Annotated in this window: 57 protein-coding genes and 1 pseudogene (1 of these 58 cut by a window edge); 36 read left to right on the top strand and 22 right to left on the bottom strand. The window is 76.3% G+C overall.

Features of this window, described 5'->3' with window-relative positions:
• The 3 genes from SNE206_RS29985 to SNE206_RS29975 form a co-directional block, all read right to left on the bottom strand.
• Nucleotides 1-1,698, bottom strand: partial view of a cellulose binding domain-containing protein gene (locus SNE206_RS29985; RefSeq protein ID WP_407916656.1) — the 5' portion only. Its footprint begins 537 nt before the window's first position; only the first 1,698 of its 2,235 coding nucleotides appear in the window; the start codon lies at nt 1,696-1,698; its stop codon lies off the left edge, out of view.
• A 466-nt stretch (nt 1,699-2,164) separates the two neighbouring features.
• On the bottom strand, nt 2,165-2,500 hold the full coding sequence (locus SNE206_RS29980; protein WP_407916655.1) for a YnfA family protein: 336 nt from the start codon (nt 2,498-2,500) through the stop codon (nt 2,165-2,167).
• 72 nt (nt 2,501-2,572) lie between these two features.
• The gene (locus tag SNE206_RS29975) at nt 2,573-3,832 is read right to left on the bottom strand and encodes an MFS transporter (RefSeq protein WP_407916654.1); all 1,260 of its coding nucleotides are present in this window, start codon (nt 3,830-3,832) and stop codon (nt 2,573-2,575) included.
• A gap of 502 nt (nt 3,833-4,334) precedes the next feature.
• Here SNE206_RS29975 and SNE206_RS29970 point away from each other — a divergent pair.
• The 6 genes from SNE206_RS29970 (at nt 4,335) to SNE206_RS29945 (ending at nt 9,286) form a co-directional block, all read left to right on the top strand.
• The gene (locus SNE206_RS29970) at nt 4,335-5,000 is read left to right on the top strand and encodes a pyridoxamine 5'-phosphate oxidase family protein (RefSeq protein WP_407916653.1); all 666 of its coding nucleotides are present in this window, start codon (nt 4,335-4,337) and stop codon (nt 4,998-5,000) included.
• 131 nt (nt 5,001-5,131) lie between these two features.
• Complete coding sequence (locus tag SNE206_RS29965; protein ID WP_407916652.1) at nt 5,132-6,463, top strand: cryptochrome/photolyase family protein; 1,332 nt, start codon at nt 5,132-5,134, stop codon at nt 6,461-6,463.
• A 113-nt stretch (nt 6,464-6,576) separates the two neighbouring features.
• A complete protein-coding gene (locus tag SNE206_RS29960; protein ID WP_407916651.1) occupies nt 6,577-6,969 on the top strand; it encodes a hypothetical protein in 393 nt (130 codons plus the stop codon).
• A 433-nt stretch (nt 6,970-7,402) separates the two neighbouring features.
• On the top strand, nt 7,403-8,359 hold the full coding sequence (locus tag SNE206_RS29955; protein ID WP_407916650.1) for a SigB/SigF/SigG family RNA polymerase sigma factor: 957 nt from the start codon (nt 7,403-7,405) through the stop codon (nt 8,357-8,359).
• Between the two features lie 70 nt (nt 8,360-8,429).
• Entirely contained in the window at nt 8,430-8,840 is a 411-nt protein-coding gene (locus SNE206_RS29950; protein WP_407916649.1) for an STAS domain-containing protein, read from the top strand.
• On the top strand, nt 8,837-9,286 hold the full coding sequence (locus tag SNE206_RS29945; RefSeq protein ID WP_407916648.1) for an ATP-binding protein: 450 nt from the start codon (nt 8,837-8,839) through the stop codon (nt 9,284-9,286). The genes SNE206_RS29950 and SNE206_RS29945 overlap by 4 nt, the downstream gene beginning before the upstream one ends.
• Nucleotides 9,287-9,337: 51 nt before the next feature.
• On the opposite strand, the gene SNE206_RS29940 is transcribed toward SNE206_RS29945, so the two are convergent.
• From SNE206_RS29940 to SNE206_RS29930, 3 genes are all read right to left on the bottom strand, one after another.
• On the bottom strand, nt 9,338-10,483 hold the full coding sequence (locus tag SNE206_RS29940; RefSeq protein ID WP_407916647.1) for a glutamate--cysteine ligase: 1,146 nt from the start codon (nt 10,481-10,483) through the stop codon (nt 9,338-9,340).
• Nucleotides 10,484-11,002: 519 nt separating this feature from the next.
• The gene (locus SNE206_RS29935; RefSeq protein ID WP_407916646.1) at nt 11,003-11,569 is read right to left on the bottom strand and encodes a type 1 glutamine amidotransferase domain-containing protein; all 567 of its coding nucleotides are present in this window, start codon (nt 11,567-11,569) and stop codon (nt 11,003-11,005) included.
• 518 nt (nt 11,570-12,087) lie between these two features.
• On the bottom strand, nt 12,088-12,582 hold the full coding sequence (locus SNE206_RS29930; RefSeq protein WP_407916645.1) for a DUF6328 family protein: 495 nt from the start codon (nt 12,580-12,582) through the stop codon (nt 12,088-12,090).
• A gap of 266 nt (nt 12,583-12,848) precedes the next feature.
• Between SNE206_RS29930 and SNE206_RS29925 the strand changes: the two genes are divergently transcribed.
• From SNE206_RS29925 to SNE206_RS29915, 3 genes are read left to right on the top strand one after another with little or no spacing between them, the layout of a single operon-like run.
• Nucleotides 12,849-13,898, top strand: a complete 1,050-nt coding sequence (locus tag SNE206_RS29925; RefSeq protein WP_407916644.1) for an ABC transporter ATP-binding protein — start codon at nt 12,849-12,851, stop codon at nt 13,896-13,898.
• Nucleotides 13,899-13,908: 10 nt separating this feature from the next.
• Nucleotides 13,909-14,757 (top strand): ABC transporter permease, encoded by an 849-nt coding sequence (locus SNE206_RS29920; protein WP_407916643.1) that lies wholly within the window; start codon nt 13,909-13,911, stop codon nt 14,755-14,757.
• 12 nt (nt 14,758-14,769) lie between these two features.
• The gene (locus SNE206_RS29915) at nt 14,770-15,561 is read left to right on the top strand and encodes an ABC transporter permease (RefSeq protein ID WP_407916642.1); all 792 of its coding nucleotides are present in this window, start codon (nt 14,770-14,772) and stop codon (nt 15,559-15,561) included.
• Nucleotides 15,562-15,710: 149 nt separating this feature from the next.
• Here SNE206_RS29915 and SNE206_RS29910 read toward each other — a convergent pair whose 3' ends face one another.
• The 4 genes from SNE206_RS29910 to SNE206_RS29895 form a co-directional block, all read right to left on the bottom strand.
• Nucleotides 15,711-16,166 (bottom strand): MarR family winged helix-turn-helix transcriptional regulator, encoded by a 456-nt coding sequence (locus tag SNE206_RS29910; RefSeq protein WP_407916641.1) that lies wholly within the window; start codon nt 16,164-16,166, stop codon nt 15,711-15,713.
• 56 nt (nt 16,167-16,222) lie between these two features.
• Nucleotides 16,223-16,744, bottom strand: coding sequence for an SRPBCC family protein (locus SNE206_RS29905; RefSeq protein WP_407916640.1), 522 nt, complete (start codon nt 16,742-16,744; stop codon nt 16,223-16,225).
• Between the two features lie 67 nt (nt 16,745-16,811).
• A complete protein-coding gene (locus tag SNE206_RS29900) occupies nt 16,812-18,002 on the bottom strand; it encodes a flavin-containing monooxygenase (protein ID WP_407916639.1) in 1,191 nt (396 codons plus the stop codon).
• A 257-nt stretch (nt 18,003-18,259) separates the two neighbouring features.
• The gene (locus SNE206_RS29895; RefSeq protein WP_407916638.1) at nt 18,260-18,943 is read right to left on the bottom strand and encodes an HAD family hydrolase; all 684 of its coding nucleotides are present in this window, start codon (nt 18,941-18,943) and stop codon (nt 18,260-18,262) included.
• Nucleotides 18,944-19,222: 279 nt separating this feature from the next.
• Between SNE206_RS29895 and SNE206_RS29890 the strand changes: the two genes are divergently transcribed.
• Genes SNE206_RS29890 through SNE206_RS29875 form a run of 4 tightly spaced genes read left to right on the top strand, consistent with a single transcriptional unit; the run spans nt 19,223 to nt 25,098 of the window.
• A complete protein-coding gene (locus tag SNE206_RS29890) occupies nt 19,223-20,131 on the top strand; it encodes a hypothetical protein (protein ID WP_407916637.1) in 909 nt (302 codons plus the stop codon).
• Nucleotides 20,132-20,149: 18 nt separating this feature from the next.
• Nucleotides 20,150-21,244, top strand: a complete 1,095-nt coding sequence (locus tag SNE206_RS29885) for an effector-associated domain EAD1-containing protein (RefSeq protein ID WP_407916636.1) — start codon at nt 20,150-20,152, stop codon at nt 21,242-21,244.
• Between the two features lie 12 nt (nt 21,245-21,256).
• Nucleotides 21,257-22,321 carry an effector-associated domain EAD1-containing protein gene (locus tag SNE206_RS29880; RefSeq protein WP_407916635.1) on the top strand — a complete coding sequence of 355 codons (1,065 nt, stop codon included), beginning with the start codon at nt 21,257-21,259 and terminating at the stop codon, nt 22,319-22,321.
• Entirely contained in the window at nt 22,318-25,098 is a 2,781-nt protein-coding gene (locus SNE206_RS29875; RefSeq protein ID WP_407916634.1) for an AAA family ATPase, read from the top strand. Before SNE206_RS29880 ends, SNE206_RS29875 begins: the two co-directional genes overlap by 4 nt.
• 80 nt (nt 25,099-25,178) lie before the next feature.
• On the opposite strand, the gene SNE206_RS29870 is transcribed toward SNE206_RS29875, so the two are convergent.
• The 4 genes from SNE206_RS29870 to SNE206_RS29855 all read right to left on the bottom strand — a co-directional run bounded on the left by SNE206_RS29870 (nt 25,179) and on the right by SNE206_RS29855 (nt 30,298).
• Nucleotides 25,179-25,829, bottom strand: a complete 651-nt coding sequence (locus tag SNE206_RS29870; protein WP_407916633.1) for a fasciclin domain-containing protein — start codon at nt 25,827-25,829, stop codon at nt 25,179-25,181.
• A gap of 129 nt (nt 25,830-25,958) precedes the next feature.
• Entirely contained in the window at nt 25,959-27,563 is a 1,605-nt protein-coding gene (locus SNE206_RS29865) for a molybdopterin-dependent oxidoreductase (protein WP_407916632.1), read from the bottom strand.
• Nucleotides 27,564-27,662: 99 nt separating this feature from the next.
• Nucleotides 27,663-29,198, bottom strand: coding sequence for an SDR family oxidoreductase (locus tag SNE206_RS29860; RefSeq protein ID WP_407916631.1), 1,536 nt, complete (start codon nt 29,196-29,198; stop codon nt 27,663-27,665).
• Nucleotides 29,199-29,218: 20 nt separating this feature from the next.
• Nucleotides 29,219-30,298, bottom strand: a complete 1,080-nt coding sequence (locus SNE206_RS29855) for a spore photoproduct lyase family protein (RefSeq protein WP_407916630.1) — start codon at nt 30,296-30,298, stop codon at nt 29,219-29,221.
• A gap of 292 nt (nt 30,299-30,590) precedes the next feature.
• Between SNE206_RS29855 and sigK the strand changes: the two genes are divergently transcribed.
• From sigK to SNE206_RS29820, 7 genes are all read left to right on the top strand, one after another.
• Entirely contained in the window at nt 30,591-31,175 is a 585-nt protein-coding gene (gene sigK, locus SNE206_RS29850; RefSeq protein WP_407916629.1) for an ECF RNA polymerase sigma factor SigK, read from the top strand.
• Nucleotides 31,172-31,918, top strand: coding sequence for an anti-sigma factor domain-containing protein (locus SNE206_RS29845; RefSeq protein WP_407916628.1), 747 nt, complete (start codon nt 31,172-31,174; stop codon nt 31,916-31,918). The genes sigK and SNE206_RS29845 overlap by 4 nt, the downstream gene beginning before the upstream one ends.
• A gap of 182 nt (nt 31,919-32,100) precedes the next feature.
• The gene (locus tag SNE206_RS29840) at nt 32,101-33,456 is read left to right on the top strand and encodes an NAD(P)/FAD-dependent oxidoreductase (protein ID WP_407916675.1); all 1,356 of its coding nucleotides are present in this window, start codon (nt 32,101-32,103) and stop codon (nt 33,454-33,456) included.
• Nucleotides 33,453-34,247 carry a DUF1365 domain-containing protein gene (locus SNE206_RS29835; RefSeq protein WP_407916627.1) on the top strand — a complete coding sequence of 265 codons (795 nt, stop codon included), beginning with the start codon at nt 33,453-33,455 and terminating at the stop codon, nt 34,245-34,247. Before SNE206_RS29840 ends, SNE206_RS29835 begins: the two co-directional genes overlap by 4 nt.
• Complete coding sequence (locus tag SNE206_RS29830) at nt 34,244-35,569, top strand: class I SAM-dependent methyltransferase (protein ID WP_407916626.1); 1,326 nt, start codon at nt 34,244-34,246, stop codon at nt 35,567-35,569. Before SNE206_RS29835 ends, SNE206_RS29830 begins: the two co-directional genes overlap by 4 nt.
• Nucleotides 35,566-36,837, top strand: a complete 1,272-nt coding sequence (locus SNE206_RS29825; RefSeq protein WP_407916625.1) for a class I SAM-dependent methyltransferase — start codon at nt 35,566-35,568, stop codon at nt 36,835-36,837. The genes SNE206_RS29830 and SNE206_RS29825 overlap by 4 nt, the downstream gene beginning before the upstream one ends.
• A gap of 56 nt (nt 36,838-36,893) precedes the next feature.
• Nucleotides 36,894-37,631 carry a DUF1295 domain-containing protein gene (locus tag SNE206_RS29820; protein WP_407916674.1) on the top strand — a complete coding sequence of 246 codons (738 nt, stop codon included), beginning with the start codon at nt 36,894-36,896 and terminating at the stop codon, nt 37,629-37,631.
• A 43-nt stretch (nt 37,632-37,674) separates the two neighbouring features.
• Here the strand turns inward: SNE206_RS29820 and SNE206_RS29815 are convergent, their stop codons facing one another.
• Nucleotides 37,675-37,968 carry a DUF3040 domain-containing protein gene (locus SNE206_RS29815; RefSeq protein WP_407916624.1) on the bottom strand — a complete coding sequence of 98 codons (294 nt, stop codon included), beginning with the start codon at nt 37,966-37,968 and terminating at the stop codon, nt 37,675-37,677.
• A gap of 166 nt (nt 37,969-38,134) precedes the next feature.
• Between SNE206_RS29815 and SNE206_RS29810 the strand changes: the two genes are divergently transcribed.
• Nucleotides 38,135-39,103 (top strand): MerR family transcriptional regulator, encoded by a 969-nt coding sequence (locus tag SNE206_RS29810; protein ID WP_407916623.1) that lies wholly within the window; start codon nt 38,135-38,137, stop codon nt 39,101-39,103.
• A gap of 41 nt (nt 39,104-39,144) precedes the next feature.
• Here SNE206_RS29810 and SNE206_RS29805 read toward each other — a convergent pair whose 3' ends face one another.
• Entirely contained in the window at nt 39,145-39,345 is a 201-nt protein-coding gene (locus tag SNE206_RS29805) for a hypothetical protein (RefSeq protein ID WP_407916622.1), read from the bottom strand.
• Between the two features lie 168 nt (nt 39,346-39,513).
• Between SNE206_RS29805 and SNE206_RS29800 the strand changes: the two genes are divergently transcribed.
• Nucleotides 39,514-40,044: a DUF4383 domain-containing protein gene (locus tag SNE206_RS29800; RefSeq protein ID WP_407916621.1), complete on the top strand. Its 531-nt coding sequence runs from the start codon at nt 39,514-39,516 to the stop codon at nt 40,042-40,044.
• Between the two features lie 66 nt (nt 40,045-40,110).
• On the opposite strand, the gene SNE206_RS29795 is transcribed toward SNE206_RS29800, so the two are convergent.
• Nucleotides 40,111-41,352: an NAD(P)/FAD-dependent oxidoreductase gene (locus tag SNE206_RS29795; RefSeq protein ID WP_407916620.1), complete on the bottom strand. Its 1,242-nt coding sequence runs from the start codon at nt 41,350-41,352 to the stop codon at nt 40,111-40,113.
• A 682-nt stretch (nt 41,353-42,034) separates the two neighbouring features.
• Between SNE206_RS29795 and SNE206_RS29790 the strand changes: the two genes are divergently transcribed.
• Complete coding sequence (locus SNE206_RS29790; RefSeq protein WP_407916619.1) at nt 42,035-42,928, top strand: RNA polymerase sigma factor SigF; 894 nt, start codon at nt 42,035-42,037, stop codon at nt 42,926-42,928.
• 86 nt (nt 42,929-43,014) lie between these two features.
• Here the strand turns inward: SNE206_RS29790 and SNE206_RS29785 are convergent, their stop codons facing one another.
• Complete coding sequence (locus SNE206_RS29785) at nt 43,015-43,458, bottom strand: SsgA family sporulation/cell division regulator (RefSeq protein WP_407916618.1); 444 nt, start codon at nt 43,456-43,458, stop codon at nt 43,015-43,017.
• Nucleotides 43,459-43,709: 251 nt separating this feature from the next.
• On the opposite strand from SNE206_RS29785, the gene SNE206_RS29780 reads away from it, so the two are divergent.
• The 3 genes from SNE206_RS29780 to SNE206_RS29770 all read left to right on the top strand — a co-directional run bounded on the left by SNE206_RS29780 (nt 43,710) and on the right by SNE206_RS29770 (nt 46,312).
• On the top strand, nt 43,710-44,396 hold the full coding sequence (locus SNE206_RS29780; RefSeq protein ID WP_407916617.1) for a hypothetical protein: 687 nt from the start codon (nt 43,710-43,712) through the stop codon (nt 44,394-44,396).
• 31 nt (nt 44,397-44,427) lie between these two features.
• Entirely contained in the window at nt 44,428-45,207 is a 780-nt protein-coding gene (locus tag SNE206_RS29775) for a hypothetical protein (protein ID WP_407916616.1), read from the top strand.
• A 79-nt stretch (nt 45,208-45,286) separates the two neighbouring features.
• Nucleotides 45,287-46,312, top strand: a complete 1,026-nt coding sequence (locus tag SNE206_RS29770; protein ID WP_407916615.1) for a mechanosensitive ion channel family protein — start codon at nt 45,287-45,289, stop codon at nt 46,310-46,312.
• A gap of 127 nt (nt 46,313-46,439) precedes the next feature.
• On the opposite strand, the gene SNE206_RS29765 is transcribed toward SNE206_RS29770, so the two are convergent.
• Nucleotides 46,440-46,883: an SRPBCC family protein gene (locus tag SNE206_RS29765; RefSeq protein ID WP_407916614.1), complete on the bottom strand. Its 444-nt coding sequence runs from the start codon at nt 46,881-46,883 to the stop codon at nt 46,440-46,442.
• A 285-nt stretch (nt 46,884-47,168) separates the two neighbouring features.
• On the opposite strand from SNE206_RS29765, the gene SNE206_RS29760 reads away from it, so the two are divergent.
• The 7 genes from SNE206_RS29760 (at nt 47,169) to SNE206_RS29730 (ending at nt 50,188) form a co-directional block, all read left to right on the top strand.
• Entirely contained in the window at nt 47,169-47,396 is a 228-nt protein-coding gene (locus tag SNE206_RS29760; RefSeq protein WP_407916613.1) for a DUF6458 family protein, read from the top strand.
• Nucleotides 47,397-47,448: 52 nt separating this feature from the next.
• Nucleotides 47,449-47,775: a WhiB family transcriptional regulator gene (locus SNE206_RS29755; protein WP_407916612.1), complete on the top strand. Its 327-nt coding sequence runs from the start codon at nt 47,449-47,451 to the stop codon at nt 47,773-47,775.
• Nucleotides 47,776-47,893: 118 nt separating this feature from the next.
• On the top strand, nt 47,894-48,154 hold the full coding sequence (locus SNE206_RS29750; RefSeq protein WP_407916611.1) for a GlsB/YeaQ/YmgE family stress response membrane protein: 261 nt from the start codon (nt 47,894-47,896) through the stop codon (nt 48,152-48,154).
• A 43-nt stretch (nt 48,155-48,197) separates the two neighbouring features.
• Entirely contained in the window at nt 48,198-48,554 is a 357-nt protein-coding gene (locus SNE206_RS29745) for a PRC-barrel domain-containing protein (RefSeq protein WP_407916610.1), read from the top strand.
• Between the two features lie 171 nt (nt 48,555-48,725).
• Nucleotides 48,726-49,118 carry an STAS domain-containing protein gene (locus tag SNE206_RS29740; RefSeq protein WP_407916609.1) on the top strand — a complete coding sequence of 131 codons (393 nt, stop codon included), beginning with the start codon at nt 48,726-48,728 and terminating at the stop codon, nt 49,116-49,118.
• Nucleotides 49,119-49,199: 81 nt separating this feature from the next.
• The gene (locus SNE206_RS29735; protein ID WP_407916608.1) at nt 49,200-49,631 is read left to right on the top strand and encodes an ATP-binding protein; all 432 of its coding nucleotides are present in this window, start codon (nt 49,200-49,202) and stop codon (nt 49,629-49,631) included.
• Between the two features lie 143 nt (nt 49,632-49,774).
• A complete protein-coding gene (locus SNE206_RS29730) occupies nt 49,775-50,188 on the top strand; it encodes an SsgA family sporulation/cell division regulator (RefSeq protein WP_407916607.1) in 414 nt (137 codons plus the stop codon).
• A 55-nt stretch (nt 50,189-50,243) separates the two neighbouring features.
• On the opposite strand, the gene SNE206_RS29725 is transcribed toward SNE206_RS29730, so the two are convergent.
• Complete coding sequence (locus tag SNE206_RS29725) at nt 50,244-50,738, bottom strand: DUF427 domain-containing protein (protein WP_407916606.1); 495 nt, start codon at nt 50,736-50,738, stop codon at nt 50,244-50,246.
• A 200-nt stretch (nt 50,739-50,938) separates the two neighbouring features.
• On the opposite strand from SNE206_RS29725, the gene SNE206_RS29720 reads away from it, so the two are divergent.
• From SNE206_RS29720 to SNE206_RS29710, 3 genes are all read left to right on the top strand, one after another.
• Nucleotides 50,939-51,382: an SRPBCC family protein gene (locus tag SNE206_RS29720; RefSeq protein ID WP_407916605.1), complete on the top strand. Its 444-nt coding sequence runs from the start codon at nt 50,939-50,941 to the stop codon at nt 51,380-51,382.
• A 98-nt stretch (nt 51,383-51,480) separates the two neighbouring features.
• Nucleotides 51,481-52,320: an oxygenase MpaB family protein gene (locus SNE206_RS29715; protein ID WP_407916604.1), complete on the top strand. Its 840-nt coding sequence runs from the start codon at nt 51,481-51,483 to the stop codon at nt 52,318-52,320.
• A 53-nt stretch (nt 52,321-52,373) separates the two neighbouring features.
• Nucleotides 52,374-53,723, top strand: coding sequence for an aminotransferase class I/II-fold pyridoxal phosphate-dependent enzyme (locus SNE206_RS29710; protein WP_407916603.1), 1,350 nt, complete (start codon nt 52,374-52,376; stop codon nt 53,721-53,723).
• A 7-nt stretch (nt 53,724-53,730) separates the two neighbouring features.
• Here SNE206_RS29710 and SNE206_RS29705 read toward each other — a convergent pair whose 3' ends face one another.
• Complete coding sequence (locus SNE206_RS29705; protein ID WP_407916602.1) at nt 53,731-54,285, bottom strand: NUDIX hydrolase; 555 nt, start codon at nt 54,283-54,285, stop codon at nt 53,731-53,733.
• A gap of 26 nt (nt 54,286-54,311) precedes the next feature.
• Nucleotides 54,312-54,454 (bottom strand): annotated as a pseudogene (locus SNE206_RS29700) (methylmalonyl Co-A mutase-associated GTPase MeaB); the annotation flags it as partial.

The following is a 54,454-nucleotide window of genomic DNA, read 5'->3' as shown; positions in this document are numbered from 1 at the left end:
CCAGATGATCTGGCCGGTGCGGGCGTCGGCCATCCAGGCGGCGGGCTTGCTGGTGTCCTCGTCGACCTTGAAGACCTCCAGCCCGGCGCGGGCCGGGTCGAGGTCGCCGACGTGCAGGGTGTCGCCGTGGCCGTTGCCGGTGTTCCAGAGCTTGGCGCCGTTGTCGTCGATCGCCATCGAGCCGTAGACGATCTCGTCGCGGCCGTCGCCGTCGACGTCGGCGACCGAGAGCTGGTGGTTGCCCTGGCCCGCGTAGGCGCTGTTGCCGCTGGTGCTGGTGTCGAACTTCCAGCGCTCGGTGAGCTTTCCGCCACGCCAGTCCCAGGCGGTGATGACGGTGCGGGTGTAGTAGCCGCGGGCCTCGATCAGGGACGGGCGCTGCCCGTCGAGGTAGGCGGTGCCGGCGAGGAAGCGGTCGACCCGGTTGCCGTACGAGTCGCCCCAGGCGGAGACGGTGCCGCGCGGCGGGTCGTAGTCGACGGTCTGCATCGCGGCGCCCGTCAGGCCGTTGAACACCGTGAGGTACTCGGGGCCGGTGAGCACGTAGCCGGAGGAGTTGCGGTGGTCGGCGGTGGAGCTGCCGATGACCCTGCCGGTGCCGTCGACGGTGGCGTCGGCGGTCTTCGCGGCGATCTCGGCACGTCCGTCGCCGTCGTAGTCGTACACCTGGAACTGCGTGTAGTGCGCCCCGGAGCGGATGTTGCGGCCCAGGTCGATGCGCCAGAGGCGGGTGCCGTCGAGCCGGTACGCGTCGAGGTAGGTGTTGTCGGTGACACCGGACTGCGAGTTGTCCTTGGCGTTGGTGGGCTGCCACTTGAGCACGAACTCGTAGGTGCCGTCGCCGTCGAGGTCGCCGACGGAGGCGTCGTTGGCCTCGTACGCGGCGGACGGCGGCTGGATCGGCACGTCGCGGTAGCCGCTGCCGAACGCCAGCGAGGCCGGGGAGGCCGCTTGTTCGGTGCCGCCGACCACGGCGCGCACGGTGTAGGAGGCGGTGGCGGCCGCGCCGGCGTCGAGCAGGTCCGTCCCGCCGGTCAGGGGTGCGGAGTTGACCTTGGTGGTGCCGCGGTAGACGTTGAAGGCGACGCCGTCCGGGTCGGTGGCGAGCCAGCGCCAGGAGACGAGGTTGCCGGTGCTGCCGTGCACGGAGACGAGACCGCGGTCGAGCTTCTCGACCTGCCGTCCGCCGGTGCCCGCGGTCGGGCTGGTGGACGGCGACGGCGACGGGCTCGGCGAGGTGCTCGCGGTGGGGCTCGGGGACGCGGCGGCGCCGGTGCACAGCACGCCGTTCAGGGTGAACGAGGCGGGTGCCGGGTTGGCGGTGCCGGTGAGCGAGCCGTTGAAGCCGAACGAGGCCGTGCCGCCGGTCGCGACCGTGCCGTTGTACGAGACGTTCTTCGCGGTCACCGCGGCCGTGCCGAGGGTGACGTCGGCGTTCCACGCCTGGGTCACCTGCTGGCCGCCGGTGTAGGTCCACTGCAGGCTCCAGCCCGACAGTGCGTCACCGAGGTTGGTGATGACGACGTTCGCGCCGAAGCCGCCGGACCACGTGTTCGTGACGCTGTAGTCGACCCGGCAGCCGGCGGCTGCCGCGCCGGCGGTGTGCACGGCGAGTCCGGTGCCGGCACCGGCGAGCACGACGGCCCCGGCCAGGGCGGCGTACCTGCGGCGGACTCTCCGACGGCTGTGCTGGGACATCTGCGCCTTCTCTCGGACGGGGGCGACGGGCGGGTGCGGCCGCGTCGTCCCAGGTCGCCGCCGCACCGCCGGAGGTTGCCGTCGTCGGAGGACCGCGTTCCCGGGCGTGCCGGGCAGGTGGCGTCCGTCCCCGACCGCACCGGGTGGTGGCGGCGGGTGGTCCGGCCGCGGCCCCGAGGGGGGAATGCACCATCCGCGATCCGCGGGATGCGTGGAACGCCCATGAGGGAAGGGGCTGTTGTGCGTAGCGCCACTCTCGCCCGGTTGAGCGCGCGGTGTCAACATTCGCGTCGCTCGCCGATGGACGGCCGCCCGCTGCCTGCTGCCCGTCCGCCGCCCCTCCGTTGCCCGGTCGTCGTCCGCTCGTCGTCCGCCGACGGACCGCCGTGGCCGGGCGGGGATCACCCGGCCACGGTCGGCCGGGCCCGCTGAGGGCTGCGGGCTGAGGGCTGTGGGCCGCGGGCGCTCAGCGCCCGCGCGGGGCGTACATGATGACGGCGACGCCGGCCAGGCAGACCAGGGCGCCTGCCACGTCGTAGCGGTCCGGCCGGTACCCGTCCACGGCCATGCCCCAGGCGAGCGAGCCCGCGACGAAGACGCCGCCGTACGCGGCGAGGATACGGCCGAAGTCGGCGTCGTCCTGCAGGGTGGCGACGAAGCCGTACGCGCCGAGGGCGACCACCCCCGCGCCGATCCACGCCCAGCCGCGGTGCTCCCGGGTGCCCTGCCACACCAGCCAGGCCCCGCCGATCTCCAGCAGGGCGGCGAGCAGGAACAGCAGGACGGAACGCACGACGGTCATGCGGTGACCCTACGCGCGGCGCCGCCGGCCCGGGCCCCCCGGCTCCGGACCGGCGGCGCCGGTGGCGGCAGGTCAGGCCGCGGTCGCCACGGCAGTGCGGCGGTCCTTCAGGAAGACGCCGAGCGCCACCACCGCCGTCGCGGCGGCGAGCACGCCGACGGCGGCGGCCAGCCCGCCGAGCGGCTTCGAGAGGCCGAGCAGCACCAGCGGGCAGACGAACTCGCCGAGGAAGAAGGCCGCCGTCCACAGGCCGGTGCCGCGGCCGCGGTCGGCGTGGTCGAGCAGGGCCATCGCACGGGTCAGCAGCAGCGGCAGCAGCACGCCGGTGCCCACGCAGTTGACGACCGCTCCGACGACCAGCAGCGGTGCGCCGCCGGCCACGCTCATGACCGCGAACCCGGCGGCGCACAGCGCCAGCACGTACGGCAGGAACGCCTGGGCGCGGGCCCCGACGCGGGCGAAGGACGCCGCGCCGGCGACCGTCGCCGCACTGGCCACCGCCGTCGCCAGGCCGACCGCGGCGGACTTCTTCACGCCCAGGTCGTCCAGCAGGTACGACATCTCGACCGGCACGGTGTAGAAGACCATCGCGCCGAAGAAGGTGAGGCCGCAGGTGGCGGCCATCCGGCGCCACGGGTAGGGCCGCTGCTCGACCGCGGACGCGGCGTCCGCGGGGGCGGCTCCGCCGGCGGTTCCGGCCGTGGGCCGCAGGACGGTGGCCAGCAGCGGCGCGAGCAGCAGGCTCACCGCGTACGCCCAGAACGGCGCCCGCCAGCCGGCCGAGCCGATCGCCCCGCCGATCGCGAAGAAGGCCGTCGCCGAGACGGCCGCGCAGATGGTCTGCACGGCGAGCAGGCGGTCGCGGGCCGGGCCGCTCCAGTAGTCGCCGATCAGCGTGGTGCAGCAGGTCATGATGACGGCCTCGGTGACTCCGACCAGCGCCCGGCTGGCGACGATCGCGCCGAGCGAGTCGAGCCAGAGCGGCGCGGTGCCGACGAAGGCGTAGACGACGGTCGCCCACACCAGCAGGCGGTGCCGGCCGAGGCGGTCGATCAGCACGCCCGCGAACGGCGCGAGCAGGCCGAGCGCCAGCGCGGGTATGGTCAGCGCGACCGGGACGAGCGCGTCCGCGCCCGGTGTGCTCTCGAAATGGTCCTGCATGCGCGGCAGGACGGGCGCCATGAGGACGGCGCCGAGGATGGGCAGGCAGCTGCCGGCCATCAGCAGTACGGCCTTGAGCCGGAGTGCCGGCGTGGAGCCGGTCCCGGGGGCGTCGGCGGCGGCCGCGGCGTCGCGGGCGGCGTCGGGGGCGTCTACGAGGGGGGCGGGCAAGGGGTTCTCCGTTCACGGGACGGTGCAGCGGGGGCGGTGCGGCTCGACTGTCGGCGTGGAACGCGCCTATTAGTACCAGCAGTTCCTTGCGTCCCTCCGATCACCCTCACCCTGCCTTCACGGGCCGCGCACCCCTCGGACGGCTCCGAGCAGGGGTTTTGACAGGTTCTCAACCTTCGGTACAGCCGGACTTGACGGACCGTCACCACCGGCCGACCCGGGCCGCCCGGGCGGGGCCGGTGCGCCGGATGTGTGCGGCCCGTGCGAGAACGGTGTTCACCCCGGTACCGCCGTGCCCCCCGCACCGCCCGGTCGCGCCGCCGTCCCCGCCCCTGCCGCCCGCCCTGGCCGCCCGCCCCGGCCGGTCGCGGCGGCGGGGCGTTGCCGGGCGTGCCGGCCCGCCGCGGGCTCTACTGGTGGACGGACACGACAGAACGCGCCAGGACGCGACGGCACCCCGTACCGGCGGGCGGGCCGGCCCCGACCGGGAGGACCCAGAGACGTGGACGAGAACGCCGGCACCCCCCGGCCGGCCGATCCCGCGGGCATCGCCCGGCGGATCGCCGAACGCAGCGAGGCCCTCGGCATCGGCGAGGCCGACCTCGCGGCCCGCGCCGGCATGGCGCCGCGCTACCTGCACCACCTCGTCGAGGCCGGGCCCGGATTCGACCCCGGCGGCTTCCTGCGGCTGGCCGCCGCGCTCGGCACGACCTACCGCGAACTCGTCGAGGGCGGCGCGGACCACCCCCCGGGGCAGAGCGGGGGGACGCACCCCGTGCTCGTCCAGCTCTCCGCCCGGGAGTGCTGGGACCGCATCGGCGGCCACGGCGTCGGCCACCTCGCGCTGCCCGCCGGGCCCGGCCCCGCGGTCTTCCCGGTGAACTACGTGGTGGACGCGGGCACCATCGCCTACCGCACCCGGCCGGACGGCGCCGCGGCCGCCGAACCGGGCAGCAGCGTCTCCTTCCAGGTCGACCGCATCGACGACCGGCTCAGCCGCGGCTGGAGCGTGCTGATCAGCGGCACCGCCGAGCACGTGGAGGACCCGGAGGCCGTCCGGCGGCTTGCCGGGCACCCCGGCGCCGAACCCTGGGCGGGCGGCGTCCGGCCGCTGTGGGTCCGCATCCGGCCCACCCGGATCAGCGGCCGCAGCGTCGGCACCCGCTGACCCGCCGACCCGGGCCCCGGCTCCTCGCATCCCTGGTGCGCCGCTCCCGGCCGTACGCCGGACGGGTCACCCCGACGCGCCGAACGGCGCGCCCCCGCCGGGCCCGCCGCGATCGCTAGCCTGGCGTCGCCATGACGATCGCCATCGCCCTGCTGACGCAGGACCTCCGCCTGCACGACAACCCGGTGCTGCACGCCGCCCTGCGCAGCGCCGACGAGGTCGTCCCGCTGTTCGTGCTCGACCCCGACGTCGAGGCGGCCGGGTTCGCCGCCGCCAACCGCCGGGCCTTCCTCGCCGACTGCCTCGCCGACCTCGACGCCTCGCTGCGCCGGATCGGCGGCCGGCTCGTCCTGCGGCACGGCCGCAGCGTCCCCGAGACCGCCCGGCTGGCCGCCGGGACCGGCGCCGTCGCGGTGCACGTCGCGGCGGGGGTCAGCGGTTTCGCCAGGCGCCGGGAGCACGCGCTCCGCGCGGAGTTCGGGGAGCGCCTGCACGTCCACGACGGCTCGCTGACCGTGGCCCCGCCCGGCGCCGTCACCCCCGCGGGCAAGGACCACTACGCGGTCTTCACCCCCTACTTCCGGGCCTGGCAGCAGACCGCGCGACGCCCCGTGCACCGCGCACCGGCCGCGCTGCGCACGCCCGAGGGCCTGGCGAGCGCAGCCGTGCCGTCCGTCCGGCCGGACTCGCCGGGGCTGCCTCCGGGCGGCGAGAGCGCGGGCCGACGGCTCTGGAAGGCGTACGACGTCGACCGGTACGCGGAGGTGCACGACGACCTCGCCGCCGACTCGACCTCGCGGCTCTCGCCGTACCTGCACTTCGGCTGCCTCTCCGCCACCGAGCTCACCGCCCTCGCCGGAGACCGCGGGGGCCCCGGCGCGGACGCGTTCGTCCGCCAGCTCGTGTGGCGCGACTTCCACCACCAGGTGCTTGCCGCCCGCCCGCAGGCCGCCTGGCACGACTACCGCCCGAAGCACGACGGCTGGACGGCGGACTCCCGCGAGGCCGCCGCCTGGCGGGAGGGCCGGACGGGCTTCCCGGTGGTCGACGCGGGCATGCGGCAGCTCGCCCACGAGGGCTGGATGCACAACCGCGCCCGGCTGCTCACCGCGTCGTTCCTCACCAAGACCCTGTACCAGGACTGGCGTCCGGGGGCCCGGCACTTCCTCGACCTGCTCGTCGACGGCGACCTCGCCAACAACCAGCTGAACTGGCAGTGGGTGGCCGGCACCGGCACCGACACCCGCCCCAACCGGGTGCTCAACCCGCTCACCCAGGCAGACCGCCTCGATCCGGACGGCGCGTACGTCCGCCGGTGGGTGCCCGAACTGGCCGGGATCCCCGGCCGGGCCGTGCACCGCCCCTGGGCGCTCGACCGGCGGCCCGAGGGCTACCCGCCGCCGCTCGTCGACCCGGCCGACGTCTCCGCCCGGCTCCGGCAGGGGCGCGGCCTCGACGGGTAGCGCCCTGCAGGCCGGTGCGGGCACCGGCCCGCCCGGCCCGGCCGGTGCGGAGGGGGATGCACTCGCGCAAGCCGGGCACACGGGTCGCCAGGATCCCTGGAAGGAGACCCCCGATGCTGCCCGTAGGACTGCTGCTGCTCCTGGCGACCGGTGCCTTCACCGGCCTGCTGATCGTCGAGAACGCCCGCACCGCCCCCGACCTCACACTCGCCCTGGTCGGCCACGACACCACCGTGAGCACCCTGGAGGTCTTCCTGGCCGGGATCGCCCTCGCCCTGGTGTTCGCGCTGGGCTGCGCGCTCGCCCTGGCGGGCCGTCGTCGGTCCGCCCGCCGCTCCGCGGAGCTCCGGGCCGCCCGCAAGGCCCTGCGGGCGGCCCGGCCGGGCGATGCCGCACGGCCGGCCGCCGCCGCACGGCCGTCCACCACCCCCTCCAGGGGATCGGCCACCTCCCCGACATCCCCGGTGTCGCGGCGGCGGCGCCTGGTCCAGCGGCTGGGCCTCTGACCGCGACCGCGACCACGGACGGCGGACCACGGACGGCGGACGGCGGCAGCGCGGCGGGCGGGAGTGCGGCGGGGGGGGGGGGGGGCCCCCCCCCCCCCCCCCCCCCCCCCGGGGGGGGCGCCCCCCCCCCCCGGGGGGGGGGGGCCGGGCGGGGGGCGGGGGGGCGGGGGGGGGGGGGGCGCCCCCCCCCCACCCCCCCCCCGGCCCGGGGGCGGACGCCCGCCGCCGATGGTTCGGCGGCGATCGATCGGGTACATGCGGAAGGTGGAGGCGTTCGGCCGTCTGCCTGCCTCCCCGCCCGGGGCGCCGAGCCGCCGGGCGGCCCGGAACTTCGGGCGGCGGCCGCCCCCGGAACCCGGGGCGGCCGCCACCGCCCCGTTGCAGGTCGTGCACCACGCCGACCGGTCGCGGACGACTCCCCGCGGAGACGACCATGTCAGCTCCTCCGACCAGCGCGCCCCTGAACCCCGCCGTACCGACCGCGCCCGCGGCAGCCCTCGCGCCGGACACTGCCGTGCCCCCCGCCCCGGACGCCGACGCGCCCTGCCGCCGGCCCGGCCCCGGCGAACTGCGGGCCATGGGCAAGGCCGAGGCCCGCGCGCTCAGTGACGCGCTGTTCCGCCGGCTCGCGGGCCTCGAACCGGGCACCCGGGAGTTCAGCTACGTGCGCGGCACCGTCATCGAGCTGAACATGCCGCTCGTGCGGTTCGCCGCCGCCGGTTTCCGGCACCGCAGTGCCGAGCTCGACGACATCGTGCAGGTCGGCACGGTCGGCCTGATCAAGGCGGTCGACGGGTACGACCTCGACCGCGGGGTCGAGTTCCTGACCTACGCCATCCCCACCATCACCGGGGAGATCAAGCGGTTCTTCCGCGACACCACCTGGCCCGTCCGGATGCCGCGCAGCCTGCAGGAGATGTCGCTGTCGGTCGCGCGCGCCGCCGACCGGCTCGAACAGGACCTCGGGCGGCCGCCCACCGTGCAGGAACTCTCCGACGACCTCGGCGTGGACCCCGAACACGTCACCGCGGGCCTCGGCGCGGGCCGCGCCTACCGCTCCGACTCCCTCGACTCGCTGCGCGACGACGGCTCGGACGAGCCCGGCACCTCGCTCCTCGACCGGCTCGGCGCCTGCGACCCCGACCTCGCCCTGGTGGAGTTCCGCGAGTCCGTCCGGCCGCTCCTGCGCGACCTGCCGGAACGCGAGCGCGCGGTGCTGCAGCTCCGCTTCTGGGGCGACCGCACCCAGTCGCAGATCGCCGAGGCCATCGGGGTCTCCCAGATGCACGTGTCGCGGATCCTCGCCGGCATCCTCGACCGGCTCCGGGAGGGCTTGGAGGACACCGGCTCGGAGGACACCCCCGGCGGCCCGGAGCGCACCGGGGAGTGAGGCGGGCGCACACGCCCGCGCGGACCACCCGACCAGCGGACCACCCGACCACACGCGAGGAGGCCGGCCCATGGAGGCAGGCGCCGGGAACGCCGGCCAGGCCCGCGGAGCCGTACCGCTCACCGTCACCGTGCGGCGGACGGCACTGGGCTGGACCCTGGGTCCGGTCGGCGAACTCGACCACGACACGGCAGGCCCGTTCGCCGACGCGCTCGACGCCGCGCTGCGCACACCCCGGGCCGTGGTCGTGGTCGACTGCGCAGGCCTGGGCTTCTGCGACTCGACCGGCCTGAACCTCCTTCTCCAGGCCCGCACCAGGGCCGTCGCGGACAGCGGTGAGATCGTCATCGCCCGGCCCACGCCCATGATCGAACGGATGCTGGAGATCACCGGCACCGGCGCCGTCTTCCGCGTCGTCGACACCGTCGAGGCGGCCGGCGTCGCCGAGGGCCCCGCGCCCGGGGGAGGCGACGTCCCGTGACCGGGCGCACCGGGTCACCGCTGCCCGCCGAACAGATCCGCCGGCTCGCGCTCTACGGCGCCGGCGGCGCGGTGCAGCGCTGCCGCGACTTCACCCGCGGGGCGCTGTACGACTGGGGCTGGCTCCCGGCCTCGCCGGGGGAGCGGCTGACCGTCGCGGAGGACGTCCTGCTCATGGTCAGCGAACTCGTCACCAACGCCTGCCTGCACGCGGGAGGCCCCCGCGAACTCACCCTCCAGCGGACCGCCGACGGCCTGCGGGTGGAGGTCGCCGACAACAGCCTCGACCCGCCGCGGCTGCGCACCGGACGCCCGCGCACCGCTCCCGGCGGCCACGGGCTGCTCGTCGTCGACCGGCTCTCGACGGCCTGGGGTTCCGAGCCGGGGCCCGTCGGCAAGACGGTGTGGCTGGAGGTCGGGACACCGGCCGACGCCCGCCGGGGCTGACGCCGCCGCGTCCGGCCCCCCGGACGCGGCGGCGGGCCGGACGCGGCGGTGTCAGCCGGCGGCGGTGACGGCCGCCAGCTCGTCGACGACGTCGTGGAAGCGCCCGTGCCGGGCGAAGGCCGCCCGCTGGCGGTCCGCACCGGTGCCGGCCGCACGCAGCGCGGCGAGCAGCCGCCGTACGGTCGCCAGGTCGCCCGCGGCCTCCAGCCCCGGGCGGGCCCGCTCCACCAGGCGGTCGACGAGGGCGTCCATCGGCAGGATCCGGCCCGTCCCCGGGTCGTGGGCCGTCGCGCCGAGCCCGTGCACGGCCGCCGACCAGTGGGCTTCGAGCAGTTCGGTCCGGCCGCCCCCGTGGCCGTCGGAGTCCTGTGCGGCCGCGTCGGCGGGTTCGGCCAGAAGGGTGGCGGCCAGGCCCCGCAGGAGCGCCGCGACGAGCACCGTGGTGTCGACGTCCGCGTTGCTGTCGGTGACCCGGGTCTCCAGGGTCGGCACGTGCTCGGACGGCCGGGAGTACCAGTAGATCATCGCCGGGTCGAGGATCACCCCGGAGTCCAGCAGCCGTGCCACGGTCGCGCGGTAGGCGGGCTCGTCGAGCCGCGGCGACGGGCCGACGGTCGGCCACCGCCGGTAGTAGGCGTGCCGCCAGCTCGCGAAGCCGGTGTCACGGCCGGAGCTGTACGGCGAGTTCACGGCCAGTGCCTGCACCACGGGCAGCCACGGGCGGAGCCGGTTGTTGAGCGCCAGCGCCGTCGCCCGGCACTCCACCCCCACGTGGACGTGGCAGCCGCACACCGCACCCTCGGGGCTGGCCGCGACCGCCCCGACGAGCTCACCGATCTCGCGGTAGCGGGGCGTGTCGGTCACGCCGGGCGGACGCCCGTCCGTGACCACCGGCATGCCCGTGCCGACCAGCCGGCATCCGGCGTCGGCGGCGGCCTCGTGGAGCGTGGCGCGCAGCCGCACCAGCTCGCCGCGGAGGTCCGCCAGGGTGAGCACCGGGCGGGTGCAGACCTCCGCCTGGGAGGTGAAGAACTCGCTCTGCACCTGCTCGCCCAGCTCGTCGGCTGCCGCCTTCACCACGACGGGGGCCAGTCCGGCCGGCAGCCGCGAGCGCCGGTCGACGAGGAGGAACTCCTCCTCGACGCCGACCGTCGGCACCGTGATGCCGCCGCCGGCCGGGCCGGCGGGACGTGTCACCGGGGTCCGCCGACCGGGGGCGTCGGGGCGGCCCGGTCCGTCGGGCGGGGCTCCGGGGCGGGGGCGGGGTCCGGCGGCACCGGGTCGGGCCCCGGTGCGGGCGGCGACGGCGGTACGGGCGCGGGCGGTGTCGGCTCCGGGCCGGGCGGCCCGGGGACCGGCGGCCCGGGCACGGGCGGGGTGGGGACGGGGGCCGGCGTCGGGTCCGGGAACGGGCCGACGTCGGGTCCGGGCGGTACGGGGACGGTCATGGGAACGGCCTCCTTGCCGGCGCGGTGGCGGTGGCGGCGGCCCGGTGTGCGCCGCCGCCCGCCTCGTCCATGGTCGGACGCCCTGCCCGGCGCCGCAGGGCAGGGCGCGGACCGGTACGTCCGGCGGCGCCGGACGCCCTCGTCCGTCGCGTACCCCGGACCGCCGTGCCGAACCGCCGTCCGGCTTCCCCGGGGCGGCGGGGTCCGGACACGGACGGGCGCGGCCCAGGCGTGGGCGGGTCGGGTTCGGACGTGGGCGGGCGGCGGTTCAGGCGTGGGCGGGTGTGCGGGCGAACTCCGCCACGAGGGCGCGGTCGAAGGCCGGCAGGTCGGCCGGTTTCCGGCTGGAGACCAGGGTGTTCGGCCCGTTCGTGCAGACCTTCACCTCCTGGTCCACCCAGTGCGCGCCGGCGTTGCGGAGGTCGGTCCGCAGGCTCGGCCACGAGGTGAGGGTGCGGCCGCGGACGACGTCCGCCTCGACGAGCGTCCACGGGCCGTGGCAGATCACCGCGACCGGCCGGCCCCGGTGGAAGACCTCCCGGACGAGGGCGACCGCGCGCGGGTCCATCCGGAGGAAGTCGGGGTTCGCGACGCCGCCGGGCAGGACGAGCCCGTCGACGTCACCGGCCGTGACGTCCGCGACCACGGCGTCCACCCGGAACGCGTCGCCGGGTTCGAGGTGCCGGACGGTCTGCACCGTGCCGGCCTTGGTGGACACCAGCCGGGGTGTTCCGCCGGCCGCGAGGACGGCGTCCCACGGCGAGGTCAGCTCCACCTGTTCCGCGCCCTTCGGCGCGACGAGGAAGGCGATGGTCCTTCCGGTGAGATCGGTCATGGCGGCCGTCCTCCCTGCTGGTCCGGGTCTCTCCGCCGGTCCGGGTCTCTCCGCCGGTCCGGGTCTCTCTGTCGGTCCGGGTTTCTCTGTTGGGTCCGGGCCGGTCGCGGCCGGCCCCGGGCCCCGCGCCGGCCGCGTCACGCCGACGCGCCTACCCGGCTCCGGTCGTGCCGACACCGGGGCGTCCGGCCTGCGGTTTCGTCCGCCGCGGCCCCGGGCAGAGCCTGGACGAGGGGGCGGGAAGGAGAGCCGCCATGACCGTCAACCCCGGCCCGCCGGAGCTCAGGCCGCACGACGCGACCGTCCCCGGGGCCGCCCGGGCGGTCCCGGTGAACCCCGGGCCGCCTGCCGACACCCTGCGGGAGGCCGAGGGGGCGCCCGGCGGGGCCGCGGAGCACCACCACCGGCACCGCCTGTCCTTCCGGGGCGTCCGTCACGGGGAGCCCGCCGGGCCCGGTGCCGCGCCCGGCCCGCCGCCGGGGAGCGGGGGAGACCGGAGCCGCTGAGCCGGGCCGGCCTCAGCGGTCGCCGTCGTCCTGGTGCCGCCGCACCAGGAGCGGGAGCAGCAGCCAGCACACGCCGAACCAGAGCAGCACGCCGCCGGAGATCAGCCAGGCGGCGGCGCCCAGACCCGCCACCTTGAGCAGCAGCAGGAGGGCCGCGCCGACGTTCAGGGCGAGCAGGGTGACGCCGAGCGCCACCACGCGTGCGGCGGCCCGCACCATGCGCGGCTTGAGGTGCCGGCCGGTCAGCAGCCGGTGGTAGGTGACCGGGGCCATCAGCGTGCCCGTGGCGACGGCGCCGAGCGTCACGACGACCACGTACAGGACGCGGTCGAAGCCGTGCAGGGTGGTGAAGCGCTCGGTGAAGACGACGGTCAGCAGGAAGCCGAACATGATCTGCGCGCCGGTCTGGGCGATCCGCACCTCCTGGAGGAGTTCGGCCCACAGCCGGTCGGCGCGTTCGTCCGCGCTCTCGTTCCGGCCGTCGGCCACCCGCCGTTCACCCGCCATGTCCGGCGGATACCCGCTGCGGCGGGGGCGATGCGCGCCGCGGACGGCTGCGGCGGTGCGCACGGCACCGCCGCGGCGGACCGCCGACGGTCGACGGGATGACGCGTCGACAGTCTTCGTCTTTTGATGGGCAAGTTGCAGGAAAATATCTTGTTATTGCGATCCCGTCCTGATGGGATGGCGTCGCCCCGGCGGCGGACCGGCCTCGGGGCCCACCGGCGGACCCCGCGGGGCCGACCGGTCGGGAGCGTCGGGAGGGGATGTCGTTGGCCGGGATCGAAGACGTCGGGCACCGGCCGGAGGCCGCACCGCCGGACGCGGGCCACGCGGACCCCGCCGCGCGCACGGCGACCGCGCCGGGCGGTCCCGCCGCGGCCGACACGCTCATCGAGGCGGTGGGGCTGCGCAAGGTCCACCCCTCCAAGGGCGACGCCACGCCCACGGAAGCGGTCGCCGGCATCGACTTCACCGTGCGCCGGGGCCAGGCCTTCGGCTTCCTCGGCCCGAACGGGGCCGGCAAGTCCACCACGATGCGCATGATCGCCTGCGTCTCCCCGGTCTCCGGCGGCAGCCTCCGCGTGCTCGGCATGGACCCGGCCCGGGACGGCTCCGCGATCCGGGCCAGACTCGGCTCCGTCCCCCAGGACGACACCCTGGACACCGAACTGACCGTCCGGGAGAACCTCCTGGTCTACGGCCGGTACTTCGGGTTCTCCCGTGCCGTGATCCGCGAACGCACCACCCAGCTCCTGGAGTTCGCGCGACTCGCGGACAAGGCCGACGAGCCGGTCGAGGCACTCTCCGGCGGCATGCGGCGCCGGCTCACCATCGCCCGGTCCCTGATCAACCGGCCGGAGATCCTGCTGCTCGACGAGCCCACCACCGGGCTCGACCCGCAGGCCCGCCACCTCCTGTGGGAGCGGCTCTTCCGCCTCAAGCAGCAGGGGGTGACCCTCCTGCTCACCACCCACTACATGGACGAGGCCGAGCAGCTCTGCGACCACATCGTCGTGATGGACCACGGCCGGATCGTCGCCGAGGGCTCGCCCGCGGACCTCATCCGCCGCCACTCCACCCGCGAGGTGCTGGAGCTGCGCTTCCCCGTCGGGGAGCAGCAGGCCGCCGCCGCACGGCTGGCCGGCACCGGCGAACGCCTGGAGGACCTCCCCGACCGGGTGCTCGTCTACGCCGAGGACGGCGAGGCGGCGCTCGCCGCCGTCCACGAACGCGGCGTACGCCCGCTCACCGCGCTGGTGCGGCGGGCCGGCCTGGAGGACGTCTTCCTGACCCTCACCGGCCGGACGCTGGTGGACTGAGGTGACCTCCGTGAACCCGACGGCCGCCCCCGCTCCCGCCCCCGCCGCACGCCCCGGGCGGGCCGCACCGCTGGACGCGCTCGCGGCCCGGGTGCCCGCGCTGCGCGCGTTCGGCTACTGGATGCGCCGCTACCGCCGCACCTGGCGCGGATCGGTCGTGATCAGCGTCGTCAACCCGCTGCTCTTCCTGCTCGCCATGGGCGCCGGCCTCGGCCGGCTCGTCGACGCCAACCAGAGCGCCCACCTCGCGGGCACGCCGTACCTGGACTTCCTGGCGCCCGGCCTGCTCGCCGCCTCGGCGATGCAGAACGCCTTCGTCGAGGCGGCCTACCCGGTCTTCCTGGCCACGCGCGGCCGGGGCGCCTACCCGGCCGCCGCCGCGACCCCGATGCGGCCGGGCGACATCCTGGCCGGGCACCTGCTCTTCGTCGCGTTCCGGGTGCTGACCAGCGGCGTGCTGTTCGTGCTGGTGCTGCTGGCCTTCGGCGTGGTCGGGCCGGGCACCGGGCTGCTGCTCCTGCCGCCGGTGCTGCTCACCGGCCTGGCCTTCGCCGCGCCGCTCGCCGCGTGGGCGGTCGGGGTCGACCGGCCCGGCCGGATCAACGGCAGCTACCGCTTCGTCGCCATGCCGCTCTACATGTTCTCCGGCACCTTCTTCGCGGTCGACCAGCTCCCCGGGTGGCTGCAGGCCGTCGTCGGGGTCACGCCGCTCCACCAGGGCACCGAACTCACCCGCTCGCTGGTGCTCGGCACCGCGCAGCCGGGCGCCACCGCCGCGCACACCGCCTACCTCCTGGCCCTCGCCGTCGGCGGGATCCTCCTCGCGCGCCGCGGCTACCGCCGGCGCCTCCACCGCTGAAGGAACCCCACCGTGTTCGCCCAACTGCTGAGACACCCCGCGGTCGCGGGGCCCGCCGTCCTGGTGGAGCGCAACCTCGTCATCCACCGGCACAACTGGTACCTCCTGCTGGCCGAGATCTTCGAGCCGGTGCTCTACCTGCTCTCCATGGGCGTCGGCATCGGCACCCTGGTCGGCGACGTGCCCGGCCTCGGCACCGGCTCCGGCGGCTACGCCGCGTTCGTCGCACCGGCCCTGCTGGCGACCGCCGCGATGAACGGCGCCATGAACGAGACGACCTTCGCCATGTACGGCAAGCTGCGGGAGCTCAGGACGTACGACTCGATCCTGGCCACCCCGCTGACGGTGTGGGACGTCGCCCTCGGCGAGGTGCTGTGGGCGCTGCTGCGCGGCACTGCGGTGACGCTGGTCTTCGGCGTGTTCCTCGCGGTGTCCGGCCTGGTCGGGTCGGGGTGGGCGCTGCTGGTCGTGCCCGGCGCCCTGCTGATCGGTTTCGCCTTCGCCTCGCTGGGCCTCGCCGTGGTGACGTACCTGCGCAGCTGGCAGGACTTCCAGCTGATCCAGCTGGTGATGCTGCCGATGTTCCTCTTCGCCACCACGTTCTACCCGCTGGGCGTCTACCCCCGACCGGTGCAGCTGGCGGTCGAGTGCCTGCCGCTCTACCAGAGCATCGAGCTGATCCGCCGTCCCGTGCTGGGCACCGTGGACGCCGGGGTCGTGGTGGCCGCGCTCTACCTCGCCCTGCTCGGCGCGGTGAGCCTGGCCGTCGCGCTCCGGCGCCTGGAGCGCACGCTCGCACGCTGACGGCCCCCGGCCACCGAGCCACCCGGCCACCGAGCCACCCGGCCACCGAGCGACCCGGCCACCGAGCGACCCGGCCACCGAGCCACCTGGCCCTCAGCCGACGAGCCGCCCCGGCTCCGCGGCCGCCGCTCCGTGCCCGGCGCCCGGGGTCAGCTCCGTCCGAGCGTCCGCAGGGCCCGGGTGAACGCACCGGCGTCCTCGCCGAGGGCGGCGAAGAACGCGGCGTCGCAGCTCTCGACCGCGACCACCGCCCGGTCGGCGAGCGCCCGCCCCTCGTCGGTGACGGCGAGCGCACGGGCCCGGCGGTCCTCCGGGTGCGGCGGCCGGTGCACCAGGCCGCGCGCCTCCAGGGCGCGCAGCACCTGCGAGGTCATCATCGGGTCGGTCGCCGCGTGGTCGGCGAGCTGCCGCTGGGTGACAGGGCCGTCGGCCTGCAGCCAGGTCAGCGAGGCGAGCAGCACGAACTGCACGTGGGTCAGCCCGTGGGGCTTCAGCGCGGCGCGCTGCGCGGCCTGCCAGCGGTTGGTGACCTGCCACAGGAGCAGGCCGGTGCTGTGCTCGGCCTCGGTGAACCCGCTGGCCAGGCGCGGGGGTCGGTCGTCCATGCGCCGACGATAGCCGCCCGCCGGGGCGGCCGGCCCGGGTGTCCCGTGCCGCGTGCTCACCGGGCCGCCGACGCCTCCTGCACCTCCTGCACCTCTTGCGCCGACCTGGTGCGTGGCGCGTCCGGGCCGGTGGGGCCGGCCGCGGCGCCCGCGGCGGTGTCCGCCTCGGCGGCGGCGGCGAGCCGGTCGAGGTCGTCCTGGAGGCTCGCCCGGATGCCCTTGCCGAGGGCGGCGTACCAGAGCCGGGCGAGCGGCCCGGTCAGGGTGACCTCGACGCGGACGGTGGTGCCGCCCTGCGTGGTGCGCTCCACGTGGTGCCGGAAGGTCAGGCGCGCGCCGAGGAGCCTCGACACGTCGGTGAACTCCCGGTCCGGCACGAGGGTGTCGACCGTGAACGGCACCCGCGGCCCGCCCCTGGGCTTGAGGACGCCGGTCGCGCCGGCGGTGAACGGGCCGTCGAGCCGTACCCACTCGGTGTCGGTGTTCCACTCCGGCCAGGTGGCGGTGTCGGCCCAGCGGGCGAAGAAGGCGGCGGGCTGTGCGGTGGACGTGGTGCGTGCCTCGGCGATCGTCGTCATGCATTTAGTATGCGCGCTTAGTATGTGGCGGGTCAACCCCGCCGACCGCTGCCCCGCCCGGCCGGTCTCAGACCGACGCCGTGACCCGCCCGTCCCGGTGCGCGTGCCGCTCGTGGAGCCCGTGGAACCCGTGGAGCCCGTGGAACCCGTGCCGCTCCCGCCCCGCGATGTGCCGGGCCACGATGTCCGCGTCCCGGCCCGCACCGCCCACCAGCATCGAGCTGAACGCCCGCTGGAAGGCCAGCCCCACGAAGTACAGGCCCGGCACCGAACGGCAGATGCCCCGCTGCTCCTCCGGCCAGCCGTCCGCGCCGAGGACCGGGAGGTCGATCCAGCCGAAGTCCTGCCGGAAGCCGGTGCACCACACCACGTTCGCCGCCTCCACCACCCGGCCGTCCGCCAGCACCGGCATGCCGTCCCGCACCCCGGTCATCCGCTCCGGCACCCGCTCGACGCCGGCCGCCGCGAGATCGCCGGCCCGCACCCGCAGCAGCGGCCCGCCGTGCGCGCGGACCTCCGGGCGGAGCTTCCGCCCGAGCGGGTTGCCGGTCGTCAGCACGTGGTCGGCGAGCTGCCACAGCACCGGGATCACCAGCCGCGTCGACCGGGCCTCCAGCCGGAACGGGATCTGGCCCGTGTCGCGCCCGCACAGCACCGTGCGGTGGCGTCCGGCGACCTCCAGGGCCACGTCCGCACCCGAGTGCGAGGCACCGACGACCAGCACCGGCCCGTCCTGCAACTGCGCCTCGTTGCGGTACGCGGACGAGTGCAGCTGCCGGATCCGCGGGTCGAGCTTCCCGGCGAAGGCCGGGACGTGCGGCCCGCGGCCGAAGGTGCCGGTCGCCACCACCACCGTGTCCGCGAGCAGCGGGCCGGTGTCCGTCCCGACCAGGAAGCCGTGCCCGTCGCCCCCGCTCCCGCCGCCGTCCCCGCCCGACGCGGCGGAGAGCCGCCGCACGGTGGTGCCGGTGCGCACCGGCAGCCGGAACCGGTCGGCGTACTCCTCCAGGAAGTCGGCGACCTGGTCCTTCCCCGGGAACGACCAGCCGTCGGCGGGGAAGCGCATGCCGGGCAGGCCGTCGTAGCGGGCGGGGCTGTACAGCCGCAGCGAATCCCAGTGCGAGCGCCAGTTGTCCCCGATCCGGTCGTTGCCGTCGAGGACGACGAACTCCCGCCCGTACCGGGCGAGCCGCTGGCCCGTGCAGAGGCCCGCCTGGCCCGCCCCGATGATCACCGTCCCGTGCCGTTCCGTTCCCATGACTCCTCCTCCGTCATGCTGCGGACGAGCCCGTCCGGCGCCCGCTGCAGCAGGGCCGCGGCCTGTGCGAGGCGGCCGCCCGCCGCCGTCGCCGCCACCTGCTCCGGCGTCGCGGTCCTGCCGCCCGCCCGTCCCGGTACCGACGCTACGCGCCCCTGCCGTCCGGGCACGTCGGCAGCGCACGGCGGGCCCGGTCGGCCTGCTCGGCAGCGGGTGGCGACGGGTGGCGACGGGTGGCGACGGGCGGCCGGGACGGTTCAGAAGTGCCCGAGCAGCTCCGGGAAGGTCCGGATCTCCAGCGTCGCGGTGTGCGCCCCGAACTCCTCGTGCTCCAGCACCCAGGTGTGCACGTGCGGGATGAACACGGTGCGCAGCCCGGCCCGGCGGGCCGGCACGATGTCGGACTTCGGCGAGTTGCCGATCATCCAGGTGCGGTCCGGGGCGAGCGCCAGCTCCTCGACCAGGCCGCGGTAGGTGGCGACGTCCTTCTCGGCGACGATCCGGACGTCCTCGAAGTGGTGGGCGATCGCGGAGGCGTCGACCTTCCGCCGCTGCTCCGCGGGATCGCCCTTGGTGAGCATCAGCAGCCGGTGCCGGCCCGCGAGTTCGGCCAGGGTCTCGTCGACGCCGGGGATCAGCTCCACGGTGCGTGCGGTGAGCGGGGCGAGCAGCTCGTCGATGCGGTGGAGGTCGGCGGCGGTCGCGGTCCGCCCGGCCAGCTGCTCCAGGCACTCCCGCAGGCTGCGGCGGAACACCTCGGCGCCGTACCCCAGGGTGACGGCGTTCGCCGCCTCGACGGCGTCGAGGACGGCCCGGGCGGCGGGGCGGCCGGCCTCGTCGGCGACCTCGGCCAGGAAACCGTCGATGACGCGCTCGAAGAGCACGTTGTTCTCCCACAGGGTGTCATCGGCGTCGAAGACGAGTACCTGGTCGCTGTGCACTGGCCGTCCACCTCGTGGTCCGTTCGGGATCTGCTGCGGCCGCACCATTCTGACCCGCCGTCACCCCCGTGCGGCAAGCCGTTTTCCGTCCCGCCCGCCGGGCGGCGGAACGGGCCGGCCGGCCGGTCCGGTCACCCACCGTGCCCGGCGCCCGGGCCTCCGGCCGCCGGTCACGCACCGTCACCAGCGCGGGTGGGCGGGCCTGCAGGGCCCGGCCGATTGAACCCGCGGCCCTGCGGGTCGACACTGGAAGGAGAGCGCAGCCGCCGGAGGCATGCCATGGGATCCGCGATCGTCTACGTGCACGGCATCGGCAACAAGCCACCCGAGCAGCAGTTGAAGGAGCAATGGGACGACGCCCTCTTCGGCCGGCCCATGGGCGGGGCCTCGCGGATGGCGTACTGGGCTCGGCTGCTCCACCCGGAACCCCTGCCCGGCCCGGTGCCGGACGACGGCCTCGGCCCGCCGCCCGGCCCGCCCTCCCCGCTGGAGGCCGCCGGGCCCGGGGCGTCGCCCCCGACACCGGAGGAGTTCCTCGCCGGCCTCCGCGCGGAGGCCGCCGGCCCCTTCGAGAGCGGCGGGCCCGCCGGCGCCGCCCCGGCCGGGCCGTTCGACGCCTGGCAGCAGGACATGACGTACGCCGCGGAGGCCCTTGCGGCAGGGGAGTCCCCGAGCGCCCTGGAGATGCTGCCGCTGCCCCGGTCGGCCCGCACCCTGGTGTTCCGCGCGCTCGTCCGGCACGCCGTCCGGGAGGTGCACGCGTACTTCTTCGGCGGCCTCCGCGACCGGATCGTCAAGATCGCCGTGCACGCCCTGGAGGAGGCCGACGGGCCGGTCGTCGTGATCGGGCACAGCCTCGGCTCGGTCGTCGCGTACGAGGCGCTGCGCGCGCACCGCTGCGAGGTGCCGCTGCTGGTCACCGTCGGATCGCCGCTCGGCATCACCGAGATCCAGGACAGGCTGGCCGCGCCGCTCGTCGTCCCACCCGGCGTCGCCGCCTGGCGCAACGCCTGCGACCTGCGCGACATCGTCGCCCTCGACTCCACCGTCCGCCCCGAGTACGCCCCCGCCGACCGCACCGAGGACGTGCTGGTGGTCAACGACAGTGCCAACCACCACGGCGCCGCCGAGTACCTGCGCAGCCCGGCCGTCCGCGACCCCGTGCGCACCCTGCTCGGAGGCGGCTAGGGCACCGGGACACCCGCCATGACGATGCCCGGACCCCAGATGCGGGAGGCCGTCGCCGCCCTCCTCGACGCGTTCACCCTCGACGCGTTCGACCAGATGCTCCGCTTCCACCTCGACCGCCGCCGTGAGGAGATCTCCCTCGGGTCCTCGCTGCGCACCGTCGCCTTCGAGGTGCTCGACACCGCCGACCGCGAGGGCTGGGCCCCGGCGCTCGTCGCGGGCGCCCGCGAGGCCAACCCCACCAACCCCCGCCTGTCCTCCTTCGCCGAGCAGTGGCGGCTGGCCCCCGTGCAGCCCGAACAGCGGGCCACCCTCGAACGCGTCCTGGCCGCCCAGCCCGGCTACCTCGACCCGGCCGACTGGCGCCGGCGCCTCGGCGCCCTCGAAGGACAGGTCGGCAGGGTCGAGGTGGCCGCCGCCGCAGGCACCACGTACGGCACCGCCCTGCTGGTCGGCCCCGCCCTCTGCCTCACCAACCACCACGTGCTCGCCCCCGTCATCGACGGCCGCTGCTCGCCCGCCGACGTCGTCGTACGCCTCGACCACAAGCGGTCCGCGGACGGCACCGTGCTCCACCCCGGCACCCCGGTCGGCCTCGCGGGCGCCGACTGGCTCGTCGACGCCAGCCCGCCGAGCGCCGTCGACACCCTCACCGACCCGGCCGGCCGGCTGCCCGCCGACGACGAACTCGACTACGCGCTCTTCCGGCTCGGCGAAGCCCCCGGCGACGAGCCGGTCGCCGTCGACCGTGCCGCCCCCGACGCACCCGCCCGCGGCTGGATCACCGCCTCCGCGGCGCCGCCCGCCACCGACGCGAGCCTCTTCCTGCTGCAGCACCCCGCCGCGGCCCCGCTCAAACTCGCCCTCGGCCCGGTGCTCGGCGCCAACGCCAACGCCACCCGGCTGCGGCACGGCGCCGACACCGAGCCGGGCTCCTCCGGCTCGCCCTGCTTCGACCGCGACCTCAACCTCGTCGCCCTCCACCACAGCGGCGACCCCGACTACAGCCCCGGCCACCGGCCCGCCTGGAACGAGGCGATCCCGCTGCCCGCCATCCGCACCCTGCTGGAGCGCCGCGGCGCGGCCGACGGGGTCCTCCGCGCGGCCGGCTAGGAGGTGAGGACGGTGCGACTCTCCGGCGTCGACCGGCGCCACCTCGTGGACGCGGTCGTCACCGACTACGCGGAGGAGGACCTCCGCCAGGAGCTGTCCTACATCGACCGCAGGCTCGCGGCGATCAGCACCGACAGCGACCTGCGCAGCATGGTGCACCGCGTCGTCGAGGAGGCCGAACGCGGCGGCTGGCTGGAGCAGTTCCTCACCGCCCTGCGCGAGGGGCGGTTCCCCGCCGTCGTCACGCTCGCCGACCGGCTGCTCGCCGCGGCCCCGCCGGCCGGCGGGCCGGCCGGCGCGCCCGCGGCCGGCGACGACCCGTACCTCACCGACCTGCTCGGCCAGCGGCTCTTCCTCGACCGCACCCTGCTCCGCAGCCACCTCCGCGACCTGCTCTCCGACAGCCGCAGCCGCGTGCTGCTCGTCACCGGCCCGCGCTCCTGCGGCAAGTCGTACACCTGGTACCTCGTCAGCCACGTCGCCCAGCAGCTGCAGACCTTCAAGCCGCTCCTCGTCGACCTCGGCGAATGGGCCGACCAGGCCTGCACCCCGTACGACCTGATGAGCTCCATCGCGTCCCAGCTGAAACTGCCCGAACCGACCGTCGACCACTACGCGCAGGGCGCCGCGCAGGCCCGCCGGCTGCGCGACTGGCTCGTCGGACAGCTCTACGACCAGTGCGTCGGCGCGAAGTACCTGCTCGTCGTCGACAGCCTCGACCACGTGCCGCTGCAGGCCGACACCGCCGCCCTGATCGACCACCTCGCCGGCGCCGCCGTCCGCGAACGCCTCCCCGGCCTGCGCGTCATGCTGCTCGGCTACGGCCACCCGGAGATCGACGCGCTCGACTCCGTGCTGACCGAACCGGTCGGCACGATCGACCGCCGCGTGCTGTGCGACTTCTTCGCGCGGCTCGCCGCCGGCCTGGACGTCGAGATCGACCCCGCGGTGATCGACACCGTCGTCGACCGCATGCTCACCCAGCTGCCCGCCGACCGGGCCGACGCGATCCGCCGCCTGCCGGGCACCGTCCGCGACACCGCGAACGCCGTCTTCGACCGCGAGGTGCTGCGATGAGGCGGCACCGCGAACACCTCACCGCCGACGCCGTCGAGGCGCGCCTCGCCCGCCTCGCCGACAGCACCGCGCCCTCCGACGCGCCCCCCGACCCGGCCGAGGCCGCCTACCAGCAGGCCGCCGCCGTCCTCGCCTGCTTCGACCCCGCCACCCTGCGGCCGGTCGGCCGGCCGCCCGACGACGCAGCCCTGCAGAGCCTCCTCGCCGTCTGCGAGCCCGTCTTCGGCCCCGACGGCGTCCAGGAGTGGCGGCTGCCCGAACGCCGTCGCCGCGCCGTGCTCGCCGCGATGTCCGGCCCCGACGCCTACCGCGAGGCACTCCGCGCCAACCCCGACCGTCCGCAGGGCCCCGTCCAGCAGGCCCTCACCCGCTACCTCACCGGCACCGCCCCGCTCACCACCGACCAGCCGCTCGACGAACTCCTCGCCACCGCCCGCGTCGCGGACTGGCTCGACGGACTCGTCCCCGGCCTCCCCACCAGCACGGAGATCGCCGAACACCTGGAACACCGGCAGCTCTTCGAACCGCTCCGGCGGCTGGTCGGCACCCACTTCGACGGCCGGGCCGACGTCCTCGCCGACCTCGCCGACCACGTCGCCTCCACCGACCCCCGGCCGCTGCTCCTCTGGGGGCCCGGCGGCATCGGCAAGTCGACCGTGCTCGCCCGCTTCATCCTCGGCAACGCCCAGGACGGCACCCCGGCCCGGCTGCCGTTCGCCTTCGTCGACCTCGACCGGCCCGGCATGCTCCCGCAGGAACCGCTCACCCTGCTGCTCGACGCCGTACGCCAGCTCCGCATCCAGCACCCCGGCCTGCGGCCGCTCGCCGACTTCTTCACCCGCAAGTGGATGGGCCGCGCCTCCGCCCCCGACCTGGCCGCCATCGGCGCGGCCCACTCCGACTCCACCGCGGGCGCCCGAGGCACGCCCGACCACATCACCGCCTCCGCCCGGCTCCTCACCGGCCCCGCCGACCGCGAGGAGCTCTACCGCGAGTTCGCCCGGCTGCTGCGGCTCACCCTGCCCGAGGGGCCGGTGCTGCTCGCGATCGACACCTTCGAGACCGCGCAGTACCAGGGCCCCGAGGTCCTCGCCGAGCTCTGGCGGATGTTCGACCGCCTCGCCGAGGCCGACCCGGCCCTGCGCGTCGTGCTCTCCGGCCGCGCCCCCACCGGGTTCCCCGCCCGCGAGCGGCGCGTACCGGACTTCGACCGCGAGGCCGCCCGCGCCTACCTGCACTCCCTCCTCGGCCCGGACGCCGACCCGGACGGCGTCGACGGCGTCATCGCCCTCGTCGGCGGCAACCCGCTCAGCCTGCGGCTCGCCGCCGACCTGATGCGCGCCGACGGCCTCGCCGACCTCGCCGGCATCGGCGAGGAGCGCACCCGCGCGCGGATCACCGGCGACCAGCTCCAGGGCTACCTCTACCGCCGGGTGCTCGACCACATCGAGGACCCGGACGTCTGCCGGCTCGCCCGGCCCGCGCTGGTGCTGCGGCGGCTGACGCCCGGTGTGCTGCGCCACGTGCTGGCCGGCCCGAGCGGCGTGCCCGTGCCCGACGACCTCCGCGCCGAGGAACTGTTCGACCTCTTCGCCCGCGAGGTCGCCCTGCTCGGACGGGCCGCCGACGGAGCCCTCGAACACCGGGCCGACGTGCGCCGCCAGCTCCTGCCGCTGCTGCGGGCGGACGCCCCCGACCAGGTCGCCGAGATCCACCAGGCCGCCGTCCTGCACTACGCGCACCGCACCGACCTGACGTCCCGCGCCGAGGAGCTCTACCACCGGCTCAGCCTCGGCGGGCCCGCCGCCGAGCTCGACCGGCGCTGGCAGCCCGGCGTGGAGGCCCTGCTCGTGCCCTCCATCGACGAACTCCCGCCCGCCGCCCAGGCGTACCTGGCCTCCCGCTCCGGGAGGACGCTCTACTCCGCCACCCTGCGCGAGGTGCCCGCCGAGGAGTGGGAGCGGCACGCGGAGGTGCAGGTGGCCCGCCTCCTGGAACTCGACGACCCCGAAGGCGCCGCCGAGGTGCTGGCCGAACACCCCGAGGGCAGCGAGCCCGGCGGCCGGCTGCTGCTGCTGGAGGCACGGGTCCGTGCGGCGCAGGGCCTGCTCGGCCGGGCCCGGACGCTGGCCCGCCGGGGCCGCCACCGGGCGGCCGAGCAGGGCGACCCCGCCGCGCAGCTGGAGGCGGCCTTCGCGGAGGCCCGCTGGGCGGCCGAGGACGGCAGCCCGGACGACGCCGGACCGATCCTCGCCGAGGCCGTCCTGCTCGCGGAGGACCTCGACGACCGGCTCACCGAGATCCGGGTCGAACTGGCCCGCTGGGAGCTCGCCCGCGCGTACGGCCCCGGCGGAACGGAGGCGGTGGCCCGGCGGCTGGCGCGCCTGGTCGACGGCCGGGCCGTCGAACTCCTCTCGCAGGACCCCAAGCTGCTCCTGGCCGCCACCGGCGCCGTGGGCGCCGCCCGGCCGGAACTCGTGCGGCAGAGCCTGCGCGTCATCGGCCTGCGGCGTTTCACCGCCGACCAGCAGGCGGCACTCGCCCGGGCGCTGCGGGAGTGGGACGGGGCCCTCGGCGGCGCGGCCGCCCGCAGGGTGGCGGGCACCGGGGCCGGGCCGCCCGCGGAGGGATTCTGGGAGACCTGGCTCGGCGCCACCCCACCGGCGGAGACGGCGACGGTGCTCACCGCGCTCACCGAGGCCCTGCCCGGCGCCGACGGGGTGGCCGGCGCGCTCGCCGCGGTCTACCGGGAGTGGACGGGCCGCGGCACCGGCTGAGCGTCAGGACGGCGCCGGCCCCCGGGCCGGCGCGGGGGTGCGCCGGGCCCGGGGGCCGAGGTCGGGGTGGTGCGGGGGCGTCAGGAGGCCGGCATCAGCACGGTGTCGACGATGTGGACGGTGGCGTTCGAGGTCTGCACGTTGCCGCAGAGCACCTTGGCGTTGCCGTTCACGGTGAAGTCCTCGCCGGAGCCGGTCGCGGTGACCTTGCCGCCCTCCAGGGTGGCGTGGTCGCCGGGCAGGGCGGCGGGGGTGATGCGCTCCGGCGCGACGTGGTAGGTGAGGACCTTGGTGAGCTTGGCCTTGTCGGCGAGCAGGGCGTCCAGGTCGGCCTTCGGGATCTTCGCGAAGGCGTCGTTCGTCGGCGCGAAGACGGTGATGTTCTTCGCCGAGTTCAGGGTGTCGACCAGACCTGCCTGCTTGACGGCCGCGACCAGGGTGGAGAGCAGCGGGTTGTTGGACGCCGCCGTGGCGACCGGGTCCGCGGCCATGCCGGAGAAGCTGCCCTTGCCGTCCTTCGGCACGGCGGCACAGGCGGCACCGAACGGCTGGTCCGCCACGGCCGCGGCGGAGGCGGGGGCGGGGGCCGAGGACGCCATGGCGGGGGCCGAGGCGACGGGCGCGGCGTTGGCGCCGGAGGAGCTGTCGCTGCTGCAGCCGGTCAGACCGACGGTCAGGGCGCCGGCGGCGAGCAGGGCGGCGAACGTGGTGCGGCGGGTGGCACGGGACATGACGGGTGCTCCTCGGAGGTGGTCCCTGCCCGGTTCCGGGCATGGGGGTGGTGGCGCCGGGCCGGTCGTCCGGGCGGCGTGGATGGTTCGGTTCGTGGGTTCGGTTCGTGCGGTGGCGGGCCGGGCAGGTCAGGTGACCGTCACCACGGTGCTGTGCAGGCCTGTTGCCCCGGAGGGGAAGGGCGGGGTGCGCTCCTCGGTCTGGACGGCGCCGGCGGTGTCGGTGGCGCGGACCTCGATCCGGTGGGTGCCGGGCCGGGCCCCGCGCCACTCGTACGTCCACTGGCGCCACAGGTCGGGGCCGGCGTCGGTGGCGAGCCGGGCCTGGGTCCAGGGACCGCCGTCGGTGCGGACCTCGACCGCGGCGATGCCGCGGTGCGTGGCCCAGGCGGTGCCGGCGACCGTCACGTCCCCGGCGGGGACGCGGGCGAAGGGGGCCGGGACGTCGATCCGGGAGGCGGTGCGCACCGTCCCCGTCCGGTCCCAGCCGCGTCTGACCCAGTACGGGTCGTGGGCGGCGAAGGTGGTGACCTCCAGGTCGACCAGCCACTTGGTGGCCGACGTGTAGCCGTACAGGCCGGGGACGACCGTGCGGCAGGGGAAGCCGTGGGCCACGGGCAGCGGTTCGCCGTCCATGGCGAGGGCGAGCAGGCCGCGCCGCCCGTCGAGGAGGGCGTCCATCGGGGTGCCGATGGTCATGCCGTCCTTCGAGCGTCCGAGCAACTGGTCGGCGCCGGGCCTCACCCCGGCGCGTCGCAGCAGTCCGGCGATCGGCACGCCGAGCCACCGGGTGGTGGAGGCGTACGTGCCGCCGACTTCGTTGGAGACGCACACCAGGGTGGCGTCGAGCTCCTCCAGCGGCTGCTGCAGCAGGTCGTCGAAGGAGAGCAGGAGGGGGCGGTCGACGAGCCCGTGCACCCGCAGCGACCAGCGGCGCGGGTCGATCCGGGGCAGGGTCAGGGCGGTGTCGACCCGGTAGAAGTCGCCGTTCGCCGTGGTGAAGGGGGTGAGGCCGGCGACCCCGGGGTGGACGCCGCGGGGCAGGGCTGCGGCGGGGCGGACCGGCGGGGGGAGCCGTACGGCGCCGCGGGCGGCCCCGACGTCCTGCCGGCTGTCGGCGAGCCTGCGCCCGCCGACCCCGGCCAGGGCGGCCGCGGCGACGGTGCCGCCGGTGGCGGCGAGCAGGGTGCGCCGGGCCGGGCCGGGTGCGGCCGGGGCCCCGGACCGGGGGGAGGCGGTGCGCAGCCGCCGGGCGAGCAGGTGCAGCACGGCGGCGCCGGCCAGTCCGGCGGCGAGCGAGGGCAGGGCGTCGGCGGCGGTCGCGGTGGGCCGGGAGAGGGCGGCCCACACGCCGACGGCGCCGAACGCGCCGACGATGCCCGCGCCGAGGGCGGGGCGGCGCAGGGCGACGAGCCCCGCGACCACGGCGAGGGCGGCCATGGTGAGGTGGATGCCGCCCAGCAGCACCGGCTTGTCGTTCGTGCCGAACGTCCGGACCGCGTACTCCTTGAGCGGGGTCGGGGTCAGGTCGATGGCGGCCGAGCCGACGGCGAGCACCGGAGAGGCGTCGGGCCCGGTGAAGGCGGCGACGAGCTCGCCCGTGCCGACCGCGGCCGCGGCGGCGGCCAGGCCGGTCGCGGCTGCCGCGGCGAGCCGCAGCACACGGGTGCGGCGGCCGCGCGGCGGGTCGGCCGGCTCGGTGTCGGGTGTTCCCTCGGTGCTCACACCCCCCATTCGGCCCTGGGGCCACGGTGGATTGGTGCGATCTTCCACCTCACCCGTCCGAGTGAACGAGACTCAGCGCGGACCGCTCCGACCGGCGGTGACGTGCAGTCAGGCGACCGATCCGCCGCCGGTGACGGCGCTCTCGGTGATCCTGCGGGCCATCCCGCCGAAGACGACGGCGTGGAACGGCGCCACCGACCACCAGTAGGCGTGGCCGGCGAGCCCGTGCGGGTGGAAGAGCGCCCGCTGCCGGTAGACGGTGCCGCCGGTGCCGTCGGGGGCGACGCCGATCTCCAGCCAGGCGGGTCCGGGCAGCCGCATCTCGGCGCGCAGCCGGAGCAGCCGGCCGGGTTCGATCTCCTCGACGCGCCAGAAGTCGAGGGAGTCGCCGACCCGCAGCCGGGCGGGGTCGCGGCGGCCGCGGCGCAGGCCGACCCCGCCGACGGCGCGGTCGAGCCAGCCGCGCAGGGCCCAGGCGAGCGGGAAGGAGTACCAGCCGTTGTCGCCGCCGATGCCCTCGACGACCCGCCAGACGGCGTCCGGGGAGGCGTCGACGGTGCGTTCGCGGACGTCCTCGTAGAGGCTGCCGCCCGCCCAGTCGGGGTCGGTGGGCAGCGGGTCGCTGGGGGTGCCGGGCAGCGAGGCCGACGACCACCGGGTGGTGACCTCGGCGTCGCGGATGCGGCGCAGGGCGAGCCGGACGGCCTCGTCGAAACCGATCGGCCCCTGCGGGGGGTCGGGGATCCACCGGGCGATGTCGTGCTCGGAGCAGACCACCTCGTGCCGCAGCGACTCGACGAGCGGCCGGGCGATCGAGTTGGGCACCGGGGTGACGAGGCCGACCCAGTGCCCGGACAGCCGCGGGGTCAGCACCGGCACGGGCACGATGACGCGGCGGGGCAGCCCCGCGACGGCGGCGTACCGCATCATCATCTCCCGGTAGGTCAGCACGTCGGGCCCGCCGATGTCGAAGGTGCGGTTGACGTCGGGCGGCAGCAGGGCGGCGCCGGTGAGGTGGCGCAGCACGTCGCGGACCGCGATCGGCTGGATGCGGGTGCCGACCCAGTTGGGCGTCACCATCACCGGCAGGCGCTCGGTGAGGTAGCGCAGCATCTCGAAGGAGGCGGAGCCGGAGCCGATGATGACGGCGGCCCGCAGTTCGGCGGTGGGGACGCCGCTGTCGCGCAGGATCCGGCCGACCTCGGCGCGGGACCGCAGGTGCGGGGAGAGCTCGGCGGCGGGGACGCCCGCGGGGGTGAGGCCGCCGAGGTAGACGATGCGGCCGACGCCGGCCCTGGCGGCGGCGGCGCCGAACGCGCGGGCGGCCTCCCGGTCGGTGCGTTCGAAGCCGGGGCCGGTGCCGAGGGCGTGCACGAGGTAGTAGGCGACGTCGACGCCCTCGAAGGCGCCGGTGAGGGTGTCGGGCCGGGTGACGTCGCCGGTGGCGGTCTCGACGTCGGCCCGCCACGGGTGGTCGCGCAGGCGCCCGGGGTCGCGGACGAGGCAGCGCACCCGGTGGCCGGCGGCGAGCAGCTCGGGCACCAGGCGGCCGCCGATGTAGCCGGTCGCGCCGGTGACCAGGCAGTGCCGGGGCGGGACGCCGGACTCCTGCGGCGGACGGTCCTGCGTGGGCTGCTCGTGCATGGCGCTCTCCCGGGGGTGGGTCAGAAGGCGTACCGCACCCTCAGCCAGGGCGCGTGCCGGTCGATCAGGGTGCGGAGCACGTCGAGGGCGGCGGCCTTGCCCCCGGCCCGGTAGCGGACGTTCCAGCTGCCGTTCCCGGACTTCTTGGCCTCCTGCAGGGCGGGCCGCCAGAGCAGGTCCTCGGCCTTCGGGTGCCAGCCGAGGTTCACCTCGTGCAGGTCCCGGTTGTGGGTCAGCATGATGATCTCAGCGGCGGCCTGGGCTTTCACGGAGGCGGGCAGCATGTCGTCCATCCGGTGCAGCAGCTCGGCCCAGTCGGCCTGCCACCCGTCCCGCAGCACCACCGGGGAGAGGTTGAAGTGCACTTCGTAGCCGGCCTCCAGGAAGTCGCCCGCGGCGAGGATCCGGTCCGGCACGGGGGTGGTGCGGATGTCGAGGAGGCGGGCGTCGGCGGGTGGCATCAGGGAGAACCGGATGCGGGTGCGGCCGCGCGGGTCGAGGGCGAGCAGGTCGCGGTTGACCCACTTGGTGGCGAAGGACGCCTTGGCGGTGGGCCAGTGCCGGAAGGCCCGTACGAGGTCGGCGGTGTTGTCGCAGATCAGGGCGTCGACCGCGCAGTCGTTGTTCTCGCCGATGTCGTACACCCAGGCGTGCGGGTCGCACTGGTTCGGTGCGGGCTTGCGGCCCTGCCGGCGGACGTGGCCGGCGAGGTAGGAGACGATCCGGTCGATGTTGGTGAAGACGGTGATCGGGTTGGCGTAGCCCTTGCGCCGCGGCACGTAGCAGTAGGCGCAGGCGAGCGCGCAGCCGTTGGCGGAGCTGGGGGCGATCCAGTCGGCGGAGCGCCCGTTGGGCCGGGCGGCGAGCGACTTCTTGACGCCCAGCACCAGCACCTCGCTCTTGACCCGGGCCCAGCGTTCGACGTTGCCGGCGTTGCCGTGCAGGTGGGGGATCCGCCAGTGCGAGGGCACCTCGACCACGCGGGCGCCGGGGAAGCGCTCCAGCACCTGCCGGCCGCGGGGCGACGCGGCGGCCGCCGGTTCCGCGTAGATCTCCCGGACGTCGAACAGCGGGAGCGGGCGGCGGGGCGCGGGCGGCACGGTGCGGCCTCCTGAGGTGGCGCGGAGCGGTTCGTTCCGGGGGATCCGGAGCGGCCGGGGCCGCCGGATTGGTCCATTCTCCGTCCGGTGTGGCAGCGTCGCCGACTCCGGCGGGGAATTCCTCCGGACGGGCAATCCGCCGGGGTGACGGCTCCGAACACCACGTACCGACGACTCCTGCCGTTCCCGTCCACCGGCACGGCCCACCATGCTCACGGAGGTCCTCCATGTCCGCCATCCGCCCCGCCGGCCGGCTCCGCGCCCGTGCGGCACGACCCCGGGGGGCGGCGCGTTGAACACCGTCGTCCACCTCTCCGGGCCGCACCGGCGCGGCCCCGACCTGCAGGAGCTCGTCGCCCAGGTGGCGTTCGGCGACCAGGATGCCTTCGGCCGGCTCTACGACGCGGTGGCGGGCCCGGTGCTGGGGCTGATCCGCCGTGTCCTGCGCGACCCCGCGCAGTCCGAGGAGGTCGCGCAGGAGGTCATGCTGGAGGTGTGGCGCACCGCCGCCCGCTACCAGCCGGAGCGCGGCGAGGTCATGTCGTGGGTGCTGACGATGGCGCACCGCCGCGCCGTCGACCGCGTACGGGCGGCGCAGGCCGCCGCCGACCGTGACCAGCGGGTCGCCGCGCGGTCGCACATGCCGGCCTTCGACGAGGTCGCCGAGCAGGTCGAGGGCCGGATGGAGCGCGAGCAGGTGCGGCGCTGCCTGAAGACGCTGACCGAGCTGCAGCGCCAGTCGGTGACCCTGGCCTACTACCGCGGCTACTCGTACCGCGAGGTCGCGGACATGTTGAGCACGCCGCTGGGTACCGTCAAGACGCGGATGCGGGACGGTCTGATCCGGCTGCGCGACTGCCTGGGGGTGGGAGCATGACCATCGGAGCCGATCTCCACACGCTGACCGGCGCGTACGCCGCGCACGCCCTCGACGGCGCGGAGCGCGACGAGTTCGAACGGCACCTCGCCGCCTGCCCGGCCTGCGACCAGGAGGTCCGGGAGTTCGCCGCGACGCTGGCCCGGCTGGGTGCGGCCGAGACGGCCGCGCCGCCCGCCGAGCTGCGGGCCCGGGTGATGGCGGGCATCGGATCCGTCCGCCAGCTCGCCCCGCCGACCGCGGCGCCGGAGAGCGGCGGCCGCCGCCGCGGGCGCCTCGCCCGGCAGTGGCCGAAGTTCGCCCTGGCCGCCTCGGTCGCGCTCGCGGCCGCCCTCGGCGGGCTCGCCGTGCAGCAGCACGACCGGGCCGAGGACGCCGACGCGCGCGCCGCGCAGCTCCAGCAGCAGCAGGACCGCTTCTCCGGCCTGCTCACCGCACCGGACGCCCGGACGGCGACCGCTGCCGCCGGGTCCGGCGTCGGCACCGTCGTCTGGTCGGAGAGCCGCGGCCAGGCCGGGTTCCTCGCGGCCGGCATGCCGGCGCTGCCGGAGGGCAAGACGTACGAGCTGTGGTTCAACGACGCCGGCACGATGCGGCCGGCCGGCCTGCTGCCGGCCTCGGACGGCTCGCTGCTGCTGCAGGGCCCGATCGACGGGGCCGCCGGGATCGGCGTCACCGTGGAGCCCGCGGGCGGCTCGGCCCGTCCGAGCGGCGACCCGGTGATGCTGCTGCCGTTCGACTGAGGTGCCGCGGGCGCCGTGGGGCCCGGCTGCGTGCCGCGCCCCGCGGCCCCCGGACGGCGTCCGCCGCGGAACGCGCCGCCGAACGGACCAATCCGCCCCCCGCGCCGCTCCGAAGTGCCGGTGACAGGCAAGGAGTGGCCCGGCAGCGTACGGGCCCGCGCACCGGAGGGGGCCTCGTGACAGTGCCCGGTACCGTCCCGCACACCGCTGACGGCAGCACGGACCGGCGGGATCCCGCCCGGCGCACCGTGGCGGTGGTCGGCGCCGGCGTGGCCGGGCTGACCGCCGCGTACGAGCTGGAGCGCGCCGGCGTCGCCGTGGAACTGTTCGAGGCCGACGACCGGCTCGGCGGGCACGCCCACACCCAGGAGGCCGTCGGCGCGGACGGCCGCACCGTGCCGCTCGACACCGGCTTCCTCGTGCACAACGAGCGCACCTACCCGCACCTGATCCGGCTGTTCGCCGAACTCGGCGTCGAGACCCGCGACAGCGACATGAGCATGTCCGTGCAGTGCGCCGGCTGCGGCCTCGAGTACGCGGGCGCCCGCGGCCCGTCCGGCCTGGTCGCCCGCCCCGGAGCCCTCCTGCACGCGCGCTACCTGCGGATGCTCGCCGAGGTGCCGCGCTTCCACCGCCGGGCCCGGCGGCTCCTCGCCGACCCCGGCGCCGGCGACCCGTCGCTGCGCGACTTCCTCGCCGACGGCCGGTTCGGCCCGTACTTCGTCCAGCACTTCATGACCCCGGTCGTCGCCGCCGTCTGGTCCTGCGCCCCGGACCTCGCCGGCGACTACCCGGCCCGCTACCTCTTCGCGTTCCTGGAGAACCACGGCATGCTCGGCGTCACCGGCTCGCCGACGTGGCGCACCGTCGTCGGCGGCTCCCGCACCTACGTCGAACGGATCGCCGCCCGCCTCACCGCGGTGCACCGCGACACCCCCGTGCGCGCCGTCCACCGGCACGCCCACGGCGTCGAGATCGCCACCGCCGACGGCCGCCGCACCGCCGCCGACGCCGTCGTCGTCGCCACCCACGCCGACCAGGCACTGCGCCTGCTCGCCGAACCCACCCAGGACGAGGCCGACGTGCTCGGCGCCTTCCGGTACTCCCGCAACCCCACCGTGCTGCACCGCGACGCCTCCCGGCTGCCCACCGCCCCCCGCGCCCGCGCCTCCTGGAACTACCGCATGGCCGACTGCGACGACACCGCCGACGGCGTGCAGGTCAGCTACCACCTCAACCGGCTCCTCGGCCTCGACACCGCCGAGGACTACCTCGTCACCCTCAACGAGGACCGCCACCCCGTCGCCGACGACCACGTCGTCTCCCGCACCGTCTACGCGCACCCGGTCTACACCGGCACGAGCGTCGCCGCCCAGCGCCGCCTGCCCGCCCTCTCCACCGGCCGCACCGCCTTCGCCGGCGCCTACCACGGCTGGGGCTTCCACGAGGACGGCTGCCGCTCCGGCGTCCAGGCGGCCGCCGCACTCCTCGCCGCGGGCCTCCCCACCGCCGACGCGCACCGCGCGGGCGTGCGATGAACCCCGCCCTGCCCGGCCCCTGGGGCGCCGCCCTCTACGAGTGCCGGATCACCCACGTCCGCACCGCCCCGCTCCGGCACGCCTTCCGCCACCGCACCTACCTGTGGCTGATCGACCCCGACCGGCCGCCGCGGCTGCCCCGGGTGCTGCGCCCGCTCGCCCGCTTCCGCGCCGCCGACCACCCCGGCGGCCCGGCGGCCGGGCTGCGCGCCGACCTCGCCCGCCACCTCGCCGCGCACGGCATCGACCTCGGCACCGGGCAGGTGCTGATGCTCACCCAGGCCCGCTCCCTCGGCCACGTCTTCAACCCGCTCACCGTCTACTGGTGCCGCGACGCCGACGGCCGGCCGCTGTGCACCGTCGCCGAGGTCCACAACACCTACGGCGGCCACCACCGCTACCTGCTGCACCCCGACGCCGACGGCCGGGCGGAGACGGCGAAGGAGTTCTACGTCTCCCCGTTCTTCCCCGTCGACGGGCGCTACCGGATGACCCTCCCCGAGCCCGCCGAACGGCTCGACCTGAGCATCCGTCTGGACCGCGACGGCGGCAGCCCGTTCCTCGCCACCGTGCACGGCCGCCGCACCCCCGCCGGACCGCGCGCCCTGCTGCGGGCCGCCGCCCGGCACCCCCTCTCCACCCTCGCGGTCAGCCTGCACATCCGCTACCAGGGCATCCGGCTGTACCTGCGCGGCCTGCCGGTGCACCCCCGGCCGCAGACCCGCCCCGCCCCCCGCACCACCGAGACCGACGTCCGCCCCGCATCCCCCGAAGAGGTGTCCGCCCCGTGACCCGGCCCGCCCTCCAGACCGTCCCGACGACCGTCCCGCCGCAGCCCGCGGCGCCCGCCGAGACCGCCACGCACGCCGTGGACCCGGACCGCTGGCCGGACGTCGCACGGGTGCCCCGCGGCCCGCTGCGCGCAGCCGTCGCCGAACGCCTGCTGCGCCGTGTCGCCCTGCGCCGCGGCCTGCGCGTCGAGATGCCCGACGGCAGCCTCCTCGTACCGGCCCCGGCCGGCGCCCCCGTGCTGCGCCTGCACCGGCCCGAGGCCTTCCTGCACCGCGTCGGCGCCACCGGCCTGATCGGCTTCGGCGAGTCGTACCAGGCCGGCGACTGGGACGCCCCCGACCTCGTCGGCCTGCTCACCGTGCTCGCCACCGCGCCCGAGACCCTCGTGCCGACCGGCGCCCAGTGGCTGCGCCGCCTCTACGTGCAGCGGCCCCCCGCCGGGGAGCTCGGCACCGCCGACAACGCCCGCCGCAACATCCACCACCACTACGACCTCTCCAACGACCTCTTCGCGCTGTTCCTCGACCGCACGATGACCTACTCCTCCGCGCTCTTCCCGGAGGCCCCCGACGGCACCGTCACCGCCGCCCGGGACGCCCTGCCCGAGGCCCAGCACCGCAAGATCGACCGGCTGCTCGACCTCGCCGCCGTCGGCCCCGGCAGCCGCGTCCTGGAGATCGGCACCGGCTGGGGCGAACTCGCCCTGCGCGCCGCCGCCCGCGGCGCGACCGTCGTCAGCCTAACCCTCTCCGAGGAACAGCTCGACCTCGCCCGCCGCCGCATCGCCGACGCCGGCCTGGCCGACCGCGCCGAGGTGCGCCTCTGCGACTACCGCGCCGTCGAGGGCGAGTACGACGCCGTCGTCAGCGTCGAGATGATCGAGGCGGTCGGCCGGCCCTTCTGGCCCGTCTACTTCCGCACCGTCGACCGCGTGCTCGCCCCCGGCGGCCGGGTCGCGATCCAGGCGATCACCATGCCCCACGACCGCATGATCGCCAGCAGCAACACCTACACCTGGATCCTCAAGTACATCTTCCCCGGCGGCCTGATCCCCTCCGTGCAGGCGATCGACCGGACCACCGCCCGGCACACCACGCTGCGCGTCACCGGCACCCACGGCTTCGGCCCGCACTACGCCGAGACGCTGCGCCTGTGGCGCGAGCGCTTCACCGAGCGCGCCGCCGAGGTCGGCGCGCTCGGCTTCGACCAGGTCTTCCGCCGCACCTGGGAGCTCTACCTCGCCTACTCCGAGGCCGGCTTCCGCACCGGCTACCTCGACGTCCAGCAGCTCCTGCTCACCCGCGAGGGGGACGCCCGATGACCGCCGCCGCGCTCCTCGACCCGCTGCTCACCGACCTCCTCGGGGCACCGCTGCCGTTCCGCGTCCGCGCCTGGGACGGCTCCACCACGGGCCCCGACGACGCCCCCACCGTCGTGCTGCGCAGCCGCCGCGCCCTGCGCCGGCTCCTCTGGCAGCCGGGCGAACTCGGCCTCGCCGACGCCTACATCACCGGCGAACTCGACGTGGAGGGCGACCTCGCCACGAACCTCGGCACCGTACGGCGCGCCCTCGCCGGCCGCGGGCCCGTCCGCCCGTCCCCGGGCGACTGGCCGCGGCTGCTCACCGCCGCCGCCCGGCTCGGCGCGATCGGCCCCCGCCCCGCACCGCCCGGCGGCCGGGCCGCCGTGACCGGCTCGCCGCACAGCCGCCGCCGCGACCGGGCCGTGATCAGCCACCACTACGACCTCTCCAACGCGTTCTACACGCTGCTCCTCGGCCCGGCGATGGCCTACTCCTGCGCGTACTACACCGCCGAGGGGCAGGGCCTGGCCGCCGCCCAGGCCGCGAAGTTCGACCTGGTCTGCCGCAAGCTCGGGCTGCGGCCCGGCGACCGGCTCCTCGACGTCGGCTGCGGCTGGGGCGCCCTCGCCCTGCACGCCGCCCGCCACCACGGCGCCCGGGTCACCGGCGTCACCCTGTCGAGCCGTCAGCACGCCTACGCGACGGCCGCGGTGGCCGAGGCCGGCCTCCAGGACCGCGTGGAGATCCGGCTGCGCGACTACCGCGACATCGCCGACGGCCCGTACGACGCGGTCAGCTGCATCGAGATGGGCGAACACGTCGGCGACGAGCAGTACCCGGCGTTCGCCGCCCGTCTCTCCGGCCTGCTGCGCCCGCAGGGCCGGCTGCTCGTCCAGCAGATGTCCCGCGGGGCCTCCGCCCCGGGCGGCGGGGCGTTCATCGAGACGTACATCGCTCCGGACATGCACATGCGCCCGGTCGGCCGCACGGTCGACCTGCTGGAGGGCGCCGGGCTGGAGGTGCGCCAGGTGGAGGCGCTGCGCGAGCACTACACCCGCACCGTCGACGCCTGGCACGACACCCTCCGCGAGCGCCGCACCGAGTTCACCGCGCTCGTGGGCGAGCCCACCGTGCGGTTGTGGCAGCTCTACCTGGCGGGCAGCTCGCTGGCGTTCGCCGAGCGGCGGATGGGCGTCGACCAGATCCTCGCCGTCCGGCCCGACGACACCGGCACGGCCGGGGTGCCCGCCACCCCGGCCGGCTGGTACGCGGCGGTGGCGACGTGAACGGCGCGGCCTTCGCGGTGAACCTGGCGGCGACCCTGGGCGCCGTGCTGGCGGTGATGCTCGCGGCGTTCGCCGTCGGCGTCCGCACCGGCCGGCACCGGGGCGTGGACACCGCCTGGGGCCTGGCGTACACCGCGGTCGCCCTCACCGGGTACGGGCTCTCCGCCGGGCACGGCGACGACGGCCGCCGCCTGCTCGTCACCCTGCTCGTCGTGGTGTGGGGCGTCCGGCTCTCCGTGCACATCGGCCTGCGGGCCCGGGGCGCCGGGGAGGACCCGCGCTACGCCCGGATGCTCTCCCGCGCCCCGGCCGGGCGGCCGCGCACCCGGTACGCGCTGCGCATGGTCTACCTGCTGCAGGCCGCCATCGTCTGGTTCGTGTCGCTGCCGGTGCAGGCCGCGCAGTACCTGCCGGACGCGCTCGGGCCGCTCGCCTGGGCGGGCACCGCGCTGTGGGCGGTCGGGCTGTTCTTCGAGGCGGTCGGCGACCGGCAGCTGGCCCGGTTCAAGGCGGACCCGGCGCACCGCGGGCAGGTGATGGACCGCGGCCTGTGGCGCTGGACCCGGCACCCGAACTACTTCGGTGACGCCTGCGTCTGGTGGGGCCTCTTCCTGCTGGTCGCGCAGGCGCCGGTCGGCTGGGCGTTCGTGCTGAGCCCGGTGCTCATGACGTACCTGCTGGCCTTCGGCAGCGGCAAGCCGATGCTGGAGCGGCAGATGGGGTCGACGAAGCCCGGCTGGGACGCGTACGTGGCCCGGACGAGCGGCTTCCTGCCGCTGCCGCCGCGCCGCTGACCGGCCACGGGGCCCGCGGCCCCGGCGGGGGAGGCCGGGGCCGTCAGGGGACGGTGCGGGCGAGACGCCGGAAGGCCGCCGCGGTGCCGGCCGCGGCGGCCCCGGCCAGGACGGCTGCCTCCGGGACGCCCGTGGCCGCCCGGAGGGCGCAGCCGGCGGCGGTCGCCGCGAGGACGGCGATCACCGCGGTGAGCACGCGCGGCCGCCACAGCAGCAGGGCCGCACGCCCGCGGCGGCGCCGCATCCTGCGGTCGAACGCGGGGTCGGCCAGGCGGGTGCGGTGTTCGATCCCGGCCAGGGCCGACCGCTCCTGCGCGGTCAGGGCGGCGACGGTCACGGCGGACGACCTCCTCGGACCGCCCCGGGCGGCACCGGGACGTCCACCGCCCGGGGGGTTTGCCCCCACCCTCCGCCCGGGCCGCGCCGACCGCACCTCGCAGCGCCTGTGCACCGTTCGTGCGTGTTCCGCCCGGCGGCGGGTCCGGCAGGCGTACGGTGCGGGCGTGGAGACTTTCAACGACCTGTCGGCCTCCCTCGCGGAGGCCAGCATCACGACCGGGGGAGTCGCCCGTCGGCTCGGCGTCTCGCCCACCACCGTGCGCTCCTGGGAGCGGCGGTACGGCATCGGGCCGACCGGTCACGAGGCCGGCCGGCACCGGCGGTGGAGCCCGGGCGACGTCGCCGTGCTGGAGGCGATGTGCCGGCTCACCGCCCGCGGGGTGCCACCCGCCGAGGCGGCCCGGCTGGCCCTGGAGGGCGTCGCGCCGACGGCCCGCAAGGGCGCGGGCCCGGAACCGCGGGAGCCCGGCGGCAGCCGGGCGCTGCCGCTGGGCACCGTGCGCCCCGAGTGCCGCGGACTCGGACGGGCCGCGGTGCGGCTCGACGCCCCGTCGGTCGAGCGGATGCTGAACCGGGCCGTCGACGACCTCGGGCTGGTGACCGCCTGGGACGAGGTGATGATGCCCGCGCTGCGCGCGGTGGGCCGCAAGTGGCTGGCCGAGGGCGAGCGCTACGTCGAGGTGGAGCACCTGCTGTCCTGGCACGTCTCCGGGGCGCTGCGGCGGATCACCAGCTGCACGGATCCGGCGGTGCCGACGGCCCCGGTGCTCCTGGCCTGCATGCCGACCGAGCTGCACTCGCTGCCGCTGGAGGCCGTGGCGGCGGGGCTGTCGGGCCGCGGGGTGCCGTTCCGGATGTTCGGGCCGGCGGTGCCGGCGGAGGCGCTGACCGAGGCCGTCCGGCGGATCGGGCCGTCGGCGGTGCTGGTCTGGTCGCAGTCGCGGACGACGGCCGACGTCCGGCTGGCGCAGTTCGCCGCGGCGACCGCCTGGGGGCCGCGCGGTGCGCGGGCGCGCCCGGCGGTGCTGCTGGCCGGTCCCGGCTGGGCGGGCACGGGCCGCATCGCCGGCACGGTGCGGCCGAAGACCCTCGCGGACGGGCTGGCCGTGCTGTCGTCCCTCGCGATGTCCTGACACGTGCCCGGCGGTGCCCCGGCGGACCAGGGGCCGGCCGTTCAGCGGACCGGTGCGCGGGCCGCGGGGACGAGCGCGGGCCCGCCGAGTGCCGTGGCGAGGCGGTCCAGCAGCGGGGTGTCGGCGACCGCCTCCAGCACGGTGAGCAGGGCGTCGACCCGGTGTCCGTCGCCGGTGCACACCGCCCGGCATATCAGCTCCACGAGGGCCTCACGGCCGGCGCGTGCGGTTCGTTCGTCCATCGTGCCCGCCTCCCTTCCTCTCTCTTCGGAGCGGTGCCCGGGGCCGGACGGGTCGGGTGGCGCGATCGGCCTGAAACGGTGCGCCACCGGTGCGACTGAGGCTTCCGGTGCATGCCACTCAGGATGGTCACGGGACGGCGCGTCCCGCATCCCGAAGGGAGCACGGCCATGGATCTCCGCGACGAACTCCCCGTCGACCACCGGCTGGCACAGGTCTACCGCATCGGCGCCGGGCTCTGCGGGGCGGTGCTGCTGGTCTTCGGCTGCCTCGGCCTCGCCGACGGCCTGTCCTTCTTCAGCACGAGCGGCGAGCAGGTGGCCGGACTCTCCAGCAACGGCCTGCTGAGCCTGATCTCCGTGGTCTTCGCGGTGGTGCTCATCGCCGGGGCCGTGATCGGCGGCAACACCGCCTCGACGGTCAACATCGCCGTCGGCGTGCTCTTCGTGCTCAGCGGCTTCGTCAACCTGGCGCTGCTCGACTCGGACGCGAACCTGCTGGCGTTCCGCATCCCCAACGTGATCTTCAGCTTCGTCATGGGCTTCGTCATCGCGACCTTCGGCATGTACGGCCGGGTGAGCAGCAAGCTGCCGCACGACAACCCGTACTGGCGCACCCGCCACGCCGGCACCGAGCACGCGGCGGCGGCGCAGGCCGCGGCCGGGCCGGGCGTGCCCCGGCTGGGCGGCCGCACCTCCTGACCGCCTCCTGACCGCCGCCGCTGGACCTCGGGGCGCGGGCGGGGGTGCAGGCGGGGTGGGGACGGTTCAGGCGACCGGCCGCGCGAGGTCGGCCAGCACCTCGCGGGCCGCCCGGGCCCCGGAGGCCATCGCCCCCTGCACGGAGCCCGTGCCCCGGTGGTCGCCGCACACGTACCGGCCCGGCCCCACCCGGGTGGTCCGGCTCAGCGGGTGCGGGGCCGGCATCGCGGGCAGCGCGTAGGTGATGTGACGGTCCGCCAGGTGCTCCCAGCCCGCGGTGTCCGTGCCGTACAGCTCCGCGAGGCGGGCGCGCACCTGCGGCTCGTCCGCCGGCCCGCCCAGCACCGAGGTCGACACCAGCGCCCGCCCGTCGCCCGCGTAGCCGGGCACCACCTCGGTGAGGACGACGGTGTTCAGCACGAGGCCGTCCGTGTCGACGACCAGGGTCGGCTCGGCCAGCGGGGACACCGGGGCCGCGTGGTAGAGCGTGGTGACCGCCCGGCCCGGCGGCACCGGCAGGCCCGGCAGCAGCCCAACCGCGGCGGGGGCGTCCGTGGCGACGACGACGCACGGCGCCGCGGCCTCCGAGCCGTCCGCGAGCAGCACCCCCGCGTCGGTCAGCGCGGCCACCGGCGCCTCCAGCCGCACCGTGCCCGGCGGCAGCGCGGCCGCGAGCTGCTCCGGCACGGCACCGATCCCGGCCTGCGGCAGGCAGAGGGTGCCGCGCAGCATGCTCCGCCACACGAGGTGGAAGACCCGGCCCGAGGTCTCCAGGCCCTCCTCCAGGAAGACCCCGGCCAGGAACGGCCGCAGCACCGCGTCGACGGTGGCGTCCGAGAGGCCCGCCGAGGTCAGGGCGGCGTGCACCGGCACGTCGCGGCCGCGCCGCAGCAGGGCGGCGGGCGCCAGCATGTCGCGGGCGCTCAGCAGGCCGAGCGCCACGGTGTCGCGCAGCGGTGCGAGCCGGCCCGGCAGCAGGTCGGCGGCCTGGCCGGGGCGCCGCGTCGGGTCGGCGAAGCGGTACCGGCCGCGGGAGCCCGCGAGCACGAAACCGGGCGTGAACGGGTGCAGGCGCAGCGCCCGCAGGTCCGTGCGCCGCTGCACCTGCGGGTAGGAGGTGTTGAACACCTGGAAGCCGCGGTCCAGCCGGAAGCCCTGCACCAGGTCGGTGCGCATCCGCCCGCCGACGCCGTCCGAGGCCTCCAGCACGCGGACGCGCAGGCCCGCCGCGGTCAGGTCCTGCGCGCAGGCGAGCCCGGCGACACCCGCGCCGACGACGACCGCGTCCACCGAGGGCTCCGTCGCCACCGGTCCTCCTCTGTCCGTACGGGTGCGCGGCGTGCCGTGCACGTCCGCAGGGCGGGTGCGCGGGAGCCGTGGGGCTCCGGGGGCCCCGTGGCTTCAGTCATAGCGCCTCGTGCCCGGGCGGCGGGGTTGCCGCGCGCAGGGCGCGGCCCGGCGGACGCCCGGCCCGCGGCAAACGCTGCGCCATCGATGCGGGCTGCCCGTGCGCGGCGGCGGAGGGACGCTGACTGCGGGTGAGGGCCCGTACGGAGGGGCGTCGGCGCGCAGCGTCCGCGCCCTTCCCCCGGAAGTGGGGCCGGATGTCCGGGACGGGCCCGGAAGTGGGTCGTACGGGCCCGCGCTGCGGATGGCGCGGGCCCGTTCCCGTGCGCGGGTGCGGGCCGCCGGGGGCGTGGGGAGCACGGGGCGGTCAGGGGTCCGGGGCGGTCAGGCTGGGGGAGCGGTTGGACAGGGTGGCGGGGGAGCGGCGTACGGTCTGTACCTGCTGCTCGTGCGGACAGATCCGGGACAGGTCCGGGACCTGTCCGCACAGCCCGCTCCCGGCGGCAGGCTTCTGGAGGAAACCTGCCGGTTGTGTTCACTTCGTGAAGGTATGGGAATCCTTCCGGGTGGATCGGGGTCGGGGTGTCTGAGCCCGAAAGGGCCGGGCACACGAGCCGCCGACGACCCCACGGAAGGAATGGCCATGGCAGTGATGAGTGAACGGTCCACGATCGCGCCCGGACCGACCCCGGCGGGCACGGGCTCCGACCACGCCGGCGCAGCCGTCCCGGCGCCGCGCGGACCCCGCATCGACGACCCGTCGGCGGTCGCACCGGCCGACGCCAAGGCACTCTCGGCAAGCCTCTTCGAACGCCTCCGCACCCTGGAGGAGGGCACCGCGGAGTACTCGTACGTCCGCGGCACCCTGGTCGAGCTGAACCTCTCGCTCGTCCGGTACGTCGCCAAGCGGTTCCGGCAGAGCAGCGAGCCGATGGACGACATCGTCCAGGTCGGCACCGTCGGCCTGATCAAGGCGATCGACCGGTTCGACCCGGACCGCGGCGTGGAGTTCGTGACCCTCGCGGTGCCCACCATCCTCGGCGAGATCAAGCGCTTCTTCCGTGACACCACCTGGGCCGTCCACGTGCCCCGACGGCTCCAGGAGCTGCGCCTGGCCCTCGCCAAGGTCGGCGACGACATGGAGCAGTCGCTCGGCCGCCCCGCCACGCCCGCCGAGCTCGCCGAGCGCCTCGGCCTCACCGAGGACGAGGTGCGCGAGGGCATGGTCGCCCGCAACGCGCACACCGCGGGCTCGCTCGACCTCGGCGCCGAGGGCGAGGACGGCGACGGCTCCCTGCTGCAGCGCCTCGGCCGCCCCGACCCCGGCCTGGAGAAGGTCGAGAACATCGAGGCGCTCAAGCCGCTCGTCGGCTCCCTCAAGGAGCGCGACCGCGCCATCCTGCACATGCGCTTCGTCGAGGAGCTCACGCAGGCCGAGATCGGCACCCGGCTCGGCGTCTCCCAGATGCAGGTCTCGCGCCTGCTCGCCCGCATCCTCGGCACGCTGCGGGAAGGCCTGCTCGGCGCCGACGCCTGATCCCCGGCACCCGCACCACCCCGGTTCCCGGACGGCCCGTGCCGTCCGGGGACCGGCGCGTTCCCGGGCGGCACGGGAGCCGGCGGTCAGAAGATCCGCCGCAGGAACTCCTCCGGCGTGGCCGGCCAGTCCACGTGGTCCGACTCGGTGCCGGGCGGCACCGCCAGGAAGGTGGACTCCAGGAACACGCCGAGATCGGCCGCCACCAGCCGCACCACCTCGACCCCGCCGGACGAGAACCACTCCAGCAGGACACCGTCCGAGCCGTCCGGGCGCACCCGGACGTCGCCCTCGCCGGAGTACCGCCGCCGTCCCGCGGCGAGCAGGTCGCGGCCGACCGTCCAGCGCGGTCCGTCGTCGGCCGCGCCGCCGTCCGCGACCACCAGGTGGTCCGTCAGCCGCGCCGGCCCGGGGAAGCAGAGCCCGACCGCGTACGGGTCGTCCGTCCGGTAGCGCAGCACCACGCGGACCCTGCGCGGGCGCAGCTCGCCGAGCCGCGCTGTCGTGTGCCGTTCGATGGTCTCCACCATGCTGCCGTACTCCTCCGATGGGCGTGGCGATGAGGGTCACCCCGGCGCCTGCCCGGGCCGTCCGTGTCCATGCGGTCCGTCGCCGGACATCCCTGCGGCAGAGGGAATCCGCGGAACCGGAGCGTTTACACCCGTCCGCAGGGGCAAGGCGGCTGACGAGCCGACACCGCCCGGTGCACGGCCCCGCACCCGGGACACCCGGAGCAGCCCGCAGGGACCCCGGACGAACCCGAAAGGGAAAGGAGCGCCCCATGTCACCCGTGGTCGTCATCGCCCTCGTGGCCCTCCTCGCCGTCGCCGCGCTCGCCGCGGTGCCGCCCGCCCGGCGCCGGATCAGGTCGCGCCGGCTCCGGGCCCGCTTCGGCCCCGAGTACGACCGGACCGTCAGCAGCCACGGCGGCGACGTCGCCCGCGCCGAGCACGAACTCGCCGACCGGCTCGCGCTGCACCGCGGACTGAAGCTCACCGCCCTCCCGGCGGCCGAGCGCAACGCCGCCGAGGCGGAGATCCGCAGCCTCCAGAGCCTCTTCGTCGACGACCCGATGCGGGCCGCCGCCGAGGCCGAACGACTGCTCCACCGCGTCCTCGACCGCATCGGCTACCCGGAGAAGGGCCGGATCGAAGCCCTCTCGGTCGACCACGCCCCGGGCGTCGCCGGCTACCGGGCGGCCCGCGCCGCCGTCGGAACCCCCGCCGGGCCCGCTGCCGGTACCGCCGGGAACACCACCGCGGGCACCACCGCGGGCACCGAGGAACTGCGGGAGGCGCTGCTCGCGACCCGCGCGCTCACCCGCGAGGTCCTGGAGCAGGGCCACCTCCCCCGGCCGGCCACCGGCCGGACGGGCTCCCCGACGGCGGACGACCCGGCGCCGGACGCCACCGAGGCGACCCGCCCGGCACCGGCCGCCCCTCGCGGCCGACGCCCCGTCACCCACTGACCGCCCACCCCGCGCCGACCGAAGGAGCGACATGAACGACGACCGCTCGACCTCCGAGGAGACCGACCGCACCCGGACGCAGCCCGCACCCGGACGCTTCGCCGAGGCCGCGAACTCCCGCACCCCCGAGGGCCCCACCTCCGACCGTACCGACCGTACCGACCGCGCCGACCGCACGGACCGTCCTGACCGGGCCGATCGCCCCGACCGCGCCGCCGGGCCCGCCGAGCCGACCGGCACCGCACGCGCCGACGCTGCACGCACCGACGGCACCGCCCGCACGACAGGTACCGAAGCTGCGCACGGCACGTCCCGCGAGGCGGAGCGAGTGCCGTCCCCCCGCGGGCCCGGCGCGCACTCGACGTCGGCGGACCAGCCGCAGGCCCCGGCCGCGCTCCGCAAGCCCGCCGCCGTGCCGGCCCCCCGTACCCCCGTCACCGCGTCCACCGGGTCCACCAGTCCTGCCGGTTCCGCCGTGACCGCCGGGTCCGGCCGTTCCGCGACCGCCGTCGGCGACCGGCCGGACGGCCGCAGCTTCGGCGGCTGGCTCGACCCGGAGCGGGTCGACGTGATGTCCGCCGAGTGGGAGGCCGTGCAGTCCGGGTTCGTCGACGATCCGGCCGGTGCGGTCGAGCGGGCCGACGCCCTGGTCGCCAAGGCCGCCGACCTCGTCACCGAGGCCGTCCGGCGCCGCCGCGAGAGCCTGCACGCGGAGGAGGGCGCCCCGGTCGGCACCGGGTCCGACACGGAGGAGCTGCGGCTCGCCCTGCGCGACTACCGCGGCGTGCTGGACCGCCTGCTCGCCGCCTGACCCGTCCACGTTCCACCCGGCCCGCGTCCCCGGCACCGATCGCCCGGGGTGCGCGGGCCGCCGCCACGAGAGGAGAACCATGCCGCTGTGGACCGTCCTCCGCCCGGTCGTCGTGCTGGCGGCGGTGGTGCTCGCCGTCGTCCTGCTCGACCGTGCCGTCCAGCTGGTCTCGCGCCGCCCGGCGGCCGGCCCGCTGCGCGGCCTGCTGCGCCCCTGCCGGGTGCCCGTGCTGCTCACCGCCGGTGCCCTGCTGCTCCTCGCGGTCGAACCCGTCGCCGGCCTGCCGCGCGCCGCGCACGGGCCGCTCCGGCACGGGCTCGTGCTGCTCGCCATCGCCGCCGGGGCGTGGCTGCTGGCCCGCGTCGTCGCCCTGCTCATCGACACCTCGACCGCCCGCTACGCCACCGAGCGCCGCGACCCCGCGCGGATACGCCGCGTGCGCACCCAGACGGGCATGGTGCGGCGGCTCGCCGAGGCGGGCATCGCCGTGCTGGCGCTGGCCGCCGCACTGATGACCTTCCCCGCGGTGCGCTCGGTCGGGGCGAGCCTGCTCGCGTCGGCGGGCATCCTCGGCCTGGTCGTCGGCGTCGCCGCGCAGAGCACCCTCGCCAACCTCTTCGCCGGCGTGCAGCTGGCCTTCGGCGACATGGTGCGGCTCGGCGACGAGGTCGTCGTCGCGGGCGACTGGGGCACCGTCGAGGAGATCACCCTGACCTACGTGGTCATCGCCACCTGGGACGAGCGGCGCATCGTCATGCCGGTCTCGTACTTCGTCGGCAAGCCGTTCGAGAACTGGTCGCGGCGCGACCCGGCGATCACCGGCACCGCCCTGCTGCACCTCGACCACCGCACGCCGATGGGCGAGCTCCGTGCGGAGTTCGAGCGGGCGCTGAAGGAGTGCGCCTGGTGGGACGGCCGGGGGAGTGCGCTGCAGGTCGTGGACACCACGCCGAGCACGATCGTGGTGCGGGCCCTGATGACCGCGCGGAGCGCCTCCGACGCCTTCGAGCTGCGCTGCTGGGTGCGCGAACGCCTGATCGGCCACCTCCGTGAGCACTACCCGGAGGCGCTGCCGCGGGTGTCGCTCGACCGGGTCGACGCCTGACCCGCGGAACCAGCCCCGCCGATGCGCACGGTGATGCGGGCGGTGACGCGGGCGCACCGACGGCCGGGGGCCGCCGACCGTCGTGGCCGGCGGCCCCCGGCCGTCGTCGTGCGGGTCCGCGGCCCGCTCAGGGCGCGGCCGCGGGCCCGGCCGCCGCACCCGCCTCCACGAACGCCTTGAAGTCCGCGAGGCCGTCCAGGGCACGCCGGTGCACGAAGCCGAGCACGTCGCCGACCCGGTCGACCAGGCCGTGCGGCTCGACGTAGAGCTGGAGCATCATCCTCGTGCGGTCGTCGTCCAGCTGATGGAACGTCACCACGCCGGCCTGTCGCAGATCGCCGGCCACGGACGCCCAGGCGACCCGCTCGTCCGGTATCAGCTCGGTGATCCTGGCGTCGAACTCCCGGGTCGACCCGCCCGCGCGGACCGTCCAGCGGGTCAGGTCCGGCTCCGGCCGGTCGACCTGGAGGACGCCCCGGACGAAGAGCGGGAACTCCTCGAACCGCGTCCACCGGCCGAACACCACCGGCACCGGCGCGCCGACCTCGACGGACTCCTCGACCAACGTCATCCCTCGTCACCTCCGCACCACGCCTGCGGTCACCGCTCGGTGACCGTCCGTCCGTCGTCTGTCCCCGCCCGCGCCGCGCACACCTCCCCGTGCACGTCTCCCCGCGCACACCTCCCCGCGCACACCTCCCCGCGCCGCAGGTCTCCGTGCCCTGCCTCCGCGCCGCCGGGGAGGCAGGGATTTCCCGCGCACCGACCCGGGTGGGGCCGCGGACGGGGGGTAGACGAGCCGCGCCGGCACGCCGCGTACGGCGGGCCGTACGGAGCAACGACGGAGGACACCACCATGGGTATCGGCGGATGCATCATCCTGTTCGCGGTCGGCGCCATCCTCACCTTCGGGGTGGACTGGCACCTCTCCGGCGTCAACCTGGACGTCATCGGCGTCGTGCTGATGGCGGCCGGACTCCTCGGCGTCGTCGTCTACGCCGGGGTCCTGCGCCGTCGCCGGCTCGTCGTCGGCCGTCCGATCGACGAGACCCTGATCGAGGAGCGCCGCACCCGCGGCCTGTGACCCGCGGCGCCCCCGCCGCGCTCGGCCCGGGCACCCGGAGGGAAGGACCACCATGGACACCGAGAACCGTCCCGCCGCACGGTACGACCGCACCTTCGGCTGGCAGCTGCGCGCGGCCTGCCGGGAGCGCGACGCCGCACTCTTCTTCCACCCCGCCGGTGAGCGCGGCGAGCCGCACGAGGCCCGCGACACCGCCGCCAAGACGGTCTGCACCCGCTGCCCCGTGCGCCGGCAGTGCCTGGAGTACGCGCTCGCCGCGGGCGAGCGGTACGGCGTGTGGGGCGGCACGACCGAGGACGAGCGCCTTGCCCTGCGCTCCAGGCGCCGCCGCGGCGCACGGACGGCGCCCGCGGCCGGGGCCCCGCCGCGCCGGTCCTGACGGTGCGCCCGCGGGCCGCCGCGGACCGCCCGGGACCGGCGGCGCATGAAGGCGGCCGACCGGGGCAGACGGTGGCCGTCCCCGGACGGAACGGGGACCGGATGAGAGGTGGAGTGACATGGCGATCGTCTGGGCACTGGTCGCGGGCCTGATCGTGGGTCTGCTGGCGAAACTTGTCCTGCCGGGCCGTCAGCCCGTACCGCTGTGGCTGACCGTGCTGATCGGCGCCGTCGGCGCGCTGCTGGGCAACGCCCTGGCCTCGTATCTCGGGGTGCGGCACACCGGTGGCATCGACTGGGTGCGCCACCTGCTGCAGGTGGGTGTGGCGGCCGTGCTGATCGCCGCGGCGACGCCGATGTACAGCGGCCGCCGGCGCTGACCCCGCCCGGCCACCCTGGGCCGGGCAGGACGAAGGAGAAGAAATGGACAGGAATCTGTGGAGCCACAGCCCCGGGAGCGGCCACCGCGAGGGTGCCGATCTGATCGGCTACGCCGTGGAGGCCGTCGACGGAACGATCGGCAGGGTCGACCGGCACTCCGTCGAGGTCGACGCCTCCTACCTGGTGGTGGACACCGGGCCGTGGATCTTCGGCCGGCAGGTGCTGCTCCCGGCGGGCACCGTGCTGCGGATCGACCACGACACCCGGGTCGTCCTGGTGGACCGGTCGAAGGACGAGATCAAGGGCGCGCCGGAGTTCGTCCAGGCGGAGCCCCCGGGCGTGGAGCCGGGATACCTGCACACGCTCGCGGGGTACTACGGCTTCGGCCGGATGATCTGACGCCCCGCCGGGGCGCAGGCAGGCCGACGCGCCACGGCCCCCGGAGGTTCGGGCCCGGGCGTGAACGGGTACGGTGCTGGTCGGCCGGCGGGATCGTCGGCCGACCGTGGTGGAATACCGACGACCGGCCGGCCGGACGGCTGCCGGGGCGTCTGCGGAGGACCTGGAGACATGAGCAGCGGTGAGCTGGGTACGGGGTCGGCGGCCGATCGCCCCGCGGGCGCGGATTCGGCGCTGCGGACGGTGACCGGTCCGGACGGGGCGCTGATCTGCGCGCTGACCGGTGACCTCGACCTCGACAGCATGGCCGAGGTGCAGGGCCCGTTGCGGGAGGTCGTGGCGTCCGCGCCGGACCTGCTGTGCGTCGACCTCTCGGGCGTGGGGTTCTGCGACTCCACCGGGCTGAACCTTCTGCTCCAGCTCCGGCTGGACGCCGAGCAGGCCGGGGTGCCGCTGGTGCTGGCGGAGCCGAACCCGCAGATGAGCAGGCTCTTCGAGCTGACGGGGGCCGGCGCGGTCTTCCGGGTGTTCGAGTCGGTGGAGGAGGCATGTGCTGCCGGGTGAGGACGGCCCGGGGCCGTTCCGGACGGACGGCCCGGGGCGGGGGCCGACAGGGACGTTCCGGAATTCCAGCAGGGTGAGGACATGAGCAGCAGTTGGCAGACCGCCGAGGGGCCCTTCGTGGGGCAGCGGCGTCGATGCGTGTTCGGCTCCACCGGTCAGGTCAGGCTCGGTCGGGAGTTCACCTCCAAGGTGCTCCTCGACTGGGGGCTGTCCGCCGAGGAGCTCGTGGACGAGGACGTGCGCCTGATCGTCTCCGAGCTGGTCTCCAACGCGTGCCTGCACGCCGGTGGTCCGGAGGAGCTCGTCCTTGTGCTGGCGGAGGGCCGCATCCGCATCGAGGTGCTGGACGAGGGGGAGGGCTGCCCGGAACCGCGCAGCCCGCACAACTCGTCCCGTCCCGGCGGCCACGGCCTGCACATCGTCGGCCGGCTCAGTGCCGAATGGGGAGTGACGCCGCACGAGGGCGGCAAGGCGGTGTGGGCCGAGGTGGAGCTCCCCCCGCGCCTGGGCTGAGACGCGCCGGGGCCGAGACGCGCCGGGGCCGAGATGCGGGGCAGGACGCCCGAGTCACGGGGCAGGACGCCCGGGCCGTGCATGCCGGGCGCGATCCGGGGCAGGCGGTGGCCGACCGCTACGGACCTCCCCGGGAGACGAACGTGATCATCGCGCAGTCCGGTGCCGCCTCCATACCCGCCCCCGTCCCCGGTGTCGTGCCGATGGTGCTGCGCTACGACTCCGACGACCCCTACGCCGTGGTGCTGGAGTTCCCCGACCCGGCGGCCGACGAACCGGGCGGCGGTGACGCCCCCGTGCGCTGGCGGGTCTCCCGCGACCTCCTGCTGGACGGCCTCGCCGGGCCCGCCGGGGCGGGCGACATCCGTCTCGCCCCGCGCGACGGCCGGTACACCGAGGTCGAGTTCCACAACCGCAACGGCTCCGCCCTCGTGCAGGTCGAGACCACCGAGCTGCGGGCGTTCCTCGGCGCCACCGCCGACGCGGTACGGCCCGGGGAGGAGCAGGTGGCCCTGCCCGACACGCTGGAGGACTTCCTGCGGATGACGGGCGCCTGACCCGGCCGGTGCCGGGCCCCGGTGCCGGGCCGCCGGACCGCGCCGCCCGGGGCGCTCACCAGCCGGCGGTGCCGGGGCCGCCCTTGAACGGCCCGGCGACCCACGAGGTGATCCACCCTCCGTAGAAGTCGCCCTCCTGGGGCGTCACGGTCTCGCCGCCGACGGTGCAGCGGTCGACCCGGGACGGGTAGAACGCCAGGTGGTCCCTGATCCGCTCGAACCCCGGCGCCGGGTCGGGGTAGCTCCAGGCGGCCCCGGCGCTGCGCAGCCCGTCCACGACGAGGTCCCAGTACACGGCGGTGCCCTTCCACTCGCACCAGGTGCGGTGCCGGGCCGGCACCAGCAGTCCCGGGGTCACGGCCTCCATCGGCAGGTAGTACACCGGGGGGTGGTGCGTCTCCAGCACCCGCAGCGCGTCGTCGGTGGAGGCGACCCGGCGGCCGCCGTGCTCGACGGTCACCCGCCGCCCGTCCGCCTCGACGCGCGGGGGCCGCGGGTAGTCGCGGACCGACTCCACCGCGGTGCCGCGGCCGTTCGTCGCCTGCCGCATCGCCGTCTCCCTCTCTCCGTGCCGGCCCGCCGCCGGCCCCTCTGCCGGTGATTCGGAGCGGCGGGCCGTCCGGACGGCGGCGCGGGCGGACGGATCGCCGTACGGACCAGTCCGGCGGCCCGGCGGCTCCGAATGCGGGGCGTCGGACCGGCCCGGGCCCGCCCCTCCCGGGCGCCCGCACAGCGGAGAGGAAGAACGGCATGGTCGCCGTACGGAGGATCATCACCGTGGAACGCCCGGCGGACGCGGTGGCCGCCTACCTGGCGGACTTCGCCCGCACCGAGGAGTGGGATCCGGGCACCGTCAGCTGCACCCGCACCGACGACGGCCCGGTCGGGGTCGGTGCGCGGTGGCACAACGTCTCGCGGTTCCGCGGCCGGACGACCGAGCTGTCGTACCGGCTCGTGCGGCACGACCCGGGCCGGCTGGTCTTCGTCGGCGAGAACCGCACGGTCACCGCGACGGACGACATCACGGTGACCGCCACCGGCCCCGGCGCGGTCGTCGACTACCGTGCCACCCTGGAGTTCAAGGGCCTCGCCCGGCTCGCGGCGCCGTTCCTGCGCGCCGAGTTCGAGCGGCTCGCCGACGGCGTGGCCGAGCGGCTGCCGGAGGTGCTCGCCGCCCGCAGCCCGCGCGGCTGACCCGGCCGCCGCACCCGGGCCCCGGCCGACCGCTGCACGAGCGGTGCGAGCAGGCACCGGACGGTGGCCCGGGGAAGGCTCCCCGAGGGAGGTGCGCCATGCCGAACGGCGGACCCGGACCGGGCACGACCGTGCCCGCCGACGGGCTCTTCGGGCCCGACAGCATCTCGTGGCGGGTCCACGCGGACCCGTCGACGGTGCTCGGCGGCCTGCGCGCCCTCCTGCTGCAGGCCCTGCACCCGCTGGCGATGGCCGGGGTGGCCCAGCACTCCGCGTTCCGCGAGGACCCCTGGGGCCGCCTCCACCGCACCGCCTCCTTCATCGGCGCGGTCACCTACGGCACCGGACCGGAGGCGCAGGAGGCGATCGACCGGGTGCGGCGGGTGCACGTCCGCGTCCGCGGCACCGACCCCGTCACCGGCCTGCCCTACCGCGCGGACGACCCCGAGCTGCTCCTCTGGGTGCACTGCAGCGAGGTCGGCTCGTTCCTCGGCACCGCCCGGCGGGCCGGCCTCGCCCTCACGGACGCGGAGGCCGACACCTACCTCCGCGAGCAGGCGGCCGTGGCCCGCCTCGTCGGTGTGCCCGCCACCGTGCCCGTCCCGGCGACACGCGCCGAACTCGACCGGTACACCGCCCGCGTCCGGCCCCGGCTGCTCGTGACGCCCGCCGCCCGCGAGGCCGTCCGCTTCGCGTTCCTGCCGCCCCTGCACGGCCTCGCGCTCACCGTCACTCCCGCCTGGGCCGGCCTCGCCGGGCTCGCCTTCGCCCTGCTGCCCGGCTGGGCCCGCCGGATGTACGGGCTGCCCGGCTGGTCCCTCACCGACCGCGCCGCCACCCTGGAGGCCCGCGCCCTGCGCACCGCGGCGCTGCGCCTGCCGCGCTCCTGGCGGGAGGGCCCGCACCTGGTGGCCGCCCGCGAGCGGCACGGCGTCTGACCGGGCACCCTGCGGCGACGGGGAGCGGGCGCAGGTCCGGCAGAATGTGCGGCATGCCAGAGGAACACCGCATCCGGGGCCGCCGGGCCGCCGACATCGCCGCCGACGTCGAACGCGCCGTGGCGGACGGCTCCCTGGCCCCCGGCAGCGCCCTGCCGCCGCTGCGGGACCTCGCCACCGAGCTCGCCGTCAACCCCAACACCGTCGCCGCCGCCTACCGCCTGCTGCGCGACCGCGGCGTCATCGAGACCGCCGGCCGCCGCGGCAGCCGGGTGCTCCCCCGGCCCTCGCACACCCCGCGCGAGCAGCACCACATCGAGGTGCCCGCCGGGGCCCGCGACCTCGCCGACGGCAACCCCGACCCGGCCCTGCTCCCGCCGCTGGAGGAGGCCCTCGCGTACGCCGCCGCCGAGCAGCGCCGCGACCCGGTGCTCTACGCCCGCGCCACCGTGGACGAACGGCTGCTCGCGCTGGCCCGGGCGGACTTCGAGGCCGACGGGCTGCCCGCCGGCTCCGTCGCGGTGCTCGCCGGCTCGCTCGACGCGATCGAGCGGGTGCTGCTCGCCCGGCTGCGGCCCGGCGACTCCGTCGCCGTCGAGGACCCGGGCTGGGGCAGCCTGCTCGACCTGCTCGCCGCCCTGGGCCTGCGCACCGTCGCCGTCCGCGTCGACGACGAGGGCCCGACCGTGGCCGACACCGCGCGCGCCCTGGCCGGCGGGGCCGCCGCCCTCGTCGTCACCTCCAGCGCCCAGAACCCCACCGGCGCCGCCGTCAGCGCCCGCCGTGCGGCCGAGCTGCGCGCCGTGCTCGCCGGCCACCCCGGGGTGCTGCTCGTCGAGGACGACTTCGGGCACGCCATCGCCGACGAGCCGTACCAGCTGCTGTGCGTCGACGCCGGCCGCCCGGTCGTCGACTCGTGGGTGCTCGTCCGGTCCGTCACCAAACTGCTCGGCCCGGACCTGCGGCTCGCCCTCGTCACCGGAGACACCGCGACCGTCGACCGGGTGCGCGGGCGGCAGCGCCTCGGCGCCGGCTGGGTGAGCCACGTGCTGCAGCGGGCCGTCGCCCAGCTGTGGTCCGGCGGCGCCGCCTCCCGCGAGCGGGCCGCCGCGCACTACGCCCTGCGGCGGAGCGCGCTCGTCACCGCACTCGCCGGGCTCGGCGTGCCCGCGCACGGCCGCAGCGGCTTCAACGTGTGGGTGCCCGTCCACGACGAGACCGCCGCCGTGGTCGGGCTGCTGCAGCGCGGCTGGGTCGTGACGGCGGGCGCCCGCTTCCGCATCGCCTCCGGTCCGGGCATCCGGATCACCGTCTCCAGGCTGTCCGAGGAGGAGATCCCGAGGCTGGCCGCGGACGTCGCCGCCGTGCTGCGCACCGATCTGGACGCCGCCCGCGGCGGCTGACCGGCCGTCAGCCCGCGTCGGCGTCCAGCAGGTCGCGGACGCGGGCGAGGGTCTCGCGGAGGTTCGGCTCCCCGGCCTGTTCGAGCGCCTCCTCGACGGGCAGCCAGCGCAGCCGCGCCGCCGGGTTCTCCGGCCGTGCCGTGTCCGGCACACCCGTGGCCAGCACGAACCGCAGGTCGGCGTGCTCGTGCGCGGGTTCGTCGGCGCTCGCGGGCACCGGCAGCACGGCGACGTGCACCAGCGACCCGGACGGCCAGAACACCAGGTCGGGCAGCCCGGTCTCCTCCCGGGCCTCCCGCAGCGCCACCTCGGACGGGTCGGACTCGCCCGGGTCGCCGTGCCCGCCGACCTGCAGCCACCCCTGCATCCGCTCGTGCCACCGCAGCAGCACCCGGCGCCGGGCCCGGTCCACGACCAGGGCCGACACCGTCAGGTGCAGCGGGATCCCGCGCGACCAGGGGTCGTCGGCCGCGAGCAGCGGCACGATCCGGGCCAGGTCGGCGGCCTCCGCGTCCGTCCGGGGCCGGTGTCCGTCGAGCAGCTGTTCCGGTGTCGTCGCCATGGCGGCAGCCTAGGCGGCGGGCCCGGTCACGTCCTCCGGTTAAAGGCGTCCAGGATCTGTTGGGCGGCGAGGGTGGCGGTGAGGGTGCCTTCGCGGACGCGGTTCTCCAGGGTGGGGGCGAGGGTGCGGACGTCGGGGTGGTGGTGGAGTGCGGTGAGGAGTTGGTCGT

This window comes from Kitasatospora sp. NE20-6 (genome assembly GCF_045862635.1).
Note: the sequence above shows the minus strand (reverse complement) of the source record. Positions and strands in the feature narration are given on the sequence as shown.

What these genes read in the sequence shown, in the direction of transcription:
- SNE206_RS29710 (WP_407916603.1), top strand. Translation starts at nt 52,374, where the DNA reads ATGCCAGAGGAACACCGCATCCGGGGCCGCCGGGCCGCCGACATCGCC.
- SNE206_RS29735 (WP_407916608.1), top strand. Translation starts at nt 49,200, where the DNA reads ATGAGCAGCAGTTGGCAGACCGCCGAGGGGCCCTTCGTGGGGCAGCGG.
- SNE206_RS29905 (WP_407916640.1), bottom strand. Translation starts at nt 16,744, where the DNA reads ATGACGACGATCGCCGAGGCACGCACCACGTCCACCGCACAGCCCGCC.
- SNE206_RS29875 (WP_407916634.1), top strand. Translation starts at nt 22,318, where the DNA reads ATGAGGCGGCACCGCGAACACCTCACCGCCGACGCCGTCGAGGCGCGC.
- SNE206_RS29870 (WP_407916633.1), bottom strand. Translation starts at nt 25,829, where the DNA reads ATGTCCCGTGCCACCCGCCGCACCACGTTCGCCGCCCTGCTCGCCGCC.
- SNE206_RS29720 (WP_407916605.1), top strand. Translation starts at nt 50,939, where the DNA reads ATGGTCGCCGTACGGAGGATCATCACCGTGGAACGCCCGGCGGACGCG.
- SNE206_RS29930 (WP_407916645.1), bottom strand. Translation starts at nt 12,582, where the DNA reads ATGGCGGGTGAACGGCGGGTGGCCGACGGCCGGAACGAGAGCGCGGAC.
- SNE206_RS29890 (WP_407916637.1), top strand. Translation starts at nt 19,223, where the DNA reads ATGGGATCCGCGATCGTCTACGTGCACGGCATCGGCAACAAGCCACCC.
- SNE206_RS29860 (WP_407916631.1), bottom strand. Translation starts at nt 29,198, where the DNA reads ATGCACGAGCAGCCCACGCAGGACCGTCCGCCGCAGGAGTCCGGCGTC.
- SNE206_RS29715 (WP_407916604.1), top strand. Translation starts at nt 51,481, where the DNA reads ATGCCGAACGGCGGACCCGGACCGGGCACGACCGTGCCCGCCGACGGG.
- SNE206_RS29800 (WP_407916621.1), top strand. Translation starts at nt 39,514, where the DNA reads ATGGATCTCCGCGACGAACTCCCCGTCGACCACCGGCTGGCACAGGTC.
- SNE206_RS29950 (WP_407916649.1), top strand. Translation starts at nt 8,430, where the DNA reads ATGGAGGCAGGCGCCGGGAACGCCGGCCAGGCCCGCGGAGCCGTACCG.
- SNE206_RS29885 (WP_407916636.1), top strand. Translation starts at nt 20,150, where the DNA reads ATGACGATGCCCGGACCCCAGATGCGGGAGGCCGTCGCCGCCCTCCTC.
- SNE206_RS29765 (WP_407916614.1), bottom strand. Translation starts at nt 46,883, where the DNA reads ATGACGTTGGTCGAGGAGTCCGTCGAGGTCGGCGCGCCGGTGCCGGTG.
- SNE206_RS29960 (WP_407916651.1), top strand. Translation starts at nt 6,577, where the DNA reads ATGCTGCCCGTAGGACTGCTGCTGCTCCTGGCGACCGGTGCCTTCACC.
- SNE206_RS29865 (WP_407916632.1), bottom strand. Translation starts at nt 27,563, where the DNA reads ATGGGGGGTGTGAGCACCGAGGGAACACCCGACACCGAGCCGGCCGAC.
- SNE206_RS29900 (WP_407916639.1), bottom strand. Translation starts at nt 18,002, where the DNA reads ATGGGAACGGAACGGCACGGGACGGTGATCATCGGGGCGGGCCAGGCG.
- SNE206_RS29910 (WP_407916641.1), bottom strand. Translation starts at nt 16,166, where the DNA reads ATGGACGACCGACCCCCGCGCCTGGCCAGCGGGTTCACCGAGGCCGAG.
- SNE206_RS29965 (WP_407916652.1), top strand. Translation starts at nt 5,132, where the DNA reads ATGACGATCGCCATCGCCCTGCTGACGCAGGACCTCCGCCTGCACGAC.
- SNE206_RS29935 (WP_407916646.1), bottom strand. Translation starts at nt 11,569, where the DNA reads ATGACCGATCTCACCGGAAGGACCATCGCCTTCCTCGTCGCGCCGAAG.
- SNE206_RS29740 (WP_407916609.1), top strand. Translation starts at nt 48,726, where the DNA reads ATGAGCAGCGGTGAGCTGGGTACGGGGTCGGCGGCCGATCGCCCCGCG.
- SNE206_RS29845 (WP_407916628.1), top strand. Translation starts at nt 31,172, where the DNA reads ATGACCATCGGAGCCGATCTCCACACGCTGACCGGCGCGTACGCCGCG.
- SNE206_RS29750 (WP_407916611.1), top strand. Translation starts at nt 47,894, where the DNA reads ATGGCGATCGTCTGGGCACTGGTCGCGGGCCTGATCGTGGGTCTGCTG.
- SNE206_RS29705 (WP_407916602.1), bottom strand. Translation starts at nt 54,285, where the DNA reads ATGGCGACGACACCGGAACAGCTGCTCGACGGACACCGGCCCCGGACG.
- SNE206_RS29980 (WP_407916655.1), bottom strand. Translation starts at nt 2,500, where the DNA reads ATGACCGTCGTGCGTTCCGTCCTGCTGTTCCTGCTCGCCGCCCTGCTG.
- SNE206_RS29725 (WP_407916606.1), bottom strand. Translation starts at nt 50,738, where the DNA reads ATGCGGCAGGCGACGAACGGCCGCGGCACCGCGGTGGAGTCGGTCCGC.
- SNE206_RS29825 (WP_407916625.1), top strand. Translation starts at nt 35,566, where the DNA reads ATGACCGCCGCCGCGCTCCTCGACCCGCTGCTCACCGACCTCCTCGGG.
- SNE206_RS29760 (WP_407916613.1), top strand. Translation starts at nt 47,169, where the DNA reads ATGGGTATCGGCGGATGCATCATCCTGTTCGCGGTCGGCGCCATCCTC.
- SNE206_RS29775 (WP_407916616.1), top strand. Translation starts at nt 44,428, where the DNA reads ATGAACGACGACCGCTCGACCTCCGAGGAGACCGACCGCACCCGGACG.
- SNE206_RS29955 (WP_407916650.1), top strand. Translation starts at nt 7,403, where the DNA reads ATGTCAGCTCCTCCGACCAGCGCGCCCCTGAACCCCGCCGTACCGACC.
- SNE206_RS29770 (WP_407916615.1), top strand. Translation starts at nt 45,287, where the DNA reads ATGCCGCTGTGGACCGTCCTCCGCCCGGTCGTCGTGCTGGCGGCGGTG.
- SNE206_RS29745 (WP_407916610.1), top strand. Translation starts at nt 48,198, where the DNA reads ATGGACAGGAATCTGTGGAGCCACAGCCCCGGGAGCGGCCACCGCGAG.
- SNE206_RS29780 (WP_407916617.1), top strand. Translation starts at nt 43,710, where the DNA reads ATGTCACCCGTGGTCGTCATCGCCCTCGTGGCCCTCCTCGCCGTCGCC.
- SNE206_RS29805 (WP_407916622.1), bottom strand. Translation starts at nt 39,345, where the DNA reads ATGGACGAACGAACCGCACGCGCCGGCCGTGAGGCCCTCGTGGAGCTG.
- SNE206_RS29755 (WP_407916612.1), top strand. Translation starts at nt 47,449, where the DNA reads ATGGACACCGAGAACCGTCCCGCCGCACGGTACGACCGCACCTTCGGC.
- SNE206_RS29785 (WP_407916618.1), bottom strand. Translation starts at nt 43,458, where the DNA reads ATGGTGGAGACCATCGAACGGCACACGACAGCGCGGCTCGGCGAGCTG.
- SNE206_RS29790 (WP_407916619.1), top strand. Translation starts at nt 42,035, where the DNA reads ATGGCAGTGATGAGTGAACGGTCCACGATCGCGCCCGGACCGACCCCG.
- SNE206_RS29820 (WP_407916674.1), top strand. Translation starts at nt 36,894, where the DNA reads ATGCTCGCGGCGTTCGCCGTCGGCGTCCGCACCGGCCGGCACCGGGGC.
- SNE206_RS29835 (WP_407916627.1), top strand. Translation starts at nt 33,453, where the DNA reads ATGAACCCCGCCCTGCCCGGCCCCTGGGGCGCCGCCCTCTACGAGTGC.